The organism is Microbacterium sp. NPDC056569 (genome assembly GCF_042793475.1).
GTDB lineage: Bacteria > Actinomycetota > Actinomycetes > Actinomycetales > Microbacteriaceae > Microbacterium.
Genome location: NZ_JBHTUV010000001.1, coordinates 262921 through 307770, shown reverse-complemented (window position 1 = coordinate 307770; position 44850 = coordinate 262921). Strand labels below are relative to the sequence as shown.

The window sequence follows — 44850 nt, the reverse complement described above, 5'->3', positions numbered from 1 at the left end:
AACCCTTGTTTTTTTACGGTGGGGGGGGGTGGTTTTTTTTTATAACACACAGATTTCCGGGGGTGTTCCTGTGTCGTGGGGGGGGGGCGGGCGGGGGCCCCCGGGCCGGCCGCTGGTGTCGGGCGCCCGATCAGTCCTCGGGGAAGAGGGTGATCGCGAGGGTGCCCTTGTAGGTGCCGGGTGCGGTGTCCACCGGCACCTCGAGCGAGAGGTCGGCGCCCAGTTCCGTGGAACCGAACCGTCCCTCCCCGGTCGCCTCGCCGAGCAGGTGCGGGTCGGCCAGACCCTCCCCGCCGGCGAGGAGAGGTGCGACCGCGGCCCCCGCCGTGACGCCGCTGCGCGGTGTCACGAGCTTGGGGTTCCAGCCGAGGTGCCCCGCATCCAGCACAGTCGTGCCCGCCGTGAAGTCGGTCGACTGGCCGGAGACCGACCAGCCGCCGCTGCCGGCCTGTCCGGCGTTCCGCGAGTCCGTGACGGTCACCGCGGGGAGCGCGCCCGTGAAGCGCAGGCGGTCGCCGGCGTTGCCGGCCTCGGAGAGGACGACGCCGTCGCCGTAATCCGCGACCGTCAGTGACAGCGAGCCGGGCTCGGTGGGCTCCGGCACGGTGGCCTCGATCGGGATGCCGGTGCCCTCGTCGCCCGGCTCGACGACCAGGGTCACGAGCGAGCGGGCGGGGAGGACGAGGTCGGTCTTCCCGTCGACGGTGGTGGCGATCCCTTCGACCGCGGCCAGCTGGTGGGTCTGATCGTTCAGGTAGGCCGTCGGCTGCGCGTCCAGGTCGATGTCGGTGGTGACGGGTGCGGTGCTGCTGTTGAGGAGCTGCACCACCCGCGAGCCGTCGGCGTTGTCGAACGCCGCCACCTTGAGTCCCGCAATGGCGTGCACGGCGTCGAACCGCACGGCGTCCGGCCGCACGAAACGGCTGAAGGCGGCCATGCCGTACAGGCGCGAAGACACCTGGTAGGTGTCGTTGTCGACGTCGACCACCATGAGCGAGACGGAGCCGCCCTGGCTCACGCCGAGCCACCAGAGGTAGCCGGTGACGTTGGCCTTCGTGAGCGAGTCCATCATGTGGTCGGCCATCTGGATTCCGTCCGTCTGCAGCGGGCTCGCGCTGTCCCAGTTCGCGTTGAACGTCCCGCTGGACGACGAGGCCCATTCCGACATCCACAGCGACCCGTCCGTCTCGTACGGCGAGTCCGAACGGCTCGCGTACGAGTGCGCGGTGAGGGTGTCGACCCACTTGCTGGCTTCCGAGTCGCCCCGGATCGCCGCGTGATAGTTCTTGCCCTGATTCCAGCCGAACGACTCGCAGCAGAGCACGTCGTACCCGGCGGCATCCGCGATGGGACCGAACTTCTTGGTGAACTCGACGGCTTGCGTCGGAGTGAACCGCATCGACTCGTAGCTCGACGTGTAGTCCGGCTCGTTCGTGAAGGCCAGGCCGTCGATCTCGACGCCTTCCTGCTTGTAGAAGTCCGCCCAGGCCACGAGGTAGTCGGCGTACGCCGTGGTCCAGTCGCCGCTGGCGCAGCTGGTGCCCGACAGGCCGCACAGCACGCCGCCGGAAGCCGCGTTGCCGTTGCTCTTCATGTACCCGGGTGCCGTCCACGCGTTGCCGTAGATGTACTCCACGCCGGCCGCCTCAGCGGCCTGCGCGAACCACACCTGCCCGTTGTCGTAGCCGTCCCACTGGTAGTCCGGCGCCGCCGTCGGGCCGCCCGGGTCGGTCGGCTGGATGGAGAGCATCCAGTCGTACGGCGGCGTCGACTGCCCACCGATGCCGAGGCGCAGGATGGACGGGTCCACGCCTGAGTCGCCGAGGAGCAGTTCGACGGCCTCCGCCTTCTTCTCGTCGGAGAGGAGGTTGAGGCGGTGGGTCCGCTGGAAGGCGGCCGAGTAGCCGAAGCCGTCGATCGTCTGCTGGACGCTCTCCGGCTGCAGGTCGATCCCGGTGGTGACGACGGCCGAGGCAGCGGGGGCGGCGGCGAAGCCGGCGCCCACCAGGCCTGCGGCCGCGAGTAACGACACTGTCTTTCTCACAGTTCTCCCTTGAATCTGCTCGGCGGATGTAAACGTTATCGCACCGATGTAAACGTTAACGTAGGGGTGGAGTCCCGGGTGGTCAAGGGTCGATGCGCGGTGAGAAACGGATGCCGGAGCATCGCGTCGCGTGCTGGACGAGGCATCCGTTGTGGTATAGGTTGTCTTCAGCAACATTTCTCGCAAAGGAGCGTCATGCCCACCCCCACCCGTGCCGACAAGTTCTCGTTCGGCCTCTGGACCATCGGCTACAACGGCACCGACCCCTTCGGCGGGCCGACCCGCAACCACCTCGACGTCGTGCACGCCGTCGAGAAGCTCGCCGAGCTCGGCGCGTATGGTCTCACCTTCCACGACGACGACCTGTTCGCGTTCGGATCGACGGATGCGGAGCGCCAGACGCAGATCGACCGGCTCAAGGGAGCGCTCGACGACACCGGCCTCATCGTGCCGATGGTCACCACGAACCTGTTCTCGGCCCCCGTCTTCAAGGACGGCGGCTTCACGTCGAACGACCGCGACGTGCGTCGGTTCGCGCTGCGCAAGGTGTTCCGCCAGCTCGACCTCGGCGCCGAGCTCGGAGCGAAGACGTTCGTCATGTGGGGCGGGCGCGAGGGTGCCGAGTACGACTCCGCCAAGGACATCCGCGCCGCGCTCGAGCGCTACCGCGAGGCCGTGAACCTCCTCGGCGACTACGTCACCGACAAGGGCTACGACATCCGCTTCGCCATCGAGCCGAAGCCCAACGAGCCCCGCGGCGACATCCTGCTTCCGACGCTCGGTCACGCGATCGCCTTCATCGACTCGCTCGAGCGCCCCGAGCTCGTCGGCCTCAACCCCGAGGTCGGCCACGAGCAGATGGCGGGCCTCAACTTCGCCGCCGGCATCGCGCAGGCGCTGTACCACGGCAAGCTCTTCCACATCGACCTCAACGGCCAGCGCGGCATCAAGTACGACCAGGACCTCGTCTTCGGCCACGGCGACCTGCACAACGCGTTCGCGCTCGTCGACCTGCTCGAGAACGGCGGCCCCGGCGGCGTGCCGGCCTATGACGGCCCGCGCCACTTCGACTACAAGCCCTCGCGCACCGAGGACGAGACCGGCGTGTGGGACTCGGCCGCCGCGAACATGCGCACGTACCTCCTGCTCAAGGAGCGCGCCGCGGCCTTCCGCGCCGACCCCGAGGTGCAGGAGGCGCTGGCCGCCGCCAAGGTCGACGAGCTCTCGGTGCCGACGCTCAACGAGGGCGAGTCGTACGACGACTTCCTCGCCGACCGCTCGGCGTACGAGGACTTCGACGCCGACGCGTACTTGGGCGGCAAGGGCTTCGGCTTCGTCCGCCTCCAGCAGCTCGCGACCGAGCACCTGCTCGCCGCCCGCGGCTGACCCGCCGGTCCCTGACACCATCCCCGCTCCCGCGAGACTCCATCGGGGCGCCGAGACTGCATGCAATCGCTGCGGTCTCGGCGCTCCACTGAAGTCTCGCGGGAGAGGAAACGCGTGAAGGAGCGCACATGAGCCTCGTCATGGGAGTCGACACGTCGACGCAGTCGTGCAAGGTCGTGATCACGGATGCTGCGACCCGGGCCGTCGTGCGGCAGGGGCGCGCGTCGCACCCCGACGGCACGTCCGTCGATCCCGAGGCGTGGTGGACCGCGCTGCAGGCGGCCATCGCCGATGCGGGCGGACTCGACGACGTCGAGGCGTGGGCGATCGGCGGGCAGCAGCACGGCATGGTCGCGCTCGACGCCGAGGGTCGGGTGATCCGCGATGCGCTGCTGTGGAACGACACCCGCTCGGCGCAGGCCGCGGCCGACCTCACCGCCGAGTTCGGCGCCGACGAGCTCGCGCGCCGGACGGGCCTGGTGCCGGTGGCATCCTTCACGATCACCAAGCTCCGCTGGCTGCGCGACCACGAGCCCGACAACGCGGCGCGGGTCGCCGCGGTCGCCCTCCCGCACGACTGGCTGACCTGGCGGCTGCGCGGCTTCGGGCCCGAGGGCGAGTCGCCGCGTGGACCTGTGCTCGACGAGCTCGTCACCGATCGCTCCGACGCCTCGGGGACCGGCTACTGGAACCCCGCCACCGGCGACTACGACCGCGACCTCCTCGTCGCGGCGCTCGGCCACGACGCCGTGCTCCCGCGCGTGCTGGGGCCAGATGAGTGGGTGACGGATGCTGCGGGCCGACGTGTCGGCGGCGGCGCCGGCGACAACGCGGGCGCAGCGCTGGGGCTCGGGGCGGGTCCCGGAGACGTCGTCGTGTCGATCGGCACGAGCGGAACCGTGTTCGCGGTGAGCGAGGAGCGCACGATCGACCCCACCGGCACCGTCGCCGGGTTCGCGGACTGCACGGGCCGGTTCCTGCCGCTCGTCGCGACGCTCAACGCCGCACGCGTGCTCGACGCCATCGGGCGGGTGCTGGGCGTCGACCACGGCGAGCTGTCGCGGCTGGCGCTGGCCGCCGAGCCTGGCGCCGCCGGTCTCGCGCTGGTGCCCTACTTCGAGGGCGAGCGCACCCCGAACCTCCCCGACGCGACCGCGTCGCTCACCGGCATGACGCTCGCCTCGACGACGCGCGAGAACCTCGCGCGCGCCGCGGTCGAGGGCATGCTGTCGGGGCTCGCCGCGGGACTCGAGGCGCTGCGCGGCCTCGGCGTGCCGCTCGAGCGCGCGCTGCTCGTCGGCGGCGGCGCGCAGTCCCAGGCGGTGCGCGAGATCGCGCCCGTCGTGCTGGGGCTGCCGGTCGAGGTGCCCGAGCCGGGCGAGTACGTGGCTCTCGGCGCTGCCCGGCAGGCGGCATCCGTTCTCGCGACCTGACCCGCGGCAGACCCGCGGGCCGAGTCCCGGACACGACGCGGCTACGGCGGTACCATTCCCGCATGGCGGACACGGTCGCCGCGCTCGAGCGGGCGCGGACGGCATATCGGTCCGGTGACTGGGAGACGGCGCGGGAGGCGTTCGAGGGGGCCCGCCGCGATGTCGCGGCCACCGGTGCCGACCTGCGCGCGCTCGCCTCGTGCGAGTGGTGGCTCGGGCGGCAGGAAGCCTGCCTCGAGCACCTCGAGCGCGCCTTCCGCGTGCTGGCCGACGAGGGCGACGAGATGGGCGCGGCCGAGGTGGCCATGGTGTCCTCGCTGGTGCTGCTGACGCGCGGCCAGCACACCGTCGGGCGCGCCTGGAACCGGCGCGCGCGCCGGATCCTGGCGGAGCTGCCCGACGGGCGGGGACACGCGTACGACGTCTACCTCACGGCGTGCATGGACCTCGACGACACCGGACTGCTGTGGCCTGCCGAGAGCGTGTCGCGCATGCGGGAGCTCGCGGCAGCGCTCCGCCAGCCGGCCGTGTCGGCACTGAGCGCGGTTGTGGCGGGGATGGCCGCGATCCGGGCAGGGGCCACCGCAGAGGGATTCGCGCAACTCGACGAGGCGATGCTGTGCGTGGTCTCGGACGAGCTCGAGGCGGAGTGGGCGGGCGACGTCCTGTGCACCACGATCCATGTGTGCCACGAGCTCGCCGACTTCCGCCGGATGGCTGACTGGACCCGCGCCACCGAAGCGTGGTGCGCGTCACGGGGCGCGGACGTCGTCTACGCCGGCGTATGCCGCGTGCACCGCCTCGAACTGCAGTCGGCGAGCGGGGAGTGGGATGCTGCCGAGGCGGCGCTGCAGCGCGCGTGCGACGATCTCGCTTCCGACCATCCATGGGTTGCCGGCGAAGGATGGAACCAGCTGGGCGAGATCCGCCGGCTGCGCGGCGACGCCGCCGGAGCGCGGGAGGCTTACCGGCGCGCCAGCGAGGCCGGCATCGACCCGGTGCCGGGCGAGGCGCTGCTGGTGCTCGCGGAGGGCGACACCGAGCGCGCCGCGGCGATGATCACGGCCTCGCTCGGGCTTCGCGACCGGATGGCCCGTGCGCGCCTGCTGCGCCCCGGTGTCGAGATCGCCCTCGCGACCGGCCGGACCCAGGACGCGCGGCGACTGCTCGAGGAGCTCGACGCGGACGCCCGGGACTTCGGCAGCGACGGGTTCCGCGCCTGGGCGGCGCACGCGCACGGCATGACCGCGGTGTACGCCGGCGACGTCGAAGGTGCGATCGGCCGGCTGCACGCCGCCCTCGACCTCTTCCGGACGCTGCGGCAGCCGTGGGAGCAGGCGAGCGTCCTGAGCTGGCTCGCCACCGCGCACGAGCTGCGCGGCGACGCGGCGCTCGCCGGCCGGCTGCGCGAAGACGCCGGCGTGATCCTCGGACGGCTCGGCGCTCCGCCGGTGGTCGTGCGGGCGGCGACGGCCCCGGGTGCGGAGAGCGGACCGTTGACCTCCCGCGAGCGCGAGATCGTGGAGCTCGTCGCGCGGGGCAAGGCCAACAAGCAGATCGCGGACGAGCTCTTCATCAGCGAGAAGACCGTGAGCAGGCACCTCGCGAACGTCTACGTGAAGCTCGGCGTCGGCTCGCGCACCGCGGCGGCCGCGTGGTGGCACGAACATTCCGGCAGGCGCGCGCGGTGACGGCAGGTTGCCCGGCGCACGGCTCCTGCATCGAATGGTGCAGTGGCGTGCGCGGAATCTGCGCGGTTCTGCGGACGCGACGGCCGGCTCCCGGTCCGTAGCGTCGTGTCCAGGCAATCGACGGACCACTCATGAAGGAGACGACGATGTCCACGACGATCACCGCCACCGCGATCGAGACCACCGCTCACACCGAGGACCCCACGGCCGCGTTCGCCGATCGGATCATGGACGCCACGCTCGGCTGGTTCGATCTCATGGCCGTGCACCTCGGCTCGCAGCTCGGCTGGTACGCCGAGCTCGCGCGGACCGATGGCCTCACGGCAGACGAGCTCGCCGGCCGCACGCACACGGACGCCCGCTACGCCCGCGAGTGGCTCGAGCAGCAGGCCGCGAGCGGCATCCTGCTCGCGGACGAGGACGAGGACGAGGATGCCGCGACCCGGCGATTCCGGCTCGCGCCGGGCGTCGCCGAAGTCCTGCTCGACCGCGGCAGCCGGCAGTACCTCGAGCCCCTGGCACGGATGGGCGCGGCATCGGGGATGCAGATCGACGCCCTCCTCGAGGCGTACCGCACGGGCGGCGGAGTCAGCTGGGAGCAGCTCGGCCGGCACGCCCGCGAGGCGCAGGCGGACATGAACCGGCCGTGGTTCGACGACCTGCCCTCGCTCTTCCAGGGCATCGAGCGGCTCGACACCGTCCTGCGGCGTCCCGACGCGCGGATCGCCGACCTCGGCTTCGGAGGCGGCTGGTCGACGATCGCGCTGGCCAAGGCGTACCCGCACCTTCGCGCCGTCGGCTTCGATATCGACGAGGCCTCGGTCGAGGCGGCCCGGCGCAACGCCGTCGAGGCCGGCGTCGCCGATCGCGTCGACTTCCTGCTGTGCGATGCAGCGCTCGTCGCCGAGCACGGCCCGTTCGATGCGGTCTTCGCGTTCGAGTGCCTGCACGACATGCCTCATCCCGTGGAGGTCCTCGCGGCGGCCCGCGGCGCGGTGGGCGACGACGGGATGGTCGTGATCATGGACGAGGCTGCCGAAGAGCGCTTCGCCGCGAACGCGAGCGACCTCGAGCGGCTGCTCTACGGGTTCAGCCTCTTCGTGTGCCTGCCCGACGGCAGGTCGCACACGCCGAGCGCCGGCACGGGCACCGTGATGCGTCCCTCGACGCTGCGCGCCTACGCGCGGTCGGCCGGGTGGAGCGACATCCGCGTCCTCGTCCCCGAGTTCGGCCTCTGGCGCTTCTACGAGATCGTCTGACCCGAGTCCCCTGATGTTCGTTCGTCACAGATGTACGCCGATCCGCCCCGGACGCGTACATCTGTGACGAACGAACGAAGGGGGCAGCGCTGACGCGACGCTGCGACCGCGGGGCGGCACAATGGGCGCATGGATGCCGACGCCGACGGAGCCGCCCAGCTCGACGCGCTCGCCGCAGAGCTGTACGCCGTGCCTCCGGCGGAGTTCACGGCCGCTCGCAACGCGCGCGCAGGACTTGCGGCGCCGGCGCTCGCCAAGCGGCTCAAGGCCCTGCGCAAGCCCACCGTCTCCGCCTGGGCGGTGAACCTCCTCGCGCGGGACGGGCAGCTGGCCGACGCGGTCGAGCTGGCGGCGGCCCTGCGCGAAGCGCAGGACGACCTCGACGCGGCTGAACTGTCGCGCCTCGGCCGACAGCGCCGCCAGCTGGTCGCCGCCCTTGCCAAGCAGGCGATCGGCCTCGCCGAAGAGGCCGGCAGCACGCTGAGCGCCGCCGCGCGCGACGACGTCGAGAAGACCATCAATGCGGCGGTGATGGATGCTGCGGCCGCGGCCGCCGTCCTCACGGCCCGGCTCGTCAAGCCGCTCGAGGCCGGAGACATCGACCCCTCGACGCTGGCCGACTCGGTCGGAGGGTCCCTTCCGGGAGCCGTGGCGCCGCCGCCGCGCGACGACCTGGCCGACCGGCGCGCGCGCAAGGCCGCCGAGAAGGCGGCGCGGGAGGCCGAGCGACTCGCGAACGAGGCCGAGCGCGAGCTCGCCCGTGTCGACGCGCGCCGCGCGAAGGCGCAGGAGCGGGTCGACCACGTGCGGGAGCGCATCGACGACCTGCGTCGCGACCTCGCCGCCCTCGAGGGCGACGAGCGCGCCGCCGTCGAGAAGCTCGACACCGTGGAGCAGGAGCGCTCCGAAGCCGCCGCCAAGTCCCGCGACGCCGCCCAGGCATCCGAGCGCGCGCAGCGCGCCCTCGACGACGCGTGAGTCCCCGTGGTCGAGGGCACGCAGGGGCGCAGCATCCGCTCCTCTCAGGACTCTCGTAGAACCGCCGCCTAGCGTGAACGGCATGGCGACTCCCGCACCACTGGTGCCCGCGACGGCGTCCGACGAGGGTGAGATCACCGTCTCCCCGAGCGAGCTGAGGGAGCTGAGGGACGAGCTGCAGCGCTTCATGATGGAGTACCGTTTCGGCCTGCAGGAGGTCGAGACGAAGATCGGCATCCTGCGCGACGAGTTCCTGCTGACGCACGACTACAACCCCATCGAGCACGTCTCGAGCCGCGTCAAGTCGCCCGACAGCCTCGTCGAGAAGGTGCAGCGCAAGGGCATCGACGGGGACTTCGCGTCGATCCGCCGGAACATCACCGACATCGCGGGCATCCGCATCACGTGCAGCTTCACCGCCGACGTGTACCGCCTCTTCGACCTGCTGACCGCCCAAGACGACGTGCGCGTGCTCCAGGTGAAGGACTACATCGCGGCGCCGAAGTCCAACGGATACAAGAGCCTGCACGCCATCCTCGAGGTGCCCGTGTTCCTCTCGACCGGGCGCATCGAGGTGCCCGTCGAGGTGCAGTTCCGCACCATCGCGATGGACTTCTGGGCGAGCCTCGAGCACAAGATCTACTACAAGTACGCCACGCGCGTGCCCGACGAGCTGCTCGAGAGCCTCAGGGACGCGGCCGAGACCGCCGCCGAGCTCGACGCCCGCATGGAGCGCCTCCACCGGCAGATCCGGGGCGGCAGCGCGGGCCAGACGGCGCCCGTGGCGGTGCGGGAGATCACCGCGGTCCCCGCTCCCGCGGAGACGGCTCCGGGTGCTGCCACCCCGCGTGGTCCCGACACCGGCGTCCACCCGGTCTGACGCCACACCCCCTGTTCGTTCGTCACAGATGTACGCCGAGCGGCCCGTTCCGCGTACATACGTGACGAACGAACGAGGTTCTTGAGCCCGGTCTGGAGGAGGCGGGTCAGCTCGCGAGGACGGCGGCGGCGCTCTCGAGGTAGTCGTCGACGGTGCGGGGCCCGAAGACCGCGCTGTTGGCGATGTACCCCTGCGCGAGAGCGGCGATCGAGCGCGCGGTCGCTGCGGCGAGGGCCGCGGCATCCGTCTCGTCCGTCGTTCGTGAGCGCGCCCACGGTCCGATCGCGAGGGCGAGTGAGGCTCGCAGGCGTCCGGCGGTGCGCAGCATCTCGTCGTGGACGCCGGGCTCGACCATCGCCTCGCCCCAGAACTGCAGGATGAGCGAGGGCGACAGCCCCACTTCCGCGAACATCGAGAGCATGCCCTGAAGCGCCTGCCGCGGCGTCACCATCTGGCCACGCTGCCCGGCGTCTTCGAGGGCGTCGATGCGGGGGAGCAGGTAGCGACCCACGACGTACCGGGCGAGTTCGGCCTTGTTCGTGAAGTGCGAGTAGATCGCACCGGTCGACAGGCCCGACTCGGCGACGATGTCGGCGATGGACGTGTCGCGCACTCCGTTCCGCTCCAGCACGCGCAGCGCTGCCTGGGCGATCTTCTCGCGGCGGGCCTCGCGGTACTCCTCCGACACCTTGGGCATGGAAACAGAATACCGATTCTGTTATTCTCGCAAAGAGAATCACCATTCTTTTTAGGAGGACGCGATGAACGCTCACCGTGACGCAGCATCGGTGGATGCCGCGCCCGCACGCCCCACGAAGTGGGGTGTCGCCGCGCTGTTCGGACTGCTCGGCTCGTTGATCGTCGCCGTCATCGTGATGGCGTTCGTGTGGCCCGCAGCCACCTCGCAGCCGCAGAACCTGCCGGTCGGCATCTCAGGACCCGCCGAGGCCGTGACCGCCGTCGAGGACAAGCTCGCCGAACAGGACCCCGCGCCGTTCGACCTCCACGAGGTCGATTCGCGCGACGACGCGGTGTCGCAGATCGAGTCCCGTGCGCTGTACGGCGCGATCCTGCTGGGCGACGAGCCCGAGGTGCTCATCGCGACGGCGGCGAGCCCCGTCGCCGCGCAGGCGCTGCGCGCCGTCGCCACGCAGCTGCAGTCGCAGATCGACACGGCCGCCAAGACCGCGCTGACCGACCAGCTCACCGCGATCGTCGGAGCGCTGAAGTCGGGGCAGATGCCGCAGCTGCCCGACGGCGCCGCGGGCGCTGCGCCGGTGATCCCCACGGTCACCGTCACGGACGTCGTGCCGCTGGCCGACGGCGACAGCACGGGCGCCGGGCTCGGGGCATCCGTCTTCCCGATGGTGCTGGGTGGCATGCTCGGCGGCATCCTGCTGACGCTGCTCGTGCAGGGGGTCGTGCGCCGCCTGGTGGGGCTGGTCGTCTTCGGCCTCGCCGCCGGCGCCCTGATCGCGCTCGTGATGCAGACCTGGTTCGGCATCCTCACCGGGGACTGGCTGCTCAACGCGGCCGTGCTGGGCCTGGGTGTGACGGCGACATCGGCGCTCATCGTCGGGCTCGCCGCGCTGATGGGCCCTCCCGGCATCGCCGTCGGCGCGGTCATCACGATGTTCATCGCCAACCCGATCGCGGGTGCCGCGCTGCCGCCGCAGTTCCTTCCCGAGCCGTGGGGCGCCGTGGGCCAGTTCTTCGTCCCGGGGGCATCGGCGAACCTGCTGCGATCGGTGATGTACTTCCCGGACGCCTCGACCTGGGCGCAATGGACCATCCTGATCGCCTGGCTCATCGGCGGCGTGATCTTCGCGCTCATCGGCCACCAGCGCAACCGGGCCGAGCTCACACCGCCCGAGCGGCAGCTGGAACACTGAGCAGCCTGCGGGCGCGCCATCGCTGATCCGGCGCCACCCGGGAAGGGGGCGCGCCGGATCGTGCGTGCGGGGCGCGACGCGATAACGTCGCAGCAATGGGGACCTCGACGCGTCGCGCGCGCCGCCACCGCTTCGTCATCGCCTTCATGGCGGCGACGCTGGCAGTCGTGGGCGGAGTGGTGGCCGCGGAGGAGCTGCGGATCGTCGGGGACGCGCTGGAGCGTCCGGGCATCGACGAGTTCTACGTCCAGCCCGACGACGCCGCCGGCGGCGAACCCGGCGCGCTGGTGAAGGCCGATGCGCTCCTCGGCGCCCCGCTCGCGAGCCGGGCCTGGCGCATCATGTACCGCACCACGGACGTGCACGGCGAGCCCGCGGTCGCGACCGGCGTGCTGGTCGTGCCGCTGGTGCCCGCACCGCCCGGTGGGCGCACCGTGGTGTCGTGGGGTCACCCCACGACCGGGGCCGCGCGCGACTGCGCCCCGTCGTACGGGTTCGACCCCTTCGTCGGCATCGAGGGGCTGCGGTTCCTGCTGAACCGCGGCTACGCCGTCGTCGCGACCGACTACGTCGGCATGGGCACGTCCGGCACAGACTCGTACCTCGTCGGGGTGACCGGCGGCAACGCGGTGCTCGATGCCGTGCGCGCCGCCCGGGCGATCGTCGAGACCCGCGCGAGCGAGAGGGTCGTGCTCTGGGGGCATTCGCAGGGCGGCCAGGCCGTGCTGTTCGCCGCGCAGCAGGCGGCCGATTACGCGCCGGAGCTCAACGTCGTGGCCGTCGCCGCCGCCGCGCCCGCCGCCGATCTCCCCGGGCTCATGAGTGCCCATCTCGACGACATCTCGGGCGTCACGATCGGCTCGTACGCCTTCACCGCGTACGCGGACGTGTACCCGCAGGCTCCCGTCGACGGCATCCTCACCCCTGCCGCCCGCGAGATCGTCCCGCGGATGAACGAGCTGTGCCTGCTGTCGAACATCTCGACGCTGCACGAGATCGGCCAGCCGCTCGTCGGCGACTTCACGATGAGCGACCCCACGACCACCGAGCCCTGGGCGAGCCTGCTCGAGCAGAACTCCGCGGGGGCGGAGGCGTTCGACGCGCCGCTGTTCCTGGCGCAGGGGCTCTCGGATGAGCTCGTGGTGCCGTCCGACACCACCGCGTTCGCGCAGCACGAGGCCGAGCTGGGCATGGACGTGACCTACCACGAGATCCCGTTCGCGGACCACGGCACCGTGGCCTACCTGGCGCTGCCGGCGATGCTCCGCTGGCTCGCCGAGGTCTCCGCCAGGTGACCTCGGCTGGCTAGTCTGTTCGCGTGGACGGTCTCACACCCGCGACGCTCCTGCTGATCCCGCTGATGGCCGTGCTCGCGCCGCTGCTGGCGCGAGGGCTCGGCCACTGGGTGCGCGTGCCGGTCGTGGTGTTCGAGCTGGTGCTCGGCATCCTGATCGGCCCGGCCGTGCTGGGGTGGACCGGACCCAGCGACTTCGTCGACCTGCTGGCGAACTTCGGCCTGGCGATGCTGTTCTTCGTCGCCGGCACCGAGATCGAGTTCGGGTCGTTCCGCGGCCGCCTCGGACGGCGTGCGTCGCTCGGGTGGATCATCAGCCTCGCCGCCGGCGTCGCGGCCGGCTGGCTGCTCGCCCCGGGCGAGGCCGCGATCGTGATCGGCATCGCCCTGTGCTCGACGGCGCTCGGCACGCTGCTGCCGATCCTGCGCGATGCCCACGAACTGCGCACGCCGTTCGGCCTGGCCGTCGGCGCCATCGGCGCCATCGGCGAATTCGGGCCGCTCATCGCGATCTCGGTCTTCCTCGGCGGGCGTGAACCAGGCCTCTCCACGATCGTGCTCGTGCTGTTCGCCGTGTTCGCCGCGCTCGCGATCTGGCTCGCGTTCCGGGTGCCGCGCGGTGCGATGCACTCGTTCGTGAGCTCGACACTTCACACCTCGGGGCAGTTCGCGATCCGCGTGGTGTTCGTGATCCTCGCCGCCCTCGTCGCGCTCAGCGTCGTGCTCGACCTCGACATGCTGCTCGGCGCCTTCACCGCCGGCATCATCTGGCGCCTGCTCATGCGGGATGCCTCCGAGCATGACCGTCACGCCGTGGAGAGCAAGATCGAGGGTGTCGCGTTCGGCTTCCTCGTGCCGATCTTCTTCATCTACACCGGCATCACGTTCGACCTGCAAGGGCTGCTCGACGACCCGGTGCTGTTCTGGCTCGTCCCCGTCGTGCTCGTCGCGCTGTTCGTCGTCCGCGGGCTGCCGTCGACGCTCGCCGCGCCCGAGGGGTCGTCCCGCCGCGAGCGCCTGTCGATCGCGCTCCTGGGCGCGACCGGCCTCCCGATCATCGTCGCCGTGACGCAGATCGGCGTGGACGAGAAGATCCTCGACACGACCCAGCAGACCGTGCTCGTCGCGGGCGGCATGCTGTCGGTGCTGGTCTTCCCCCTCATCGGCATGGCGCTGCGCGGCGAGCGGCTGAAGGCGAACCCGTCGCTCCAGGACGACATGGCGTGAGCACCCTCGATCTTCTCGACGCGGCACGGTCCCGCCTCGCCGACGCCCCCCGCGAGGCTCTCGGCGAACTCGTCGTGCCCAAGCGCTTCCTGGGTGTCGCGCGCGCCCCGCGCATCGAGCGGCGCGGCGGCGCGTGGCATCTCGGCGTGCTCCTCCTCGCCGACGACGCCGTCTTCGCGACCGGCGACATCCTCCGGGCCCGCCAGGAGGCGCGTCGTGGCTACACTGCCGAAGCGCAGCGGCACCGCGCCGAGCTCGCCGCCGCCGCACGCCGCGGCGGCTTCGCGGAGGGCGAGACCGTGCACATCGGATGGCGGATGCTGGAGCCCGGCGCCGTCGACAGGGGCGAGGCATCCGCCCCGCTGTTCTCCGCCGAGGGCGTGCCCAGTGTGAGGTGGAGCGCCGCGGGGGGACTCATCCCGCTCGAGGCCTACCTCTCGGAGCGGATCGCACTGCTGCTCGACCCGCCGCGCGGGGCGTGAGACCGGCCGTTATCCGCCGCGGGATCCGGTGTCAAGAGCCCTCGCCCAGCGGCGACGCGCGCTCTACCGTGTGAGCATGACCGCCAAGGACCTCGCCCGGCAGATCATCGTCATCAGCGCGTTCTGCTTCATGATCGTGGCCGCGATGGTCGGCACCGGGCTGTTCGGCGGCACACCGGTGCAGGACCTGCAGGACGGCGCGCTCGACCAGGACGGCTCGTACCTCGCCCCGGCGCGGCCGGCGTTCTCGATCTGGACCGCGATCTACGTCGGCCTGCTCGCGTACACGATCTGGCAGGCGCTGCCCCGTCAGCGCGGCAGCGAGCGCCAGCGGACACTCGGCTACCTCATCGCGGGCACGATGGCGCTCAACGGGCTGTGGCTCGTGACGGCGCAGTTCGGCTCGCTCGCCCTCACGGTGCTCGCGATCATCGTCCTGCTCGCCCTCCTCGGCGTCACGTTCAGCCGCACGGTCATCGAGCCCGCCGACGGCTGGGCCGACCGGCTGCTCGTGGACGGCGTCACGGGGCTGCACCTGGGCTGGGTGACGCTCGCCACCGTCGCGAACATCGCGGCGTGGCTGACGTCGATCGGCTCGCCGGAGTGGGCGGCCTCCGCGGATCTGTGGGGCGTCGTCGCGCTGGTCCTCGTCGCCGTCGTCGGACTGGGGATCGAGATCGCGAGCCACTGGCGCCTCGCACCCGCACTCGCCATCGCGTGGGGGCTGATCTGGCTCGGAGTCGGCCGCCTCGAGGGCGAGCCGCACAGCACCGCCATCGGCGTGACGGCGATCGTCGTCGCCGCCGTGATCCTCGGTACGGCGCTGATCGGCACCGTGGCACGCGAGCTGACCGCGGTGCGCAACGCCGAGGTGTGACTCAGGCGGCCGCGAAGCGCTCGGCGAACGCGCGCAGCAGGCGTGCCGGCTCCGTGACGGATGCTGCCAGCACCCGCCCGGCGATCGCGTGGTAGTCCGCCGAATCGAAGTAGCCGTCGTCGCGGTATACGGCCATGCGCTCGGTGAACGCCTTCGTCGTCGGCTCGGGGTGGAACTGGGTCGCATACAGCCGGTCGCCCACGCGATACGCCTGGACGGGGCATCCGTCGTTGCGCGCCAGCAGGACCGCCCCCGGCGGGAGGCTCTCCGTGCCCTCCTTGTGGGCGGTGAGCGCCGTGAAGCGGTCCGCGAGTGCGCCGAACAGCGGGTCGCCCGAGGCTTGCTTGGTGAGCTGGACCGCGACCGGACCCGTGTCTTCGGGGAACGCGCGGCTCACCGCGCCGCCGAGGGCCCGGGTCGCGATGCCGATGCCGTAGCAGGTGAAGAGAGCTGCCGGCCCGTCGCCGGACGCGGTGCGCTCGGCGATGCGCGCCAGGTCGGCCTCGAGGCGCCGCTGCGCGTCCGTCTTGGTCGATTCGGGGTCCGTGACGTTGAACGGGCTCCCGCCCACCAGGAACCCGGCGTAGCGCTCGAACACGTCGTCGGGGAGCGGCTCGCGCACCAGGTCGTGATGGTCGAGACGGGCCTCCTCGAGGTGCGTCGCGGAGCGGAACGACTCATACTCGGCGGCGGCCGCGCCCAGCTGCGGGCGCACGCACACATAGAGCAGCGGCGCGGACGTCATGCACGCAGTCTAGGTCGCCGTCCGGCGAAGCTGGGAGACGCCCGAAACCGTGGGTATCGACCCGGCATCCGTGTATCAAACCCGCACTATCGCGCTCGGGCATGGTGTGGACAGAATGGGCGCTATGACGCAACCGGGCGCCGAGCCATCCGTCGACTCCGTGGAGCCGGCGCGATGGGAGCGTGCCGCCGCACTTTTCGTGCGGTGGCGCGAGGGTGACAGCCGCGCGATGGACGAACTCGTCCGCCTGATGACGCCGCCGCTATGGCACGTCGTGAGGGCGTACGGACTCGACCATGCCCTCGCGCAGGACGTCGTTCAGACGACCTGGCTGACGCTCGTACGCCGTCACGAGACCATCAACGACCCCCTCGCGGTGTCGGGGTGGCTCACGATGTGCGCACGCCGTGAGGCGTGGCGGGTCGGAAAACAGCATCGGCGAGCCGATGCGACGGAGTCCGAGTCGCTCGAACCGCACCTTCCGGTCCACGAATCCGCCGAGCACACGGCCGCGCAGGACGACGAGACTCGTCGCCTCTGGACAGCGGTCGGAACGCTCAACGAACGATGCCAGCGCCTGCTGCGGATCGTCGCGTTCGAGGACCGCCCCGACTATGCCCGCATCGCGGAAGATCTCGCGATGCCCATCGGATCCATCGGACCGACCCGCCAGCGCTGCCTCGCAAAGCTACGCGCCGTCCTCGAGGGCGACGGATGGAGAGGTGACGACGATGGAAATTGAGGACTTCGCGGCCGACGCCGCGCTCTTCGCACGGATGCGCCGCATGTGGGAGGACGTCGACCCCGTGCCGGCCGATCTGGTCGACCAGATGGTCGCCGCGGTGGCCGTCCAGGATCTGTCGCGCGAGTACGCGCTGCTGACGCTCGTCGAGGGGACGCTCGCCCCGGTGCGCGGCGAGACCGACACGGCGACGCTGCAGTTCAGCGACGGCACGACCAGCGTGCTTCTTCACGTGACCGCCACCGAAGGTGGCGATCGCCGTGTGGACGGATGGGTGGATGGGACGGCCCTCGCCATCCGCCTCATCCAGGGCGACCGGGAGTGGTCGGCCGAACCGGGCGAGCACGGACGCTTCGCCTTCGACGAGGTCACGCCCGGTGTGGCGCGGCTTCGCCTGGTGGTACGCGACGCCGACGGGGCGCTGCGCGACTTCCAGACCCCGCAGTTCGAAGTCTGACAGGCAGTTCGAAGACGGATGCCGCGGCCTGGGGGCCGCGGCTCCCACGTGTGTGAGGAGAAGACATGGTGGATGACGACAGCGAACGGCCGCGGCGCCCCTGGCGCGAGCGGGAGGCCGCGGACGAACCCCGGGGTGTGCCGCTCGATCCCACTCGCGACCCGGTGCCCGGTGTTCAAGCTTTCAGCACGGTATACGCGCCGGGGCATCTGATCATCACGGGTCGCGTGGACGCCGCGATCCAGGATCTGACGAACGCGGGAGCCGAACTCGGCTGGGACGTCGCGCCCGAGGAGGTCAGCACGCGGGCCGGCGCCGAGTTGACGCGCGCACGGATCTTCCCGGCGCCCAAGGAGGGACGCGACGACGAACCGGTCCCGCCGGTGGATGCGTGGCGTCTCCTGCAGCATGCGCGCGCGCTGGCGGTGAGGGACGGCAACCGGAACGAGCAGTCGCTGGATGCGGCGAAGGCCTCCGCGCGCGGGATCTCACGAGCCGCGGACCCCCGGCGCTTCACCCTGCCGCCCGATCATCCGCTGCGCCAGGTGGGTCTCGATCACGTGCTGTCGATCGATCCGATCGGCATCAACCCGCACACGAAGACCAACCCGCACACCAAGACGAACCCGCACACGAAGACGAATCCGCACACCAAGACCAACCCGAGTGGCACCGACGGCTACGCGGATCCCGGCACGGGCGGGCTGCAGATGGTCTCGTACATCGGCCCGCACCCTGATCGTGATCGCGGACCGGACCCCGACCCGGGGAAGGGCCGGCGCCCTATCGTCGCGATCGTCGACACCGGTTGCGGCAACCATGCCTGGCTCCCGCCCGAACCGGGCGCGGGGGTCGCGCCCACAGGTCGGCCCATCGTCCGACGGCGGGTGCCGACCGTCATCGGACGGACCATCCTCGGCGTCGAGAACCCGGCGACCGATCCCGAGGTGGACGGAGACCAGGCCGGTGCGCTGGACGGATTCCTCGACGGCGGTGCCGGGCACGGGACGTTCGTGGCCGGGATCGTGCGCCAGGTCGCGCCCGCCGCCGAGATCATCTCCATCCGCGTCGCCGACAGCAACGGAACCGTGCTGGAAAGCGAGCTGATCGAGGCGATCGAGGAACTGGCCGACTGGATCGAGGATGACGGGAAGGGCGGCGAGCGCCACGTCGATGTGCTGAACCTCTCGCTCGGCTACTACCACGAGACGCCCGAGGACGGCCTCTACAGCACCCGCCTCTATGCGGCGCTGCGCCGACTGCGGAACCACGGGTGCGTCGTCGTCTGCTCGGCCGGCAACGACGCCACCGATCGGCCGGTCTTCCCGGCCGCACTGTGGGCGTGGAAGGGCGACAGCGACCTCGACCTCCACATCGAGGAGGTCGAAGGCGAGCAGGCGCAGCACCTGGCGATCGGCGCGCTCAACCCCAACCTCAGGTCGGTGGCGCTGTACAGCAACATCGGTCCGTGGGTGACGGCGTACGCGCCGGGCACCTCGGTGCTCAGCACCGTGCCACCGCTCAACGGCGGGGTTCAGGCGGGCTCGCGCGACGACCTGTACGGTCGCGTGCGGGAGACGATCGACCCCGACGACATGCGAGGCGGGTACGCGATCTGGAGCGGCACCTCTTTCGCGGCGCCGTATGTGGCGGGCCTGATCGCAGCGAACCTGACTCCCGGACTGATGGCCGGGGAGCCCGGCGGGGTGGCAGCGGCGGAAGCGGCGACGGCGAAGGCGCTGGAGAAGGTGAAGGCGGACGACCTCTCGCCGAAGTCCCGTCCGCAGGCGTGATCGTCCACCGGGTCGCGGCCGATCCCCAGTGGGGATGCCGTGGACGCCCTGAGTTCGCCATCATGAGGGAGTGAGTTCCGACCCCCGCGCCCTCTACCAGCGCGGCGTCCATCTGGCGGACCGCGGGCGATATGTCGATGCGCGGCGCGTGCTGACGAGTGCGGCACGCGCCGCCGCGGCGGCCGGTGATGCGAATCTGCAGGCACGCATCACCGGTACGACGGCGTACCTGCTGGCGCAGCAGGCGGACGGGGTCGAAGCCGAGCGCCTCTGCCGGGAGGCGCTCGCGCTTCCCGGGCTCTCGACGGAGACGGTCGCGATCCTCGAGGGCCAGCTGGGGTCGATCGAACTCGAACGGGGTCACCTCGACTCGGCGGCGGCGTGGCTCTCGCGCAGCGTCGAGGGACTGACCGACGAGCCCGTCCGGGCCGCGAACATGCGGATGAACCGCAGCGTCGTGAACATGAGGCGCGGGCGCCTCGACGATGCGTCCGTCGACCTGATCGCGGCAGAGGCGGCATACCGGGAAGCGGGCCTTCCGCTGGACGCCGACCAGGCGGTCCACAATCGCGCATATGTCCTGATGCTCGCGGGCGATCTCGTCGCCGCGCTGAGACTGATGCAACGGGTGCGAGAGCCGCTGGACGAGGAGTCGGACGTCTGGGCTGCGATCAACGAACTCGATCGCGCCGAGGTGCTCCGCGACGCGGGACTCGTCGGTGAGGCCGAGCGATCCCTCGCGTCGGTCGCGCAGACGTTCGCGCGCCACGGGGTGAGGCAGGACCGCGCGGAGGCGGAGTACCACCTCGCGAGATCACTGCTGAACCACAACCCTGAACGGGCGGCGCAGGTCGCCGCAACCGCGGCACGCCGATTCCGATCGATCGGCAGCGACGGCTGGGCCATGCGTGCGGAGGCCATCAAGCTCCGCGCCCAGCTGGCCGTCGGCCGTGTGGATCGCTCGGGCGCACCCGTGGCGACCCCCCGCGCCCTGCCGCGCCCCGCAGTGGTCGCCGAAGTCGCGGACGCGCTGGAGGCTCACGGACATCGCAGCGACGCGGCACTCCTCCGGATGAGCGAGCTTCTGGCGCGGCTGCGACGCGGAGCGGATCCGCGCGCGGTCGTCGTGCCGCGCACGCCGCGCTGGGCGTCTCTGGAGCTCGGACTCCTGGCGCACGAGGTGCGAGCCGAGCGGGCTCGGGTCGCCGGCGACGAGAGCGGAGCGCGGCGCTACGCGGCCGGCGGGCTGGAACTGCTGATCACGTCCCGCGGCGCGGTGGGCAGTCTCGACCTCTCGGGCTCCAACAGCATGCAGGGCCTTGGCGTGATCACGGCGGGGCTGGCATCTGCGATGCGCTCGGGGCGACCGGCGCTCGTGTTCGAGTGGTCCGAACGCGCCCGGCATCTGAACCAGCAGATGGTGCCGCTGCGCCCCCCGCCGGACCCGGAGCTGGCCGCTGACCTCGCCGAGCTTCGCGTCCTGCGCGTCGACCACGGTGGGACGGACTGGCTGTCCGACCCCCGCGCGGCGCTGCTGCGCGACCGAGCGCGAGAGCGGCAATGGTCGAGGACCCGCGGACGCTCGCTCAACGATCGCGTCCAGCTCGAGGAGCTCCGCGAGGAACTGGGTGTCGACGACGTCGCGCTTTCCTATGTGTTCGACGGCAACCGTCTCGGCGTCGTCGCGGTCGACGCGACGTCTGCGCGTTTCCTCTCGCTGGACTGGCGGCGCGTGGTCGCGGCTCTGCGCGGCCTGCGTGCCGATCTCGACATGGCGGCGTCGGTGCGGACCGGGCCGATGGCGGAGGTGGTGCGGGGCTCCCTCGACGAGCGGCTCGCGGCGCTCTCGCGACTGCTCCTCGATCAGGCCCTGGGACCCGCGGGCGGCCGAAGCCGAGTTCTGATCACGGCTCCAGGAGTGCTCGGGGGACTCCCGTGGACGATGCTGCCCGGGCTCGCGGGTCGCGCGATCACGGTGGCCCCGTCAGCATCGAGCTGGGTGCGGGCGCGTCGCGCGGCGGCGCGTCCGCTGACGAGCGCCGGATTCGCGGCGGGCCCCCGGGTCGCGCGCGGGGACGAGGAGATCAGGGCTGCGGCGGAGGCCTGGCGGACCTCGGCCCGACTGCACGACGGTGACGCGACGGCGGACGCAGTGACGGCGCTCGCTTCGACGGTGGATGTGCTGCACATCGCCGCACACGGGCGGCATTCCGCCGACAACCCGCTGTTCTCCGGGCTCGAGCTCGTCGACGGCACCCTGTTCGGCTATGACATCGACCTCATGACGCGACCGCCGCAGGTCGTCGTGCTGTCGGCGTGCGAAGTGGGGCGCTCTGCGGTGCGGTGGGGCGACGAATCGATCGGCATGACCAGGGTGTGGCTCCACGCCGGCACGGCATGCGTCATCGCCGCGCCGGTCATCGTCGCCGACGACGCCGCGTGCGAACTCCTCGCGGCGATGCACGAGGGGCTCGCTGCGGGCGTCACGCCGTCGGAGGCGCTTGCTGCCGCATCCGCTCGCACCGGCATCGTGGCCCCGTTCCAGGTGCACGGCGCAGGTTTCTGAAGATTTCTCGCGTCTCGTGTATCAGGACGGATGCCGCGTGCTCCCTGTCAGCGGAACGGCTCGCGCGCCCCGACGGGGGGTCGGGGCTGCAGCTGAGAAGACCATTTTGGGGATCGCAGATTCGGGCTGCAGGTCTTCGCCGCCGATTCCTCGAGGGGTGCTGCATGACTGGGGCGGCACCCCTCGTCCCGTTCCCGCGCTGCGACGGCGCTCAGCCGCGCGACGAGTTCGCGGTGCGGCCACGCACGATGCCGACCAGAGCCTCCACCGCGGGGGTCGTGCGTTCGGCGTCCCACGCGAGTGCGACCGTCGACATGGGCCCCTCGCGCAGCGGGCGGTAGTCGACGTCCTTGCGGTGGTGCAGTCGCGCGAGCGACATCGGCACGACCACGATCCCGACACCCGCAGCGGCGGTGGCGATCGCTTCGGCGGTGTCGGCCGGTGGGGCGAACCTCGGCGCGAGGGTGCCGGGAAGGGCGATGCCGAGCACGTCGTCCTGCGGCACGATGAGCACCTCGCCCACGAGGTCGGCCGCGTCGAGCTCCTCGTCTGCCGCGGTCAGGTGCGACTCCTTCGCGCACACGACCACCGGGACCTCGTCGTACAGGGGGATGACGTGGAGGCCTTCCTTGTCGAGCGGCAGCCGCACGATGGCCGCGTCGACCTCGCCGTCGCGCAGCGCGCGCCGCTGATCGGCGACCGGCAGCGGCACGAGTTCGAGGGCGGTCTGCGGCATCCGCTCCTTCCAGATGTCGATCCACTTGCCGGGTGTCGCCCCGGGGATCGCTCCGAGGGCGAACGTCGCCGGCATGTCGGGCGCGGCAGGCGGGGTGGGCGACGGCCCGGGCGACGGCTGCGGCCGCCGGGGCTTTGCGGCTTTCGGCTTCGAAGACGACCCGGATGCTGCGCCCGGGCGCTTGCCCGAAGCGCCGCGTCCTCGTCCGCCTGCGCGCGACCCGCCCTTCGCCATGCTGTTCAGCGTAGCCGGGGCGATATGGTTCGCTCATGGTGGCGATTCTGGCAACGGTCTTCGCGGCGCTGGCGGCGCTGCTGCACGTCTACATCTTCGTGATGGAGAGCGTGCAGTGGACGCAGCCGAAGATCTGGAAGCGATTCGGCGTGGCCGATCAGGCGGCCGCGGACACCACGAAGCCGATGGCCTACAACCAGGGCTTCTACAACCTGTTCCTGGCCATCGGCGTCGTGATCGGCCTGGTGCTGCTCTTCGCGGGAGCGGACACGGCGCCGGTGCACGCAGCGGGGCTGGCGCTCGTGCTGTTCGCACTGGGGTCGATGGTCGCGGCAGCCCTCGTGCTGCTGACGACGGGCCTGCGCTATCTGCGGGCGGCACTCATCCAGGGCACGCTGCCGCTCATCGGGTTCGTGCTCTTCCTGTTCGCTTGACCATGGCGTCGGCCTGACGGCTCAGCACGCACCCCACTGCCCGGCGGCGGCCGCGACGGCTGCGGCCTCCAGTGAGCGCAGCAGCGCCTCCTGAGCGCGATTGGGCGAGTAGACCTCCACGCGCGCATCGCCTTGGGCGACCAGCTCACCGTTGACGAAGCGACCCTCGGGCGTCCAGAGGTACAGCAGGGTCCTGCCGTACTGGTCGTGCACCTCGGCGTCGGGGGCGACCCAGATCGTCGACCCGGGGGGAACGAGCGACGACAGCTTCGCCGTCGCTTCCGCGCCCCAGCAGTCGACTGCGGGAGAGATCTCAGGGGTGTCGATGCCGAGCAGGCGTACGCGGGTGGACTCGAGGTCGCCGACGACGGCGTTGGGTGACACGACGCGGGCACGCAGCGTGTCGCCGTCGTGGACGCTCTCGACGGTCATCTCGAAGGCGTCGGCAGGGATCGCCGGCATGGTGACCGCCGCGTCGGGGGACGCCGGCACGACCTCCGCGGCGCCGTGGCTGCGCCCGACGAACCACCAGAGGGCGGTTCCCGCGATCGCGAGCAGCAGGATGCCGAGGAGGACGCGTCTGACCACGACGCGAGCTTATGCGCCGGCGGCGACGCGACACGGCGCCGGGTCAGCGAGTCAGGCGGCCAGGCGGAGTCCTCGCTTGTCGGTGGCGACGCGCTCGCCGTCGGCGATCGTCTCGTCGTCGCCGATGAGCGATCCGCCGGCCACGCGTGCGTCGTGCCCGACCTGGGTGCGCACGCCGATCTTCGCGCGCGGCCCGATGGCCGCGCGGGGACCGATGTGGGCGTGCGGTGCGATCTCGGCGTCCGGTCCGATGACGGCCCCCGTCTCGACCCACACGCCACGGCCGACGTGCGCGCCTGCGGCGATCTGCACGCCCGGTTCGACATACGCCCCCGCCTCGACGATGGCGCTCGGGTGCACCTTCGCTCCATGCGCGATGAGGCCACGGCCATTGACGTGCTTGCGGTAACGCAGCGTCTCGCCCTGGTCGTTCTCGATGTCGATGTAGTTCTTGCCCACGTTCCCCTCCTGGAGCAGCACATGGTGCTGAGTACAGGAATAACGGTGGGCGGGGGTGATTCATTCCCGCGCATCGGAACGATTCGGCGACAGCGGGCGAAGGCCCCGCGCCCTCCGTGGACGCGGGGCCGCAAAAGGGTGGTGGTCAGCGGGTCACGTACTCGTCGGCCGCCGAGAGAGCCCGGTCGATCACGTCCAGGCCGCGCACCAGCTCGTCCTCGGTGATCACGAGCGGAGGCGCCACGTGCACGCGGTTGAAGTGCGTGAAGGGCCACACGCCTTCTCGCTTGCACGCCGCGGCGACCGCGGCGATGGGCGCAGCATCCGTCCCGCTCGCGTTGAACGGCACCAGCTGCTCGCGGGTCTCGTGGTCCTTGACGAGTTCGATCGCCCAGAAGAGGCCCCTGCCTCGCACGTCGCCGACGGACGGATGCCGCGACGCGAGGTCGCGCAGGCGTGGCTCGACGATGCGCGAACCGAGGTCGCGCACGCGCTCGAGGATGCCGTCGCGCTCGAACACCTCGAAGGTCGCGACGCCGGCGGCGCACGCGAGCGGGTGGCCGGAGTACGTGAGCCCGCCGGGGAACGCCACGGTGTCGAAGTGCGACGCGATCCGGTCGGAGATCACGACCCCGCCGAGCGGCACGTAGCCCGAGTTCACGCCCTTCGCGAAGGTGATGAGGTCGGGCTGCACGTCGAACGCCTGGAACGCGAACCACTCGCCCACGCGACCGAAGCCGACCATGACCTCGTCGGCGATGTAGACGATGCCGTAGCGGTCGCACAGCTCGCGCACACCGGCGAGATAGCCGGGCGGCGGCACCAGCACGCCGTTCGTGCCGACGATCGTCTCGATGATGATCGCCGCGATCGTCGACGCGCCCTCGAGCACGATGGTCTGCTCGAGGTGCTCCAGTGCGCGCTGCGTCTCCTCCTCGGCGCTCGACGAGTGGAACGCCGAGCGATACGGGTAGGGGCCGAAGAACTTGGCGGTCGAGCCGTCGGCCGGCTCGTTGGGCCAGCGGCGGGGGTCGCCGGTGAGCGAGATCGCGGTGGTGGTGTTGCCGTGGTAGCTGCGGTACATCGACAGCACTTTGCGGCGGCCGGTCACCAGGCGCGCCATGCGCACCGCGTTCTCGTTCGCGTCGGCGCCGCCGTTCGTGAAGAACACCTTCTCGAACCCGTCCCCGGCGACGTCGGCGATGCGGCGGGCGAGTTCGCCGCGGACGTCGTTGGCCATGGACGGCTGGATCGTCGCGAGACGACCCGCCTGATCCTGGATCGCCCGGACGAGATCCGGATGCTGATGCCCGAGGTTGAGGTTCACCAGCTGCGAGCTGAAGTCGAGATAGGCGTTGCCGTTGTAATCCCAGAAGGTCGCGCCCTCACCGGCCGCGACGGGAAGCGGGTCGATGAGCGCCTGCGCGCTCCACGAATGGAACACGTGGCCGCGGTCGTCCGCGCGGACGCGGGCGTCGGCCTCGGGGTCGGGGAGCGGGCGGGCGGCGCCGGTCGGGTCGGTGTAGACGGCGGTGTCTGCGAGTGTGTCGGTCATGGGAGTCCCTGGATTCCGGATGCTGGGGGTCAGTTGTTCTGGGGGAAGCCGAGGTTGATGCCGCCGTGGCTGGCGGGGTCGAGCCAGCGGGAGGTGATGGCCTTCTCGCGGGTGAAGAAGTCGAACCCGTGCACGCCGTAGGCTTTCGCGTCGCCGAACAGGGACTGCTTCCACCCGCCGAAGGAGTGGTAGGCGACGGGGACGGGGATGGGGACGTTGATGCCGATCATGCCGACCTGCACCTCGTTCTGGAACCGGCGGGCGGCGCCGCCGTCGTTGGTGAAGATCGCGGTGCCGTTGCCGAACTGGCCGGAGTTGATGAGGTCCAGGCCCTCGTCGTAGCTGTTCACGCGGACGATGGAGAGGACCGGTCCGAAGATCTCCTCCTGATACGCCTTGCTGGTGGTGGGGATGTCGTCGATCAGGGTGGGGCCGAAGAAGAACCCGTCCTCATGGCCCTCGACCGTGTAGTTGCGGCCGTCGACGACGATCCTCGCCCCGTCCGCCTCGGCGATGTCGACATAGGACGCCACCTTGTCGCGGTGGATGTCGGTGATCAGCGGCCCCATGTCGGGCTCGACACCGTCGGTACCCGCCCCGTTGCCGATGCGGAGCTTCGCGATGCGGTCGGTGATCTTGGTGATCAGCTCGTCCGCGACCGGCTGCACGGCGAGTACGACCGAGATGGCCATGCAGCGCTCGCCCGCGGCGCCGTAGCCGGCGTTGACAGCCTGGTCGGCGACCAGGTCCAGGTCCGCGTCCGGGAGGACCAGCATGTGGTTCTTCGCGCCGCCGAGCGCCTGCACCCGCTTGCCGTGCTTCGAGGCGGTCTCGTAGATGTACTGCGCGATCGGGGTCGACCCGACGAAGCTGATCGACTGCACGACGGGGGAGGTGAGCAGCCCGTCGACGGCGAGCTTGTCGCCCTGCAGCACCGTGAACACTCCGTCCGGCAGGCCGGCTTCCTTCCACGCCTGCGCGAGCCACAGCGCGGCGGACGGGTCCTTCTCGCTCGGCTTCAGGATCACGGCGTTGCCGGCGGCGATCGCGATCGGCACGAACCACAACGGCACCATCACCGGGAAGTTGAACGGCGAGATCACACCCACCACGCCGAGCGGCTGCTTCAGCGAGTACACGTCGATCCCGGTCGACGCGTTCTCGCTGAACGCGCCCTTGATCAGGTGCGGGAACCCGGTGGCGAGCTCCACGACCTCCTGGCCGCGGAGGATCTCCCCCATCGCGTCCGAGAGGACCTTGCCGTGCTCCGCCGTCACGATCTCCGCCAGTTCCGCCTTCCGCGCATGCAGGATCTCCCGGAAGCTGAACAGCACCGCCTGGCGACGGGCGATCGAGTAGTCCTTCCACACGTCGAACCCCCGGGCGGCGGAAGTGATCGCCTCGTCGATCTCCGCCTCGTCGGCGAGCGCCACGCGCGCCGTCACCTGTCCGGTGGCCGGGTTGTGGATCGGGGCGGTGCGGCCGCTCATCGACGCACGCTCCGCGCCGTCGATCCAATGCGAGACGACCCGCACGTCGGCGTCTGTGGCCGCGGCGGCGACGGTGCTCTCGGCGATGCTCATGGTGCTCCTTCTCGGCGTCGGACAGATCGTGTGGCGATCCCGTAGGCTGGATGCGTCCCAGCCTGTCAGAGAAGAAGAGGCGGCCACGGTGCCCGACCGTCGCGAAGATCAGGCGATCCACACGGATCGTCCGGCAGATCGATCCGCAGATGAGATCCTCCCGACCGTGCGCGAAGTGATCGCGCTCGAAGCGGTCGCGCAGGGTGTTCCCGAGGTGCTCGTCGGCGACGACGCGCTCGATGCGCGCGTCCGCTGGCTGCACGTGTCCGACAGTGCGGGAGTCGCGCGACTGCTGGACGGCGGCGAGATGCTGCTCTCAACCGGCTCGTCATGGCCGGTCGAGCCGGTCGACCTTCGCCGGTTCATCGACGAGCTCGCGGACGCCGGTCTCTCGGGTCTCGTGCTCGAGCTGGGCACGCACTACCGCTACGTCCCCGCGGTGGTCGTCGAAGCCGCTCGAGACCGGGAACTCGCCCTCATCGTGCTCCACCGGGAGCTGAAGTTCGTCACGGTCACCGAGGCCGTGCACAGTCGCATCATCACCGGGCAGACCGACGCTCTCCGCGCCCGCGACGAGGTCCGCGAGCGGTTCACCGCCCTCGTGCTGCGCGGTTCGCCCGCGGACTTCATCGTCCACCAGCTCGCGCAGACGCTCGGCGCGCCGATCGTGCTCGAGAACCTCGGCTACGAGGTCGTGGCCGCCGAGGTGCCGCTCGCGATGGAGGAGGAGCTCTTCACCGAGTGGGAGCTGCGGTCCCGCTCCGCGCACCGGCGCTCCGAGCAGCGCCGCGAGCGGGGCATCCCCGCCGGCGCAGACGACTGGCTGATCGTGCCCGTCGAGGCACGAGGCATCCGTTGGGGCAATCTCATCGCGCTGCCGGGGCCCGAGCACGCCGCCGGGCGGACGGCCGTGCTGGAGCAGGGCGCGATCGCCCTCGCTGTCGGTCGCCTCGCCGACGGTGACGCCGACGAGTGGGCGCGGATCGGCCGGCGTCGCCTCGTCGACGGATTGCTCGCCGGTCGCTTCGCCGGCGTCGGCGGCGCCGCGGCGCGCCTCGAGGCCGCGGGCCTTCCACTGCGCGGTGCGAGGCTCTACGGACTGGTCGTGTCGGGCGCGCAAGTCGCCGTGGAGCGAGCGGATGCTGCCGCCCGCGCGCTGCGCGGGCGCGCGCTGGCCGGCTCGGCGCCGGCGGGTGTCGGGGGGCCCGCCGCCACGATGCTGCTGTCGCTGCCGCCCGACGTCGTGTTCGACGATGCTGCGGTCATCGCCTTCGTGCGTGCTCTCGTCGACGCCGCAGACGTCGAGCGCGTCACGGTGTCGGTCGGCCGCGGCGCCGAGGGCATCGATGCCGCGCTCGCGTCGGTGCACGAGGCGGTCGACCTCGCCGGAGGCCGGCGGCGCCGCCCAGGGCGCGGCCCGCACCTGCGGCGGGCGGAGAACCGCCCGCTCGTGCAGCTCGTGGCCGCGCTGCGCGACGACCATCGCGTGCTCGAGCACGGCGAGCGGATGCTCGCCCCGCTCATCGCCTACGACCTGTCGCGGTCGGGCGACCTGCTGGACGTCCTCGAGGCCATGCTCGCCCACCCCGGCAATCGCACCGCGGCGGCCGGAGCATCCCATCTGTCGCGCTCGGTGTTCTACCAGCGCATCGCGCTCATCGAGGAGCTCCTGGGCGCCGACCTCGACGACGGCGAGACCCAGACCGCGCTGCACCTGGCCCTGCTGGTGCGGAGGTCGGCCGGGCGCTGACGCGTTCAGGTGTCAGAGGACTGCCATGGGTCGACAAGGTCGATGCGAGATGAGCTCCAGCTCAGCCCGCGAAGTAGACCTTGCGGAGCGTCTCGCGCACGGTCCACACGGTGCGCATACCGGCAGTCAGGCGCGCCACGGAACCTGCGCGGAGTTCGATCGGCTCGAGTGCCGGATCGCCGAACGACACGGTCGCCGATCCCGAGAGAACGACGAAGACCTCGTCGGTCTCGACGTCCGTCGACGTGCCGGGCGTGTGCTCCCACACGCCGATCTCGACGCCGCCGATCTCTCCCAGCTCGGCGAATCCGGTGGCCGGCGCGCCCGCGATGACCTGGGCCGTGGACACCGGCTCGAGCTCGACCGCGAGGGACGCGGCATCCGTCACGATCCCGGGGTTCACGAGTCGAATCCCAGGCCCAGTGCGTCCAGCGTCTTCAGCAGGAGGTTGCGCCTGCCCTTGTTGTGGTCGGCGCGGTCGAGCGACCAGCGCGTCGCGTTGATGCCCATCGACGCAGCGGGCTCGGGCGGGAACGGGAGCGGGCGTTTGCGAACCATCTCGAGTTGGGTGCGCTCGTTCTTCACCCCGTCGAGCAGGTCGAGCATGACCTCTCCAGCGAAGCGGGTGGAGCCGACACCGAGCCCCGTGAAACCGGCGGCGTAGGCGACGCGGTTGTCACGCGCGGTGCCGAAGAACGCCGTGAACTGGGTCGAGGTGTCGATCGCGCCGGCCCACTGGTGGGTGAAGCGGAGGCCCTCGAGCTGCGGGAAGGTCGTGAAGAAGTGGCTCGCGAGCTTGGCCCACGTCTCGGGTCGGTTCTCATACTCGGGATTCATCTTCCGGCCGTACCGGTAGATCGCGTCGTAGCCGCCGAACAGGATCCGGTCGTCCTTGGTGATCCGGTAGTAGTGGAACTGGTTGGCCATGTCGCCGATGCCCTGGCGGTCCTGCCAGCCGATCGAGGCGAGCTGGTCGGCGGTGAGAGGCTCGGTCATGAGCACGTAGTCGTAGACGGGCACGGTCATGAGCCGGTTGCGCTTGATCAGCGACGGGAAGACGTTGGTGCCGAGGGCGGCACGCGATGCCTCGACGCGCCCCTCGGCGGTGACCACGACCACGCCCGGACCGCTCGTGTCGAGCGCGGTCACGTGCGAGCGCTCGAAGATCTGGACGCCGCGCTCCTCGCAGACGCGGGCGAGCTCGGCCGCCATCAGCGCCGGGTGGACCATGCCGCACGCGTTCTTCTCCCACACCGCCGCGAGATAGGTGGGGGAGTGGACGGATGCCTGGGCCTCGGCCTGGTCGAGATAGACGACGCCCTCCTCGCCTTCGGCGGCCCACTTCTTCAGCCATTCGACCTGGTGAGGTTCGACGGCAGGAGCCAGCTGGCCGGTCCGCTCGAACTGGAAGTCCATGCCGTAGCGGGCCTGGGACGCCTCGATCGCGTCGAGGTTCTCGCGGCCGAGCCGGTCGAGCGTCGGCATCTCCTTCGGCCAGCGGGCCATGCCGTTCTCGTGTCCGTGGGTGAGGCTGGCCTCGCAGAACCCGCCGTTGCGACCCGACGCGGCCCACCCGGCGCGCTGCGCCTCGACGACCACGACCCTCGCATCGGGGTCGCGCTCGGTGGCGAGGAGCGCCGTCCACAGGCCCGTGTACCCGGCGCCCACGACCACCAGGTCGGCGCGATGCGTCCCGGTCAGCGACGGACGGTCGGGTGCGAGGCGTTCGGGAAGGTCGTCGCGCCAGAACACCGAGTGCTTCGTATCGGCGAGAGAGTGCCGGACGACGGATGCTGCCGGCCGCTGTCGTTCGAAGACGGTCGTGCCCACGGTTATCAACTCCGATGCGGTGTGTGGTGCTCCCATCCTCGCCCGCCTCCCGGATGGGCGCGGGCTTTCCGTGTCGGAAGTTGTCCGGTGGGCCGGACAGGTTGTCGCGTCGCGTCAGCCGGCGACGAGCTCACCGACGAGGGCATCGACGTCCGCGACGCGGGCGTAGGTGCCGTCGAGCGCCGCCATGAAGGCGAGATGCACCTGCGAGCCCGGCACGGTGCGGCCGCCATACGCGAGGTGCGGAGCTGCGCTTGCGTCCTGCGCGACGGCGATGCGGAAGCCGAGATCGGAGGCCGCGCGTACGGTCGCGTCGACGCACATGCTCGACATCATCCCGGCCACGACGATCTCGTCGGCGTCCGCCGCCCGCAGCAGGGACTCGAGCCCTGTGCCGAGGAACGCGTTCGGCTGGTGCTTGACGATGACGTGCTCCTGGCCGTCCGGCGCCACGCGCGGATCGAACTCCACGCCCGGAGTTCCGGGGGCGAAGAACGCGGCATCGGGTCCCTCCCAGATGTGCTGAACGTGCACGACCCGCTCGCCCGTCGTGCGGAACGCGGCCAGCAGTCGCGCGGCGGCATCGGCTGCGGCATCCGGGTCGACGAGTGGGTGCCGACCCCCCGGGAAGTAGTCGCGCTGGATGTCGATGAGCAGGAGCAGTCGGGTCACCGGAACAGCATAGATGCGGGCGCGTCAGGCATCGGCGGCGGCGAAGACGCGCTCGCCCTCGACGAAGGTCTGGAGTGTCCGCGTCGCGCCGATCTCCTCAGCACCCCCGGCGAAGGGATCGCGGTCGAGCACGGCGAGGTCGGCGAGTTTGCCGACCTCGATCGTTCCGGTGATGTGGTCGAGGTGATTCACCCAGGCCGACCCCGCGGTGTAGGCGGTGAGCGATGTCGCGAGGTCGAGGGACTGCTCGGGGAGGAACGCCTCGTAGTCGCCCTCCTCGTGGCCGGGCGCGGCCGTGCGGTTGACGGCGGTGTGGATCGCGGCCATCGGATCCGGCGTCGACACCGACCAGTCGCTGCCGGCGGCGAGCACCGCACCGGCGCGCAGCAAGTCGCCGAACGGGTACTGCCACGCGCTCCGCGGCTCGCCGAGGAACGGGAGCGTCAGCTCGACCATCTGCGGCTCGTAGGTCGCCCACAGCGATTGCATGTTGGCGGCGACGCCGAGGTCGCGGAAGCGTCGCACGTCCTCCGGGTGCACGACCTGGATGTGGGCGATGTGGTGGCGATTGTCGCCGCGGCCGTTGCGCCCGATGGCATGCTCGACCGCGTCGAGGCACTCGCGCACGGCGCGGTCGCCGATCGCGTGGAAGTGCACCTGGAAGCCCTCGGCGTCGAGCAGCGGCACGGCCTCGTTGAGCACCTCCGGCGGGACGAACGAGATGCCGGAATTGTCGGTGAAATGCCCGTGGCCGTCGCAGTACGGCTCGAGCATCGAGGCCGTGAAGTTCTCGGCGACGCCGTCCTGCATCACCTTGACCGAGGTCGCGGCGAAACGACCAGCCCGATAGCGGTCGCGCCGCTCCAGGATCGAGGGGATCTGCTCGAGGCCTCGCGTTCGGTCCCACCAGATCGCGCCCACGACGCGGGCCGTGAGGGTCCCCGCCGCAGCGGCCTGGAGGTAGGCCGGGCCGGGGTCGCCGGCGTCCCCGTACGAACCCACGATCGCGTCCTGCCACGCGGTGATGCCGAAGGAGTGCAGGTACCGCTGCCCCAGCAGGAGAGCCTCGGTGAGCCGATCCAGCGGCTCGTCCGGGAGCAGGCGGTTGACCAGGCCCATGGCGCCCTCGTGCAGCGTGCCCGACGGGTTGCGGTCGGCGTCGCGCTCGATGCGCCCGTCGGCGGGATCGGGGGTATCGCGGTCGATGCCGGCGAGCCGCAGCGCCGCGGAGTTCACCCACGCGCCATGTCCGTCGCGGTTGGGGAAGAATGCCGGGCGGTCCCCGGTGACGACGTCCAGCGCCGCGGCGGTCGGCGTGCCGCCCGGAAAGGCCGACATCTGCCAGCCGCCGCCGAGGATCCATTCATCCGCCTCGTGCGTCCGGGTGTACGCCGCGATCGCGTCGACGTACTCGGCTGCCGTGCTCAGCCCGGCGAGGTCGCAGCGGAGCATGTCGAGCCCGCCCCAGACCGGATGCACGTGCGCGTCCTGGAACCCCGGGATCAGCATCCGACCGCGCAGGTCCACGACCTCGGTCGCGGGGCCGGCGAGGTCGCGCACCTCGTCGCCGCCGACGGCGATGATGCGGCCGCCGGCGACGGCCACCGAGGTCGCCCGGGACCGCACGGTGTTCGCGGTGAAGACGGGCCCGCCGGTGAAGACGAGATCGGCGTGCGGCATCCGGTCAGCCGCCCGTCATCGTGCGGGCGATCTGGGTCGCGGAATCGCCCGCGCGCTTGAGCACCAGGGCGACGAGCGCGAGGGCGACGAGCGTCAGCACGAGCATGATCGTGGACACCGCGGCGATCTCGGGACGCAGGCCGGTGCGCAGCGCGCTCAGCACGTACACCGGCCACGGGGTCGTGCCCGACACCTGCACGAACGCGGCCACGATCGTGTTGTCGAGACTCAGGGTGAACGCGAGCAGGAAGCCCGCGAGCACGGCCGGCATGGCGAGCGCGAGCGTGACCCGGCGGAACGTCGTGAACGGCTTGGCGTAGAGGTCGGCGGATGCCTCCTCCAGCTGTGCGTCCTGGCCCACGAGCCGGGCGCGCACGATGTACGACACCACGGCGGTCGCGAACAGCGACGAACCCACCGACAGGCGCACGATGCCGTCGTTGAACATCGTGATCCCGAGGTCCTGCCCGAGGAACACCATGAACGGTAGGAGCGCGACGGCGTCGACGATCTCGGGAGTCACCGACACCAGGAGCAGCAGACCGAGGAACCACCACACCCACTTGCCCGGATGCCGCGCCATGGCGATGCCGGCGAGCGTGCCGAGCACCGTCGCGATGATCGCGGCGATGAGCGCCGTGAGCAGCGACACCCGGACGGCGTTCTGGATCGCCGGTTTCGTCAGGATCGAGAGGAAGGCGTCGAAGCCGAACCCGTCCCACACCGCCAGGAGGCGGCCGGTGTTGAACGAGTGGACGACGATCACGATGATCGGCAGGAACAGGAACAGCATGACGAGCACGCCCCAGACGCCGAAGGCGACGTCCGACCACGGCTTGCGCACGCGCCGCCGGGGGGCGGTACGCGATCGGCCGTCTCGCGCCTGAGCCTGGAGGATCGTCTCGGTCTCGGTCTGCGTGGTCACGTCGTCACCTCCAGAGTCGCTGCGGGTGCAGCATCCGTCTTCGCGATCTCGGGAACCGGACCGAGGACCAGCCGATTGCGGGAGCGGAACGGCAGGGCGACGAGCCAGATGATCGCCGCGGCTACCGCGATCGCCACCAGGATCAGCAGCATGAGCAGCACCGCCATCGCCGATCCGAGGGCCCAGTTCTGGGCGGTCTGGAACTGTCCGGCGACGAGCTGGCCCACCATGTTGCCCTTCGCACCGCCCAGGACCGTCGCGGTGATGTAGTCGCCCATCAACGGGATGAACACCAGCAGCACGCCGGCCACGATGCCCGGTTGCGACAGCGGCAGGGTGACGCGGAAGAACGTCATGAGCTTGCCGGCGCCCAGGTCCTTGGAGGCCTCGCGCAGCGCCGGACCGACCCGGTCGAACGCCACGAACAGCGGCAGGATCATCAGCGGAAGGTAGTTGTAGACCACGCCGATGATCACCGCGGCGCGCGTGTACAGCACCTCGAGCGGGCCGTCGAGCACCCCGATGCCCTGCAGCAGGGTCGACAGCCATCCCTCGGGGGCGAGGATCACCTGCCAGCCGATCGTCCGGACGAGGAAGTTGGTCCAGAACGGCACGAGGACGAGGGCGATCAGGATGCCGCGGCGCTGGGGCTTGACCTTGAAGGCCATCCAGTACGCCACCGGGGCGCCGATCGCGAAGCAGAGCACCGTGCCGATGATCCCCACCCACAGCGTGTTCGCGAACGTCGCGAAGAACGTCGGAGACACCGCCTCGACGTACCGATCGAGCGACAGGATGTCGTTGGCGTGGGTGCCGAAAACCCCCGGCTTGTAGCCGAAGCTGAACCACACCACCATCGCGACCGGCGCGACGAAGAACAGGAGCAGCCACGCCCACGCCGGGACGGCCAGCGCGGGCCCCACCGCGCCGGTGGCGCGGTTACGCACCGGCGGCAGCCTTCACCTCGTTGTAGATCTCGACGCGCGTGCTCAGCGAGTCGTTGAGCACCTGCTCGTGCATGCTCTCGAGCTGCTCGGGCGTGAAGAAGATCATGTCGAGGCGCTCGACCTCGGCGTCCTCGGCCGCCGCCTGCATGTCCTTGCCGCCCACGTTGTAGCCGACCCACTCGAGGTTCAGCAGCTGGTTCTCGGGGGTCATCGCGAAGTCGATGAAAGCGTGAGCAGCCTCCGGGTGGGCCGCCCCTGTCGCGATGGCCCAGTTGTCCATCCAGAGCTCCGTCTGCGGGCCGGGAAGCACCCACTGCCAGCGGTCGGGCTCTGACGACTCCTGGATGCCGAGGCGGGCGTCGCCGTTCCAGGCCATGAGCAGCGCGTGGGTGCCCTGCGGGATCGTGTTGGCGCCGGCGGCCGAGTCGAACGCCGCGACGTGCGGGGCGATCTTCTCGACGAGGAAGGCGCGCGCCGCCTCGAGCTCGTCGGGGTCGTCGGTGTTCCAGTCCAGGTCGTTGGCCCAGAAGTACGATCCGACGACGCCGGCAGGGTCGTCCGACATCGCGGTCTTGCCGCTCGCCTCGTTCTGCGCCGCATCGAAGTAGTCGGCCCACGTGGTCAGCTCGCGGGTGATCACGGTCTTGTCGTAGACGTAGCCCGTCGTCCCCCACGCCTTGCAGACGGAGTAGTCGTTGCTCGGATCCCACGCGCGGCCCAGGAAGGCCGGGTCCATGTTCGACAGGTTGGGCAGGAGATCCTTATTGAGCTTCTGCAGCAGTCCCTGCTCGATCATCTGCGGGATGAACACTCCCGTGGGCACGACGATGTCGTAGCCCGATGTGCCCTTCGCCGCGACGAGCTTCGCGATGAGCTCCTCGTTCGATCCGTACGAGTCGAGCGTGACCTTCGGTCCGAGCTCGGCGGTGAACGCCTCGACCACCTCGGGCGCGTCGTACTCGGCCCACGTGTAGACCGACAGGCTGTCCTCGAGTGCGCCGCCGGTGGCCTGCGGCGCCGGCGAACCGCTGCCGCCCGGTGCGCAGGCGGCGAGCACCGTGGCACCGCCGGCGAGTGCGGCGAGACTCAGGAAGCGCCGGCGCGAGAGCTCGCGGATGATCACGGGCGCGGCGGCCTCGGGGGCGAGGATGCGGAGCGGGGTACGAGGCTGAGTCATCGGGTACTCCTGGGTTCGGTTCGGAGAGCCGGGCGGCGGATGCTGCGGCTCAGGGCGTGCGTCGGGTCGGCAGGTCCTGCGGGTGGTGCGTCGGGTATGCGGCTGGAGCGTCGGGTCTGCGGGTGATCGGGTGGTGGTCGTGGGATCAGGCGGTCGGAGGAGCGATGTAGCCGCCCTGCTTCGCGGCGTCGTCGTCGGCGGCGGGGAACAGCAGCACGTGGTGCGCCGCCCACGTGCACACGACGGGGTCTCCGACCGAGAGCGGGGGCGCGTCGGGCGTCGGCCGCCGCACGATGAGGCTCTGGTCGGGCCCGAGCCGCACGAGGAACTGCATCGTGTCGCCCAGGTGGGAGACTCCGATCAGCTCGCCGCGGGCCGTGTTCGCGTCGGGGAGCGCCTCGGCGCCTGCGCTCGTCGGCGCGTCCTTATCGATGCGGATGAACTCGGGCCGCACGGCGGCTTCGCCGAGGTTGGTGCTGGTGAGCACCGGTGAGGCGGCGCGCACCAGCGCGTACGGCGAGGTGATCGCCGCGCCCGCCTCGGCGGCGGGGCCGCGGAAGAAGTTCTGCTGCCCGACGAACGCGGCGACGTACGCCGACGCCGGGCGCGCATACACGGTGTCGGCATCGGCCAGCTGTTCGATGCGGCCGGCGCGCATGATCGCGATGCGGTCGCTCATCGACAGTGCCTCGCCCTGGTCGTGCGTCACGAAGACGAACGTGATGCCCAGCCGCGACTGCAGGAGCTTGAGCTCGAGCTGCATCTCCTCGCGCAGCTGCCGATCCAGCGCACCGAGCGGCTCGTCGAGCAGCAGCACCGCGGGGCGGTTCACGAGGGCGCGGGCGAGCGCGATGCGCTGCTGCTGCCCGCCCGACAGCTGCGTGGGCTTGCGATCGCCGAACCGTCGCATCTGCACCATGTCGAGCGCCTGGGTGACGCGCTCGCGCACCTCGGCCTTCGGGGTGCGCCGCTGCTGCAGTCCGTAGGCGACGTTCTCGGCGACCGACAGGTGCGGGAACAGGGCGTAGGCCTGGAACACCGTGTTGACGTCCCGCTTGTACGGCGGCGAGGCGAGCACCGAGCGACCCGAGATGCGGATGTCGCCGGCATCCGGCTGCTCGAAGCCGGCGATCATGCGCAGCGTGGTGGTCTTGCCGCAGCCCGACGGGCCGAGCAGGGAGATGAACTCACCGGGCTGGATCTCGAGCGAGAGGTCGTCGACGGCGAGCTGCTCGCCGTAGTGCTTCGTGATCCCCGACAGCACGACGGACCCGCGCGCGCCCGCTCCGTCGGGGGGAGGCTGATCCGCCGTCGCCTGCGCTGCGGTCGCTGTGCCTGTGGACATCGTCACCTCGTGGTGGTCCTTCTGGTCGCGGGCCGCGCGACGATGCGCGGCCTATCGGGTGTGCAGGTATTCAATATCGCGATGTGGTGACCCGCAACGAACCGGCGACCGAACCGGACGATCATGTTGGTGGGCGGCGGCCCGTGCGACAGATCGTCCGGACCTGTGTAACGCGCAGGAAACCGCGGCGTTTCGACGCGCTCCTGTCTGAGGACGACGGATGCTGCGCCCCACGGCGACAGTTCGTCCGCCGCGCATCGTGACCAAAGCGTGCTGGAAGCCGGTCTCAGCCGTCGCGGAATCCAGGTTCAGCGCTGGCAGGTGGGGCACCAGAACACGATGCGCTCTCGCGTCGGGTCGGCGCCGAGGCTCCCGCCCCGGATGAGCGTGCCGCAGCGGCGGCACGGGCGTCCCTCGCGGCGATACACCCAGGTCGTCCGGCCGGGACGGGCATCGCCGGTGAAGGTCCGGTCGACGCGGTCGCGGTTCGCGCGGATCATGCGGGCTCCGAGATCCACGATGGCCGCAGCATCCGTCTCGCTCGCGGGCGTCGTCGGGAGCACGCCGCGCACGAACAGGATCTCGTTCACGTACTCGTTGCCGAAGCCCGCGACGTTGCGCTGGTCCTGCAGGGCGACGTGCACGGCGCGCGCGTCGGCGGTGAGGTTCTGCGCGGCCGTGGCCGGGTCCCACGCATCGGAGAGAGGATCAGGGCCGAGGTAGCCGACCAGTTCGTCCTCGGCCGTCGTCGGCACGACCCTGATGTCGGCGAGGTCGAACCCGACGGTCTCCCACTGGGTGCCGTCCGGCGCCGTCGCGCCGATGACCGCACGCGCCCGGAATCCCGGTGCCCGCCAGCGCTCGCCGCGGCGGTACACGTGCCATTCGCCCTCCATCTTGAGGTGAGTGTGGAGCGTCCACGGACCGATGCGGTGCAGGAGATGCTTGCCGCGCGCGACGACGCCGTGCACGGTCTCTCCTCGCAGATCGACGGTCGCAGCCTGAGGGACGCGCAGCTCGAACCGCGTCACGGTCGCCCCGGCCAGCGCCGTGTTCAGCCGTCGCGCGGTCGCGAAGACGGTGTCGCCCTCAGGCACGCGCACCCTCGCGCATGGCGTCGCCGGCGGTGAGGCGGCGGAGCGTGAGCCCGCGCGGCGACTCGACGAACCCGGCCTCGCGGAGCGCACGCCCGACGCCGGTGCCGTAGACGAACGCGCCGTTCACCTGCTCGATCGTCAGGGTGTCGAGGCGTCGCGCGCGGGCGGTCGCCACGAGGTCGCGCGCGGCGGCGGCGAGTGCGGCCTCGTCCCCGGTGAAGGCCAGGGCGGACTTGCCACCTCGCTCCAGGTAGAGGGTGAGGGCGCCGTCGATGAGCACGACGAGAGCGCCCGCCTTGCGACCGGGCCGGTGGGCGACACCCTCGAGGCCCGGCCACGCGAGGGCCGCGCCGTACGGATTGGCGGGGTCGGTCGCCGCGAGCGTCACCGCGCGCAGGGGCGGCGGGTCGGAGAGCCCGGCGAACTCGCGCAGCCGGTCGACGGTGGCCGACGCCGCGAACTGCGCGGCGCCCAGCTTCTCGATCACGTAGCCCCGACGGCAGTGGCCGGCCTCCTCGAAGCCGGCGAGCACCCGGTACGTCTGCGCGAACCCGCCGGGCACGCCCTCGGACTGCACCGCGCCGCGCGTGACGACGCCGTAGCGGTCGAGCAGCAGGCTCGCCGTCGCGGTCGCCCTCAGGGCGGCGTCGGGCTCGGCTGCGGGCAGGATCGACCACCGGCCGCCGATCGCCGGCGGGCGGGCCGGGACGGATGCTGCCACCGCCCGCACCGCCGCGCCCCGGTACAGCCGGGCGCGCGGTGTGCGCCGGCTCACCCGGTGGGCCTGGGATCCGCCCGCGACGAGGGCGCGGACCGGAGCGAACGTGTCGTTGGTCACGAGTCCGGCCCACGTCAGCCGCCAGAGGGCATCGACGACGGACTGCTCGTTCTCGGCGCCGGTGGTCTGCCGCAGCTGCGCCGCGAAGTACGCGCCGCCACCGCCGAGCGCGGCCAGCAGCTGCGCGTCGAGCGAGCCCGCGGCGACCTCTTCGGCTTCGTCGGGGAGCGCGAGCGTGAGGGGCACCGCATCCGCCGGGTGCAGCGCGATCCAGCCGTCGCGACCCGGGAGGCTGCCGTGCCCCGACCACACCACTTCGCCGGTGGCGGTGAGCTCGTCGAGCATGCCCGGGGTGTAGTCGGCGACGCGCGCCGGGAGCACGAGCGACTCCCACGCGCTGGCGGGGATCGGCACCCCGGCGAGCTGCTCCACGACCGCCGCGACGCCGTCGATGCCCTCGAGCGGACGCGTCACGTGCTGCCACAGCGGCAGGAACCGTGCGTACGCATGCTGCGGGACGGGTTCGACGCTGCCGCGGATCGCGGCGAGCGAGCGCATCCGCAGCCGGCGCAGCACCTCGGTGTCGCACCACTCCGCCTCGTCGGCACGCGCGGTCGCGGGCGACTCGGGCAGGAAGAACCCGCTGGTGACCCGGCCCTGCGATTCGAGGCGCTGGAGCGTGAGGCGCGCCACCGCGACTCCGATGCCGAGGCGGTCTGCCGCGGCATCCGCCGTGAACGGTCCGTGCGTGCGCGCGTGACGCGCCACGAGGTCGCCCAGCGGGTCGGCCACCGGCTCGAGGAACGCGGTGGGGATGCCCACGGGCAGGGCAACCCCGAGGGCATCGCGCAGCCGTCCGGCGTCTTCGATCGCGGCGACACGCGTGTTGCCGGCGATCGTGACCGAGATCGCGCGCCGAGCCGACACGAGCGCATCGAGGAGGGCGGATGCCTGTGCCTCGGTTGCCTGGTCGAGGCCGTCGGCAGCTTCGAGACGTTCGGCGACCTCCGCCGCGTCGAGCGGACCCAGCAGCCGCAGCAGGTCGGCGACGCCTTCGAGCCCTCGGGCCCGGCGCTCGGGATCGAGGCGCTGGGCCTCGCGCTCGAACTGGGCGATCACGTCGGGGTCGAGCAGCTCTCGCATCTCGACCTTGCCGAGCAGCTCCGACAGGAGGGCCGGGTCGACCGAGAGCGCTGCTGCGCGGCGCTCGGCGAGCGGCGAGTCGCCCTCGTACATGAACGCGCCGACGTAGCCGAAGAGGAGGTCGCGTGCGAAGGGCGAGGGCTGCGCAGGCTCGGTCTCGATGAGCCGGATGCGGCGCTCACCGATTCCGCGCATCAGTCGCAGCAGCGACGGCACGTCGTAGACGTCCTGCAGGACCTCGCGGAGGGTCTCGAGGATGATCGGGAACGTCGGATAGCGCCGGGCGACCTCGAGCAGCTGCGCCGACCGCTGGCGCTGCTGCCACAGTGGCGTGCGCTTGCCGGGGTTGCGACGCGGCATGAGCAGCGCCCGGGCGGCGCACTCGCGGAACCGGGAGGCGAACAGGGCAGAGCCGCCGACCTCCTCGGTGACGATCTGGTCGAGCTCGTCGGGATCGAAGACGAAGAGATCCGCGCCCGGAGGCTCGGCCGTCGCATCCGGAATCCGCGCGATGATGCCGTCGTCGCTCGCGACCGCCGAACCGTCGACGCCGATCCGCTCGCGGATGCGCGCGTTGACCGCGAGCGCCCACGGTGCGTGCACCTGCATGCCGTACGGCGAATGCAGGATCACCCGCCAGTCGCCGACCTCGTCGCGGCCTCGCTCGACGGTGAGCTGACGGTCGGTCGGCAGCGTGCCGGTCGCCTCGCGCTGCTCCGCGAGGTAGGCGAGCAGGTTGTCTTGCGCGAACTCGTCGAGCCCCGCCTCCCGCAGCCGCGACTCCGCCTTGTCGGGTTTCGCGGCCGACACCTCGCGCGAGAACTTCCCGAGCGCCTCGCCGAGCTCGGCGGGGCGCCCGATTCCGTCGCCGTGCCAGAACGGCACCTTGCCCGGCTGCCCGAACGCGGGCACGACGTTCACGCGGTCGTGCGTGATCTCGACGATGCGCCAGCTCGTGGTGCCCAGGGTGAAGACGTCGTTGACGCGCGACTCGTAGACCATCTCCTCGTCGAGCTCGCCGACGCGTGCGTTCTGCGATTCGCCGGCGATGAAGACCCCGAACAGACCGCGGTCGGGGATCGTGCCGCCGCTCGTCACCGCGATGTGCTGCGCGCCCGGCCGCCCCGTGAGCACGCCGAGGTCGCGGTCCCAGATGACGCGGGGACGCAGCTCGGCGAACTCGTCGGACGGGAACCGGCCGGCGATGAGGTCGAGGGTCGCTTCGTATGCGGAGCGGGGGAGCGAGCGGAACGGCGCGCTGCGCTTGAGCGTCTCGTACCAGCCCTCGACGTCGACGGGGCCGACGGCGGCGGCGGCGACGGTCTGCTGCGCGAGGATGTCGAGCGGGTTCTGGGGGATCGCGATCGCCTCGATCTGGCCCGCGAGCATGCGCTCGGTGACGATCGCGGTGTGGAGCACGTCGCCCCGGTGCTTCGGGAACAGCGCGGCGCGGCTCACCTCCCCCACCTGGTGGCCGGCGCGGCCGATGCGCTGCAGGCCCGACGCGGCGCTCGGCGGCGCCTCGACCTGGATCACCAGGTCGACCGCGCCCATGTCGATGCCGAGCTCGAGGCTCGACGTGGCGACGACGCAGCGCAGGATGCCGGACTTCAGCTCCTCTTCGACCTGGGCGCGCTGCTCCTTCGACACCGAGCCGTGGTGCGCCTTCGCGAGCACCGGCTCGGCGCCCGCCGTCGCGCCCGCCTGCGCCATCATCGCGGCGGGCACGGTCGGCTCGGGCAGATCGAGGCCGAGGCGCTCGGAGTAGATCTCGTTGAGCCGGCCGGTCAGCCGCTCGGCGAGCCGACGGGAGTTGCAGAACACGATCGTCGAGCGGTGCAGCAGGATGCGGTCGACGATCGCCTCCTCGACGTGCGGCCACACCGAGCCCGTCATCTCGGTCTCGCCGGCCCCGGACGCCCGAGGTCTCGTGCCCGACTGGCCGTCGGCGAACCAGTCCTCGTCGACCGGCTCGTCCGCGGCGCCAGGCTCTTCCCACACCCCGTCGCCGTCGGACGTGTACGGGCTCGGCGGAGGGGGCGGGTTGAGCATGTCGCCGATCGGCACGACGACCTTCATGTCGAAGGCCTTGCTCGCGCGCGGGGCGACGATCTCGACGGGCTCGGCGCCTCCGAGGAAACGCGCGACCTCGTCGATCGGGCGCACGGTCGCCGACAGCCCGATGCGCTGCGCCGGGGCGCCGTCGGGCGCGAACGAGCGCCGCAACGCGTCGAGGCGCTCGAGGCTCACGGCCAGGTGCGCGCCGCGCTTCGTGGCCGCGACGGCGTGCACCTCGTCCACGATCACCGTGTGCACGTCGCGCAGCGTCTCGCCCGCCCGGCTCGTGAGCATGAGGTACAGCGACTCGGGCGTCGTGATGAGGATGTCGGGCGGCGTCTGGACGAGCTTGCGCCGGTCGCCCGCCGGCGTGTCACCGGACCGCACACCGACGGTGACGTCGGGCACGCTCAGGCCGAGGCGCCGCGCGGACTGCCCGATCCCGACGAGCGGCGACCGCAGGTTGCGTTCGACGTCGACGCCGAGGGCCTTGAGCGGCGAGATGTAGAGGATCCGGGTCGCGGGGGATGAGGCATCCGTCCGCTTCTTCCGCCCCGAAGGCGAGACGGATGCCGGCGCTGCGGCCTTGTCGTGGAACACGCGGTCGATCGCCCAGAGGAATGCCGACAGCGTCTTGCCGGAGCCCGTCGGCGCGACGACCAGCGCGTGCTTGCCGGCGGAGATCGCCTGCCACGCGCCCGTCTGCGCGTCGGTCGGAGCGTGGAAGGCGCCGCGGAACCAGTCCTGCGTGGCAGGACCGAACCGCTCGAGGACGTCGCCCATCCCCCCATCTTCGTCGCGATCGCCGACATCGGGCCAGGTTCCGTCCAGGACGGTCGCGTAAGCTCCCTGCGTGCGTGCACCCCCGGCACGCGCTCACCGCCGAGGACTCCGATGGAACCGATGCCCTCGAGCGAGCCGACGGCTCCGGGTCCGGCTCCGCTCACCCGCCGTACGAACCCGGCTCTCGCCGACCGTGCGTGGCTGCGCTCGCGACGTGTGCAGACGTTCGGGCTCGGCGCCCTCTGCGGTGCGCTGGGGCTCTCGCTCCTGGTCGTCGTGACGACGATCCTCGGAGCGTCGCAGAACCCGTCGCCGCTGGTTCCCGTCGACCCTGCGCCGGTCTCCGAGCCTCGGCCCACGGCATCCGTCCCCGCCACGCCCTCGCCCCGCCCCACGCCGACGACCGAGCCGGTGGAGCAGACGGACGCCGCACCCGAAACCGCGGCCGAGGAGCCTGTGGCCGCGGTGCCCGCGCCCGCCCCGGCGCCGACCGCGTCCGAGCCGCCCGCGGGTGAAGAGGAGGGCACGGAGCCGGCCGACGCTCCCGGCAACAGTGCAAGCGCCCCGGGTCAGCTCAAGAAGAAGCCCTGAGCGTCGGAATCAGCGCTCGTCCGGCACGAGGATCCAGAGCACGAGGTAGATCAGGATCGAGATGCCGAAGAACACGGTCGCCCCGACCGTGAGCACGCGCACCGGCACCACGCTGCAGCCGAAGCGGTCGGCGATGCCCTGGCAGACTCCGGCGATCATGCGCCCTTTCAGGGGGCGGACCAGGCGATGCATGCGTTCATCATGGCGTGGGGCACACGCGCGCGCCAGGGGTCAGCGCTCGGAGGGGACCAGGATCCAGAGCAGGATGTAGATCCACAGCGACAGGCCGAAGAAGACGACGGCGAGCACGGTGAGGATGCGGACGAGGGTGACGTTCCACCCGAAGCGGTTGGCGATGGCGGCGCACACGCCGGCGATCCATCGGCCCTGCTGAGGTCTCACGAGTGCGTTCATGCCCCCATCCTGCTCGCGTCGGTGCACCGCCGCACGGGTGCAGGCCCCCGATCCGCGCGGGGGCGGGCCGCAGCATCCGTCCATCTGGAGATGACGGATGCTGCGACCCGGTGTCAGCGCTCGGTCAGCTGGCCGTCGCGGTCGAGCTCGAGGACCAGGTTCACGCCGATGCGCTCGAGGAACGCGTCGTCGTGGCTCACGACGAGCACCGCGCCGCGGTAGGCCGCGATCGCGTCGACGAACTGGTCGACCGTGTCCAGGTCGAGGTTGTTCGTCGGCTCGTCGAACACGAGCAGCTGCGGCGGCGGGTCGGCGAGCATGAGCC

39 protein-coding genes (1 of these 39 only partly in view) are annotated in these 44850 nt (G+C 71.3%); 18 read left to right on the top strand and 21 right to left on the bottom strand.

Annotation, left to right across the window (positions count from 1 at the left end):
- Nucleotides 1-130 precede the first annotated feature (130 nt).
- On the bottom strand, nucleotides 131-2032 hold the full coding sequence (locus ACFQ7C_RS01220; RefSeq protein WP_378896830.1) for a glycoside hydrolase: 1902 nt from the start codon (nucleotides 2030-2032) through the stop codon (nucleotides 131-133).
- 207 nt (nucleotides 2033-2239) lie between these two features.
- Here ACFQ7C_RS01220 and xylA point away from each other — a divergent pair, with 207 nt between their 5' ends.
- The 6 genes from xylA (at nucleotide 2240) to ACFQ7C_RS01190 (ending at nucleotide 9671) form a co-directional block, all read left to right on the top strand.
- A complete protein-coding gene (gene xylA, locus ACFQ7C_RS01215) occupies nucleotides 2240-3430 on the top strand; it encodes a xylose isomerase (RefSeq protein ID WP_378896827.1) in 1191 nt (396 codons plus the stop codon).
- A gap of 128 nt (nucleotides 3431-3558) precedes the next feature.
- Nucleotides 3559-4863: a xylulokinase gene (gene xylB / locus ACFQ7C_RS01210; protein WP_378896825.1), complete on the top strand. Its 1305-nt coding sequence runs from the start codon at nucleotides 3559-3561 to the stop codon at nucleotides 4861-4863.
- A 62-nt stretch (nucleotides 4864-4925) separates the two neighbouring features.
- Nucleotides 4926-6554, top strand: a complete 1629-nt coding sequence (locus tag ACFQ7C_RS01205) for a LuxR C-terminal-related transcriptional regulator (RefSeq protein ID WP_378896822.1) — start codon at nucleotides 4926-4928, stop codon at nucleotides 6552-6554.
- A 146-nt stretch (nucleotides 6555-6700) separates the two neighbouring features.
- Entirely contained in the window at nucleotides 6701-7813 is a 1113-nt protein-coding gene (locus tag ACFQ7C_RS01200; protein WP_378896820.1) for a class I SAM-dependent methyltransferase, read from the top strand.
- A gap of 129 nt (nucleotides 7814-7942) precedes the next feature.
- Nucleotides 7943-8791, top strand: coding sequence for a transposase (locus ACFQ7C_RS01195; protein WP_378896818.1), 849 nt, complete (start codon nucleotides 7943-7945; stop codon nucleotides 8789-8791).
- An 82-nt stretch (nucleotides 8792-8873) separates the two neighbouring features.
- The gene (locus tag ACFQ7C_RS01190; protein WP_378896815.1) at nucleotides 8874-9671 is read left to right on the top strand and encodes a GTP pyrophosphokinase family protein; all 798 of its coding nucleotides are present in this window, start codon (nucleotides 8874-8876) and stop codon (nucleotides 9669-9671) included.
- Between the two features lie 106 nt (nucleotides 9672-9777).
- On the opposite strand, the gene ACFQ7C_RS01185 is transcribed toward ACFQ7C_RS01190, so the two are convergent.
- On the bottom strand, nucleotides 9778-10368 hold the full coding sequence (locus ACFQ7C_RS01185; RefSeq protein ID WP_378896813.1) for a TetR/AcrR family transcriptional regulator: 591 nt from the start codon (nucleotides 10366-10368) through the stop codon (nucleotides 9778-9780).
- A gap of 64 nt (nucleotides 10369-10432) precedes the next feature.
- On the opposite strand from ACFQ7C_RS01185, the gene ACFQ7C_RS01180 reads away from it, so the two are divergent.
- The 5 genes from ACFQ7C_RS01180 to ACFQ7C_RS01160 all read left to right on the top strand — a co-directional run bounded on the left by ACFQ7C_RS01180 (nucleotide 10433) and on the right by ACFQ7C_RS01160 (nucleotide 15443).
- Nucleotides 10433-11563, top strand: a complete 1131-nt coding sequence (locus ACFQ7C_RS01180; RefSeq protein WP_378896811.1) for a hypothetical protein — start codon at nucleotides 10433-10435, stop codon at nucleotides 11561-11563.
- A gap of 95 nt (nucleotides 11564-11658) precedes the next feature.
- Nucleotides 11659-12858, top strand: a complete 1200-nt coding sequence (locus ACFQ7C_RS01175; protein WP_378896808.1) for an alpha/beta fold hydrolase — start codon at nucleotides 11659-11661, stop codon at nucleotides 12856-12858.
- 23 nt (nucleotides 12859-12881) lie between these two features.
- Nucleotides 12882-14084 carry a cation:proton antiporter gene (locus tag ACFQ7C_RS01170; RefSeq protein WP_378896805.1) on the top strand — a complete coding sequence of 401 codons (1203 nt, stop codon included), beginning with the start codon at nucleotides 12882-12884 and terminating at the stop codon, nucleotides 14082-14084.
- Nucleotides 14081-14566 carry a glutaminase gene (locus ACFQ7C_RS01165; protein ID WP_378896803.1) on the top strand — a complete coding sequence of 162 codons (486 nt, stop codon included), beginning with the start codon at nucleotides 14081-14083 and terminating at the stop codon, nucleotides 14564-14566. Before ACFQ7C_RS01170 ends, ACFQ7C_RS01165 begins: the two co-directional genes overlap by 4 nt.
- Nucleotides 14567-14642: 76 nt before the next feature.
- Nucleotides 14643-15443: a tryptophan-rich sensory protein gene (locus ACFQ7C_RS01160; protein WP_378896801.1), complete on the top strand. Its 801-nt coding sequence runs from the start codon at nucleotides 14643-14645 to the stop codon at nucleotides 15441-15443.
- A gap of 1 nt (nucleotide 15444) precedes the next feature.
- Here the strand turns inward: ACFQ7C_RS01160 and ACFQ7C_RS01155 are convergent, their stop codons facing one another.
- Nucleotides 15445-16188 carry a GMP synthase gene (locus tag ACFQ7C_RS01155; RefSeq protein ID WP_378896798.1) on the bottom strand — a complete coding sequence of 248 codons (744 nt, stop codon included), beginning with the start codon at nucleotides 16186-16188 and terminating at the stop codon, nucleotides 15445-15447.
- A 124-nt stretch (nucleotides 16189-16312) separates the two neighbouring features.
- Between ACFQ7C_RS01155 and ACFQ7C_RS01150 the strand changes: the two genes are divergently transcribed.
- The 4 genes from ACFQ7C_RS01150 to ACFQ7C_RS01135 all read left to right on the top strand — a co-directional run bounded on the left by ACFQ7C_RS01150 (nucleotide 16313) and on the right by ACFQ7C_RS01135 (nucleotide 21746).
- Nucleotides 16313-16930 carry an RNA polymerase sigma factor gene (locus ACFQ7C_RS01150; RefSeq protein ID WP_378896796.1) on the top strand — a complete coding sequence of 206 codons (618 nt, stop codon included), beginning with the start codon at nucleotides 16313-16315 and terminating at the stop codon, nucleotides 16928-16930.
- Complete coding sequence (locus ACFQ7C_RS01145; RefSeq protein WP_378896793.1) at nucleotides 16920-17387, top strand: hypothetical protein; 468 nt, start codon at nucleotides 16920-16922, stop codon at nucleotides 17385-17387. The genes ACFQ7C_RS01150 and ACFQ7C_RS01145 overlap by 11 nt, the downstream gene beginning before the upstream one ends.
- Before the next feature lie 65 nt (nucleotides 17388-17452).
- Nucleotides 17453-19180 carry a S8 family serine peptidase gene (locus ACFQ7C_RS01140; RefSeq protein ID WP_378896790.1) on the top strand — a complete coding sequence of 576 codons (1728 nt, stop codon included), beginning with the start codon at nucleotides 17453-17455 and terminating at the stop codon, nucleotides 19178-19180.
- A 70-nt stretch (nucleotides 19181-19250) separates the two neighbouring features.
- Nucleotides 19251-21746, top strand: a complete 2496-nt coding sequence (locus ACFQ7C_RS01135) for a CHAT domain-containing protein (protein WP_378896787.1) — start codon at nucleotides 19251-19253, stop codon at nucleotides 21744-21746.
- A gap of 211 nt (nucleotides 21747-21957) precedes the next feature.
- Here the strand turns inward: ACFQ7C_RS01135 and ACFQ7C_RS01130 are convergent, their stop codons facing one another.
- The gene (locus ACFQ7C_RS01130) at nucleotides 21958-22716 is read right to left on the bottom strand and encodes a LysR family substrate-binding domain-containing protein (protein ID WP_378896784.1); all 759 of its coding nucleotides are present in this window, start codon (nucleotides 22714-22716) and stop codon (nucleotides 21958-21960) included.
- Nucleotides 22717-22751: 35 nt separating this feature from the next.
- Between ACFQ7C_RS01130 and ACFQ7C_RS01125 the strand changes: the two genes are divergently transcribed.
- Nucleotides 22752-23150, top strand: coding sequence for a DUF1304 domain-containing protein (locus ACFQ7C_RS01125; protein ID WP_378896781.1), 399 nt, complete (start codon nucleotides 22752-22754; stop codon nucleotides 23148-23150).
- Nucleotides 23151-23171: 21 nt separating this feature from the next.
- On the opposite strand, the gene ACFQ7C_RS01120 is transcribed toward ACFQ7C_RS01125, so the two are convergent.
- The 4 genes from ACFQ7C_RS01120 to ACFQ7C_RS01105 form a co-directional block, all read right to left on the bottom strand.
- Entirely contained in the window at nucleotides 23172-23738 is a 567-nt protein-coding gene (locus tag ACFQ7C_RS01120) for a thermonuclease family protein (RefSeq protein WP_378896778.1), read from the bottom strand.
- A gap of 51 nt (nucleotides 23739-23789) precedes the next feature.
- Entirely contained in the window at nucleotides 23790-24197 is a 408-nt protein-coding gene (locus ACFQ7C_RS01115) for a transferase (protein ID WP_378896775.1), read from the bottom strand.
- 145 nt (nucleotides 24198-24342) lie between these two features.
- Nucleotides 24343-25752 (bottom strand): aspartate aminotransferase family protein, encoded by a 1410-nt coding sequence (locus ACFQ7C_RS01110; protein ID WP_378896772.1) that lies wholly within the window; start codon nucleotides 25750-25752, stop codon nucleotides 24343-24345.
- 29 nt (nucleotides 25753-25781) lie between these two features.
- Nucleotides 25782-27335, bottom strand: a complete 1554-nt coding sequence (locus tag ACFQ7C_RS01105) for a CoA-acylating methylmalonate-semialdehyde dehydrogenase (RefSeq protein WP_378896769.1) — start codon at nucleotides 27333-27335, stop codon at nucleotides 25782-25784.
- 166 nt (nucleotides 27336-27501) lie between these two features.
- Here ACFQ7C_RS01105 and ACFQ7C_RS01100 point away from each other — a divergent pair, with 166 nt between their 5' ends.
- Nucleotides 27502-29085: a PucR family transcriptional regulator gene (locus tag ACFQ7C_RS01100; RefSeq protein WP_378896766.1), complete on the top strand. Its 1584-nt coding sequence runs from the start codon at nucleotides 27502-27504 to the stop codon at nucleotides 29083-29085.
- Between the two features lie 61 nt (nucleotides 29086-29146).
- Here ACFQ7C_RS01100 and ACFQ7C_RS01095 read toward each other — a convergent pair whose 3' ends face one another.
- The 10 genes from ACFQ7C_RS01095 to ACFQ7C_RS01050 all read right to left on the bottom strand — a co-directional run bounded on the left by ACFQ7C_RS01095 (nucleotide 29147) and on the right by ACFQ7C_RS01050 (nucleotide 43520).
- Complete coding sequence (locus ACFQ7C_RS01095; protein ID WP_378896763.1) at nucleotides 29147-29488, bottom strand: cupin domain-containing protein; 342 nt, start codon at nucleotides 29486-29488, stop codon at nucleotides 29147-29149.
- Nucleotides 29485-30915, bottom strand: coding sequence for an NAD(P)/FAD-dependent oxidoreductase (locus ACFQ7C_RS01090; RefSeq protein ID WP_378896760.1), 1431 nt, complete (start codon nucleotides 30913-30915; stop codon nucleotides 29485-29487). The genes ACFQ7C_RS01095 and ACFQ7C_RS01090 overlap by 4 nt, the downstream gene beginning before the upstream one ends.
- A gap of 114 nt (nucleotides 30916-31029) precedes the next feature.
- Nucleotides 31030-31587, bottom strand: a complete 558-nt coding sequence (locus tag ACFQ7C_RS01085) for a cysteine hydrolase family protein (protein WP_378896757.1) — start codon at nucleotides 31585-31587, stop codon at nucleotides 31030-31032.
- Nucleotides 31588-31611: 24 nt separating this feature from the next.
- Nucleotides 31612-33267, bottom strand: coding sequence for an amidohydrolase (locus tag ACFQ7C_RS01080; protein WP_378896756.1), 1656 nt, complete (start codon nucleotides 33265-33267; stop codon nucleotides 31612-31614).
- 4 nt (nucleotides 33268-33271) lie between these two features.
- Nucleotides 33272-34192 carry an ABC transporter permease gene (locus ACFQ7C_RS01075; RefSeq protein ID WP_378896754.1) on the bottom strand — a complete coding sequence of 307 codons (921 nt, stop codon included), beginning with the start codon at nucleotides 34190-34192 and terminating at the stop codon, nucleotides 33272-33274.
- Entirely contained in the window at nucleotides 34189-35139 is a 951-nt protein-coding gene (locus tag ACFQ7C_RS01070; RefSeq protein WP_378896751.1) for an ABC transporter permease, read from the bottom strand. The genes ACFQ7C_RS01075 and ACFQ7C_RS01070 overlap by 4 nt, the downstream gene beginning before the upstream one ends.
- A complete protein-coding gene (locus ACFQ7C_RS01065; RefSeq protein WP_378896749.1) occupies nucleotides 35132-36316 on the bottom strand; it encodes an extracellular solute-binding protein in 1185 nt (394 codons plus the stop codon). Before ACFQ7C_RS01065 ends, ACFQ7C_RS01070 begins: the two co-directional genes overlap by 8 nt.
- 145 nt (nucleotides 36317-36461) lie before the next feature.
- Nucleotides 36462-37661, bottom strand: a complete 1200-nt coding sequence (locus tag ACFQ7C_RS01060) for an ABC transporter ATP-binding protein (RefSeq protein WP_378896747.1) — start codon at nucleotides 37659-37661, stop codon at nucleotides 36462-36464.
- Between the two features lie 308 nt (nucleotides 37662-37969).
- Nucleotides 37970-38758: a DNA-formamidopyrimidine glycosylase family protein gene (locus ACFQ7C_RS01055; RefSeq protein ID WP_378896743.1), complete on the bottom strand. Its 789-nt coding sequence runs from the start codon at nucleotides 38756-38758 to the stop codon at nucleotides 37970-37972.
- Nucleotides 38751-43520, bottom strand: a complete 4770-nt coding sequence (locus ACFQ7C_RS01050; RefSeq protein ID WP_378896741.1) for a DNA glycosylase AlkZ-like family protein — start codon at nucleotides 43518-43520, stop codon at nucleotides 38751-38753. The genes ACFQ7C_RS01055 and ACFQ7C_RS01050 overlap by 8 nt, the downstream gene beginning before the upstream one ends.
- 111 nt (nucleotides 43521-43631) lie before the next feature.
- Here ACFQ7C_RS01050 and ACFQ7C_RS01045 point away from each other — a divergent pair, with 111 nt between their 5' ends.
- The gene (locus tag ACFQ7C_RS01045; RefSeq protein ID WP_378896739.1) at nucleotides 43632-44111 is read left to right on the top strand and encodes a hypothetical protein; all 480 of its coding nucleotides are present in this window, start codon (nucleotides 43632-43634) and stop codon (nucleotides 44109-44111) included.
- Nucleotides 44112-44120: 9 nt separating this feature from the next.
- Here the strand turns inward: ACFQ7C_RS01045 and ACFQ7C_RS01040 are convergent, their stop codons facing one another.
- The 3 genes from ACFQ7C_RS01040 to ACFQ7C_RS01030 all read right to left on the bottom strand — a co-directional run.
- Nucleotides 44121-44303 carry a PspC domain-containing protein gene (locus tag ACFQ7C_RS01040; protein ID WP_378896736.1) on the bottom strand — a complete coding sequence of 61 codons (183 nt, stop codon included), beginning with the start codon at nucleotides 44301-44303 and terminating at the stop codon, nucleotides 44121-44123.
- A gap of 39 nt (nucleotides 44304-44342) precedes the next feature.
- Nucleotides 44343-44525 (bottom strand): PspC domain-containing protein, encoded by a 183-nt coding sequence (locus tag ACFQ7C_RS01035; protein ID WP_378896734.1) that lies wholly within the window; start codon nucleotides 44523-44525, stop codon nucleotides 44343-44345.
- A 113-nt stretch (nucleotides 44526-44638) separates the two neighbouring features.
- A protein-coding gene (locus tag ACFQ7C_RS01030) for an ABC-F family ATP-binding cassette domain-containing protein (protein ID WP_378896731.1) crosses the window boundary here: on the bottom strand, nucleotides 44639-44850 show its final stretch. 1444 nt of this gene lie beyond the right edge of the window; 212 of the gene's 1656 nt are visible here — the last part of the coding sequence; the start codon falls outside the window, past its right edge; the stop codon is at nucleotides 44639-44641.

What these genes read in the sequence shown, in the direction of transcription:
- ACFQ7C_RS01080 (WP_378896756.1), bottom strand. Translation starts at nt 33,267, where the DNA reads ATGCCGCACGCCGATCTCGTCTTCACCGGCGGGCCCGTCTTCACCGCG.
- ACFQ7C_RS01180 (WP_378896811.1), top strand. Translation starts at nt 10,433, where the DNA reads ATGAACGCTCACCGTGACGCAGCATCGGTGGATGCCGCGCCCGCACGC.
- xylA (WP_378896827.1), top strand. Translation starts at nt 2,240, where the DNA reads ATGCCCACCCCCACCCGTGCCGACAAGTTCTCGTTCGGCCTCTGGACC.
- ACFQ7C_RS01195 (WP_378896818.1), top strand. Translation starts at nt 7,943, where the DNA reads ATGGATGCCGACGCCGACGGAGCCGCCCAGCTCGACGCGCTCGCCGCA.
- ACFQ7C_RS01150 (WP_378896796.1), top strand. Translation starts at nt 16,313, where the DNA reads ATGACGCAACCGGGCGCCGAGCCATCCGTCGACTCCGTGGAGCCGGCG.
- ACFQ7C_RS01205 (WP_378896822.1), top strand. Translation starts at nt 4,926, where the DNA reads ATGGCGGACACGGTCGCCGCGCTCGAGCGGGCGCGGACGGCATATCGG.
- ACFQ7C_RS01160 (WP_378896801.1), top strand. Translation starts at nt 14,643, where the DNA reads ATGACCGCCAAGGACCTCGCCCGGCAGATCATCGTCATCAGCGCGTTC.
- ACFQ7C_RS01050 (WP_378896741.1), bottom strand. Translation starts at nt 43,520, where the DNA reads ATGGGCGACGTCCTCGAGCGGTTCGGTCCTGCCACGCAGGACTGGTTC.
- ACFQ7C_RS01035 (WP_378896734.1), bottom strand. Translation starts at nt 44,525, where the DNA reads ATGAACGCACTCGTGAGACCTCAGCAGGGCCGATGGATCGCCGGCGTG.
- xylB (WP_378896825.1), top strand. Translation starts at nt 3,559, where the DNA reads ATGAGCCTCGTCATGGGAGTCGACACGTCGACGCAGTCGTGCAAGGTC.
- ACFQ7C_RS01040 (WP_378896736.1), bottom strand. Translation starts at nt 44,303, where the DNA reads ATGCATCGCCTGGTCCGCCCCCTGAAAGGGCGCATGATCGCCGGAGTC.
- ACFQ7C_RS01065 (WP_378896749.1), bottom strand. Translation starts at nt 36,316, where the DNA reads ATGACTCAGCCTCGTACCCCGCTCCGCATCCTCGCCCCCGAGGCCGCC.
- ACFQ7C_RS01145 (WP_378896793.1), top strand. Translation starts at nt 16,920, where the DNA reads ATGGAAATTGAGGACTTCGCGGCCGACGCCGCGCTCTTCGCACGGATG.
- ACFQ7C_RS01140 (WP_378896790.1), top strand. Translation starts at nt 17,453, where the DNA reads ATGGTGGATGACGACAGCGAACGGCCGCGGCGCCCCTGGCGCGAGCGG.
- ACFQ7C_RS01045 (WP_378896739.1), top strand. Translation starts at nt 43,632, where the DNA reads ATGGAACCGATGCCCTCGAGCGAGCCGACGGCTCCGGGTCCGGCTCCG.
- ACFQ7C_RS01200 (WP_378896820.1), top strand. Translation starts at nt 6,701, where the DNA reads ATGTCCACGACGATCACCGCCACCGCGATCGAGACCACCGCTCACACC.
- ACFQ7C_RS01190 (WP_378896815.1), top strand. Translation starts at nt 8,874, where the DNA reads ATGGCGACTCCCGCACCACTGGTGCCCGCGACGGCGTCCGACGAGGGT.
- ACFQ7C_RS01185 (WP_378896813.1), bottom strand. Translation starts at nt 10,368, where the DNA reads ATGCCCAAGGTGTCGGAGGAGTACCGCGAGGCCCGCCGCGAGAAGATC.
- ACFQ7C_RS01105 (WP_378896769.1), bottom strand. Translation starts at nt 27,335, where the DNA reads ATGAGCATCGCCGAGAGCACCGTCGCCGCCGCGGCCACAGACGCCGAC.
- ACFQ7C_RS01175 (WP_378896808.1), top strand. Translation starts at nt 11,659, where the DNA reads ATGGGGACCTCGACGCGTCGCGCGCGCCGCCACCGCTTCGTCATCGCC.
- ACFQ7C_RS01110 (WP_378896772.1), bottom strand. Translation starts at nt 25,752, where the DNA reads ATGACCGACACACTCGCAGACACCGCCGTCTACACCGACCCGACCGGC.
- ACFQ7C_RS01130 (WP_378896784.1), bottom strand. Translation starts at nt 22,716, where the DNA reads ATGGCGAAGGGCGGGTCGCGCGCAGGCGGACGAGGACGCGGCGCTTCG.
- ACFQ7C_RS01155 (WP_378896798.1), bottom strand. Translation starts at nt 16,188, where the DNA reads ATGACGTCCGCGCCGCTGCTCTATGTGTGCGTGCGCCCGCAGCTGGGC.
- ACFQ7C_RS01125 (WP_378896781.1), top strand. Translation starts at nt 22,752, where the DNA reads ATGGTGGCGATTCTGGCAACGGTCTTCGCGGCGCTGGCGGCGCTGCTG.
- ACFQ7C_RS01060 (WP_378896747.1), bottom strand. Translation starts at nt 37,661, where the DNA reads ATGTCCACAGGCACAGCGACCGCAGCGCAGGCGACGGCGGATCAGCCT.